Consider the following 57671-nt stretch of genomic DNA (forward strand, 5'->3'; position numbering starts at 1 on the left):
CGACCGGTTCTCGATGGATGCGGAGCTGATGCCTTTCCTGCGCGGTCAGGTGCTTATTTTCGACATGCGCGTCGAGCGTCCACGCGTTTCGATCTCGCTGGACAAGGATGGCAAGGTCGATTGGGCCATTCGTCCGTCCACGCCGCTCAATCCATCGCAGATCAAGGTCGAACGGCTCTCGATCAACGACGGCTCAATCACGCTGCATGACGTGGCGAGCGGACGCATTCACGAGGCGACCGGCTTGAATGCCGTTTTGTCGGCCAACAGTCTAGCCGGACCGTGGCAGGCGCAAAGCAGTTTCAACCTTGAAGGCCGCAGGCTGGCGGTCGATCTGACGAGCGGTGAGGCCAAGCCCGACGGTTCGCTGCGCTTGCGGGCGCGTATTTCGCCGGAAGCCATTCCTGCCGCATTCGAGACGGATGGCGATATCGTCCTGAAGGATGGCCGGTTGAATTATGCGGGCGATTTTTCGCTCCGCTCTTCCGATATGGTGGCCCAGAATGGCAAAAGCCAGAAAGACGCATCTGCGGACAAGCCGTTTTTCAGCGGTCTGCGCCTGACCGGAAAGTTCACCGCCGATACCAATCGCTTCGATGCGAGCGAGTTTCGCATGGAGCAGGGGCCAGCCGACAATCCTTATGTCGTCAATGGCAAGGCTCTGATCGATTACGGCAATGTACCGCGCTTTGAAATCAGCGCCGATGGGCAGCAGATTTTCTGGGGGCCAAGCGAGACGGCGGAAGACCAGCAGGTTACGTCCGTCATGCCGCTGACGGACCGCATCGCCATTGTACGCCGGGTTCTGGAGCAATTGCCGATCCCGACCATACCGGGCCGCATCGACCTCCGTCTGCCAGCGGTTGTTGCGGGTGGAACCACCATTCGGTCGGTGACGATCAATGCCGAACCCGATGGCGGGGACTGGAATATTCGTCAGTTCGCCGCCGATCTGCCCGGGCGCACCAAAGTCGAGGCCAAGGGCAAGCTGTCCGTTGGCGATGATTTCGGTTTCCAGGGCGAGATGCTGGTAGCATCCCGCCAGCCGTCCGGTCTTGCCACATGGTTGAATGAGACAGTGGATGAATCGATCCGCACGCTCGACGGGGCGGGTTTTTCCGGCAAGGTTGATCTGCGCGACGGCATGCAACGCATTGACGATCTTGAAATTGGTCTGGGCAAGACGTCGCTCAAAGGGTCGCTCCTGCGACAGGTCAATGGCGCGGCGCAGCCGACTATCGACGTCAATCTTCAAGGCGGTGCGGTGGAAAGCGACGCCTTGCAGGCTTTCGTTTCCTTCTTCTCCGGCGGTGAGGGGCTGGCGCTTCTGGATGCACAGACGCTCAATGTCAGCTTCAAGGCCGGGCCTGTTCGTTTCAAGGATATGGAAGCGGCCAGCGTCGATCTGGCCATGCGCCTTCATGACGGACGTTTCGATTTCGACCGGTTGATGATCAATGATGTCGCTGACGCGACGCTGACGGCAACCGGCGCTTATGAGCCATTCGCTAATTCACCATCGGGAAAGCTGGACGCGACGATCCTGTCTGGAGATCTGTCGCGCTTCATCTCCCTGATGGCCAATCGTTATCCGCAGCTGCCGCTGTTCCGCGCCCTGTCGGCGCGCGCGGCGAACTTCCCCGGCCTGTTTGATGACAGCGAGATCAACGTGATCGCCAATGCGGTCGCGCCAGTCAGGCCGGAAACGCAAGCCAATCCCGCGAAGAATGGTGCAGCAAAGGGTAAAAGCGCCCGCCCGGCTGATACGAAGGGCAAGACTTCACCCGGCAGCGGCGAGTTTTCGTTCAGCGTTACCGGCAAGACCGGCGGAATGAAGCTCGATCTGTCAGGAACTGCCAGCGGCGGCGAGACGGACGCTGACCCCTTGCAGATGCAGCTCAACGGTACAGCCGAATCCGATCAGGGAGAGGCCGTTCTGGCCTTGATCGGATTGCCGTCATTGCCATTGGGGCTTGCCGGTGAGTTGACCGCCGATCTGACCATGCAGGGCGCGCCGAGCGCCGGGATGCGGACGCTTCTCAAGCTGACAGCGCCTGACGGTACAGCTTCGGCTGACGGGGTAATTTCGCTGATCGGCAGCGATATTGCCGCAAGCGGCAAGGCGCAGGTCAAATCCGCCGACCTGCAACCGTTCATCGCGACGGCAGGCTATGCATTGCCGGGGTATGGTGCGGGCCTATCTGCCAATCTTTCCAGCGATTTCCAGTTTGCCAAGGGCATTCTGCGCTTTCCGAACCTTGCCGGTCAATTGGGCGGCGAAGATGTCTCGGCGCGGCTGGAGGCTAATTTTGCCGATAGCGGGCTGCCGCAGCTGAAGGGTGAGGCGAAGCTCGCTTCGCTTGAGGTCGATAGTCTGGCGGCGATCATGCTCGGTCAGGATGCATTCGAACCGGCCAAACCGACAGAAAAATCCATATGGCCACGCGGGGCTTTTGCGGTTCGTCCATCATTGCCGCTGCTGATTGACGTGAAGCTCAATGTTGCTCAGGCGCATATGCAGGGCTTTGGTACGGCGACAGAATTTTCGACACGCCTGCAAAAGACAATCGACAGTCTGAGCCTGACGGAGCTGACCGGAAATTGGGCCGGGGGCTATCTCGCTGGCAATCTGTCGCTGCGCAACAGCGACAAGAATGCGCTGCTTTCGACCGATCTCAAATGGAGCGGTGCCGATCTCGCCAATTTCTACCATCTGGAAGATGGTTCAGCGCCTTTGGGCGGTGTCGTCAAGGCAGCGGTGACGCTGAATGGCAGTGGCGAAAACGCTGCCGCGCTGGTCAGTTCGCTGGCGGGAACGGCGACTGTGGATGTCGAGAAATTCGCGGTGGCTGGTCTGGACGGTGCAGCACTGCCCGCCATGGTCGCAGCCGCTGATGACATTGGCGATCAGCCTGCCGGCGACGAGAAACTGGATGCGAAGCGATTTGCCGCCATTGCGGATAAGGCAGTTGCGCCGGATGCACGCTTTACGCCGGGCGATGCACGCTTCGAATTCACGGTGGCGGGCGGTACTGCGCGCATGACAGCGGCCAATCTGTCCGATGGCAATGCGGCTTTGTTGAGCGACCTGCAATTCGATCTGTCGACGTTTGGCGTTGGCGGCAGCGGAACGTTTACATTCCAGGGCGACGAGGGCGCCCAGACCGGCCTTTCGCCGCAGGTGGCTTTCACCATCGGCGGAGCTTATGACCGGCCCGAAGTGCGGCTTGACCGTCAGCCGCTTGTGCAGTTCCTGACCCAGCGTGCACTGGAGCGTGAACAGGAGCGTGTCGAGGCCATGCAGGCCAGCCTGATGGAAAAGCAGCGTCTGCGCCGTCAGCTTGGCGTTCTGGAAGCCGATGCCGCGGAACGCGCACGTGCCCAGCAGGAAGACGAGACACGCCGCCGCACGGAAGCGGCAGCCCGCGTCGCGGCGGAAAAACAAGCCGAGGAGAAGAAGCGGCTGGAGTCGCAACAGCCCCAGCCAGCCAATCCGGAAGGCGGAGCAACAAATGGTGCAACTGCACCGTTGACCAGCCCGGAAGGTGGTCAGTCGCTCAATGAATTTCTGAAAACACTGGAGCCCACACCGACCGCGCCCGCTCAGCAGCCCTGATTTTAGCAGGCTGGTGGTATCTGTGATTTGAGCCAGTTCAACACGTGAAGCCGCAGCGCCGATGAGAGATTGGTGGTGCGCTCACGCTTGCTGTCCACCTCTGCGACCAGTGCTGCAATCGACTGGCCGCGTGTTTCGGCGATTTGGTTGAGAATTTCGAAGAACTCGTCTTCCAGCGTATAGCTGGTTGCATGGCCGCGAATGCTAACGGAATGTTTGCGCAGGCCGCCGGTGCTCAACGGTCGCCATCCGTATCGTCTTTACGCTCCAGGCGGTTCATATCCAGAAAGCGCTCGCTCTTGCGGGTCTCTTCGCGTGCGAAGTCTTTTTCAGTCTTGGTGCGCCCGAAAAGTACGCGGTTTTGATCCGCCTGCTTTTCCTTGGCATCACGCGCTTTCTTTTTCTTGAACTGCCGCAGATTGACGATGTCGCTCATGTCGATGTCTCGGATGCTTTAGAGCGTGTTTCAATCTGATTGAATCAGATCTGCGCTCTAGTCCTTTGTTTTAACGCGCATCTATTCCAAAAACCGTTTCACACTTTTCGGGATGCGCGCTCAGTGCTTTTCAACGCCCATTTATAACGCGGTGCTCCGATGACCTGCAAGCTGTCGGCTTGGCTTACTGTCGGGGTTCCTTGGGATTGGTGAACCACCAGATGGCGACCGAAACGGCTACGAGCAGCAAAAGGCCAACCGTCAACTGCCAAAGAGGAAAGTTTGGCGCATCACTCGCCATGAAGAACGCAGCGATAACGCCGCTTAACCAGAGAACTGCCTGCGCTAACAAACGGACCATGAAATTCCCGCCTCCACTTAAATTACCGTGTTGTCTGCCACTATAGCATTTTCAACTTCGGTTGCCTTGATCGAAGTCAAAACGCGTAGTCTAGCCATCGATATACTATGAAATAGTGCGTCGTTCGACCATAGCTTTGTACAAACGGCTTCTGCGCCGCAGCATTATGCTTGCGGCGCAGTCAGTGTTTTCAGGATTGCAAGCAGAGTTGGGAGAGAAATTTTACTTCTTGCGGAAGGCGTCGAGAGAGACCACGTCGGCAGATGGCTTGGGCGTATCTTCGCCTTCAGCATTGTCCTTCGCGGCAGCTGCCTGCTTTTCAGCGGAAGACTTGCGCGACTTTGCCTTTGGCTTTTCCGGCTTTTCGGGCGCGGATTCGACCGGCATCATCTCGATTGGCGCGATATTGTTCTCTTCGTCATTGTCGCTGGTCGGCTGAACTGCGGCGACATCGAACTCAAGCTCGAAATTGACGGACGGATCGTAGAAGCCGCGTACTGCCGAGAACGGAATGACCAGTTTTTCAGGAATATCGCCGAAAGACAGGCCGACTTCAAAGAGCTGATCCGTAACATTCATGTCCCAGAACTGGTGCTGCAACACGATTGTCATCTGCTCGGGATATTTCTCTTTCAGGCGCGAGGAAATACGCACGCCCGGCGCCCCGGTGAGGAACGTGATAAAGAAATGATGATTGCCCGGCAGGCCAGCCTTGGCCACCTCCGCAAGAACCTTGCGGATGACGCCACGAAGGGCTTCCTGAGCGAGAATGTCGTAACGGATCAAATCCTGTACCATGGGTTTCTTATCCCACGGATTCGCAGGCAGATGTCAAGTTCGTTCTCGCAGGAAACGATGATATATATCGCGAAAGTGAGGCAGCGCTGCTCGATCTGTCAGGGGTGAGGGGTCGCTTCCGGCAACGATTCAGTCACACCAAATGCCAGCAGGAATGTTCTGACACCATTGATGGCGCTGCGTTCGATGATATCATCATCGATGGCGCATCCGTGCAACGCATGCAACTGTGTGTCGGCGTTGATCAACGCCATGAAATGCAGTGCCGCCAGATCGGGATCGTCGAGACGTAAATGCCCGGCGAGCGCGAGGCGGGAAAGGCATGCGGCAACGGCTGGAATGGCCTGCGCTGGGCCTTTGGTCTTGCAGATATAACCCGCGAAGGACAGATCGGGTGAACTGGACTGCACGAGTTTGCGCAGAAACGCGCCCGATGGATCGTAAACGCAGTTTCGGCTCATGCGGATCGCGAAATCTGTCAGGTCCTGCTCAAGGTTGTCACCGGTCTGTGGAAAAGTGGAAAGCACGGCAAACAGGCTCGCATTCATGCGGTCCAAAGCGTCTTCCACCACGGCGGCCAGCAAGGCTTCCTTGTCGCGATAGTGGTTGTAGATGGTCTGGCGCGAAACGCCTGCCTCGTTTGCAATAAGATCGATGCTGGCGCCCTGAAACCCGTCGCGCGAGAAAACGCGCGCCGCAGAACACAGGATGAAATCGCGTTTCATGCACTGTCCCGGCTTCATTGCGGCAGAGCCAGCCGCGGCATTCAGCCCTTTTCCGGTGGTGCTACGCTTCACCGGCGGGGCGGCCATTTCGATTATGTCAGTAGGTTTCATAAGCCCAACATAAGATGACTTGACGTTTTGGACAATGGTGTCTAATTTGACATCAATGTCAAATTCCTTTTGGCATTTCGTCTAGACAATAGACTGTGACAATTATTTCAGAGGTCAGGTTTGCCCGTTTTTGGGCGCATATCCCGGACCGAATCTGAAAAGGTGTTGTAGTTCCATGTAGTTATCAGTCCTGTACCGGTTTTGCGAGCCCAGCGATCCATCCTCCCAAGCGAAGTTGGCGATCCGAAACCGGTGTGGGCACCTCACGAAACATTGATGAAAGCGCGTCTCCCATGGCTTCGAGTCTTGTGCGCAATGCGATTGTTCTCGGTCTTCTGTCCGCAGTTGGCCCCTTCGCGATCGACATGTATCTGCCTGCCTTGCCGACCATTGCTGCCGATCTCCATGCGGAGACCGGTGCTGTACAGATGAGTCTGCTTGCCTTTTTTATTGCTTTGGCGATTGCCCAGCTTTTCTGCGGTCCTTTGTCGGACATGGTCGGGCGCAAAATCCCGCTTTACGGCGGCCTGATTCTCTTCGCTATTGGCAGTGTTGGTTCTGCGCTGGCGACCAATATCGATGTGCTGGTGCTGTTCCGCTTCCTGCAAGGGCTTGGTGCGGCGGCAGGCATGGTGATTCCACGCGCCGTGGTGCGTGATTTGCACACTGGCGTCGAAGCCGCGCGGCTCATGTCGCTCCTGATGCTGGTCTTCTCGATTTCGCCGATTCTGGCACCGCTTACAGGCTCGGTCATCATCAGCTTCTTTGGATGGCGTGGTGTGTTCTGGGCCGTTCTGGTCGCTGCGCTTATCGGCATCGTGCTGCTTGCCACCGCCCAGCAGGAAACGCGAACGCGTGAAGCGCGGCTTGAAAGCAGTATCGGCAGCGCTCTGCGTGGCTATGGCCGCTTGCTCAAGGACCGCTATTTCCTTGGACTGGTTTTCGTCGGCGGCTTCGGCATCGCGTCGTTCTTCGTCTATCTGGCCAATTCGTCCTTCGTGCTGATTGACCATTACGGCTTGACCCCGAACCAGTATGCGCTGGCTTTCTCGGCCAATGCGGTGTCGTTCTTCGGCGTTTCGCAGCTGAATGGCTTGCTTGGCGCTCGCTTCGGCCTGCGCCGTGTGATGCGCGTTGCCGTATCCGGTTTCGCAGCCGCCATGCTTGCCATGTTCGCAGCCGTGCTGATGGGGCACCAGTCGCTGTGGCTGATCGCAGCCTTCCTGTTCGTCGGCTATGGCTTCCTTGGACTGGTGATTCCGACCACGGCGGTTCTGGCGCTGGAAGATTACGGCGCGATTGCCGGTACCGCTTCAGCGCTGATGGGCACGCTGCATTTCGTGATTGGCGGTCTGGCAATCGGCATAACGGGCTCGTTCTTCGATGGAACGGCTGTGCCTATGGTCGGCGGTATCGCTGGCTGTGCTCTGACCGCATTCGTGTTGACGCAGATCGTCCTCTCTCGCAAGGCGAGTGACGTCGAAACAGAAGCGGCAGCAGCCTGATTTAAAGAGAGTCTGGTTTGTAAGGGAAAGTGGAGGCTTCTGTTGCCAGGTGCCTCCGAACCCCGCCTTAAGGTGCTAACCCTAAGGGCTTTAGAGTGGGTTTCCCGCACCGCCATTAGGCAGCGAGAGCATAACCCTGAGCTTTGTTGTCATTTGCAACTACTCAATTGACCCGATAACGGTGGTATCATGCCGAGTAAAAGAGCGATCTTTACACCCTTGTCGATCCTATTTCGCCCCCGCCACAGCACAGACTAACGATACAGCCTGTGTTCTGGTGGAGGCGCCGGGTACCGCCCCCGGGTCCAATGGGTTTATTACACCGTCCGTTTATCACCATAGCTGGCTTGCGCCAGCGAGACGTATATAGGCGTGGTCGATCCATATTGGAAGAGGGGCGGTTACATTTGTCAGGGGCAAATCTGCTCCCGAATCTTCTGAAGCCCGAATAAAGCGGCCCTTTCGTTGCCGTCGGAAAGATGAGATGTTGATCGTCTCATTTTCCTTAAGCGCGCCCGCGCTCCACGGCCCCAATCCCTCGATGCTTGCCTTCACACTGGGCATGACACAGGAAATATCCGCATCGCTACAGTCCTTCGGAGCTGTCGCCTTGAGTATAGCCCGCAATATTTTCTGCAAGACATCAACGGATGCCGGAAGTGCTCGGGTAGAATGAGGGAAAATTGCAGCGCCGTGAGAATTTACAAAGGTCCAAACATAATAAAACGCGTTGTGAAACTGTAAGTAAATTTAAAAAATTAATCAGAATGACGCTATTCATTATGAATAAGTGTTGCGTGGAGAATATGTGAGATCGTATTTTGTTCTTTGCAGGACAAAAGATCATTGTTGTGTGTTGCTTCCCTAAAATGTCGTTGACAGCTTGCTCGCACTGGTCAATCTTGGCTGCATATATATTGGAAAGGCTGGGGTTTTCTTCCGGTCGATCGGGATTTGCAGTTGATATTGGGCGGTGTGCCCATACTGAAGGAGAGCCGATATATGAGTGAATACCTCGCAGATGTCCGTCGCTATGATGCTGCTGCCGATGAGGCGGTTGTCGAGAAGATCGTCAAGCATCTGGGCATTGCGCTTCGCAATCGCGACTCCTCGCTCGTTTCGGCGACCGATCCGGAAGAAATGAAGCGTGTGCGCGACAGCTGGGTTGGCAAGAAGCTCGGCGTCACCGACGCGGCCAAGGCTGAAGAAGTGGTGAACCACGTCGCGGAAGTCATGAAGGGCGACCGCAACAAGCACCGCGTGACCTTCTACTATCTGGTTGCCAAGCAACTCGGCAAACTCGGCGATCTCTGATCGGTGCATATTGCCTGTGGAATTCGAACCCCGGTGCCCTGCGCCGGGGTTTTTCCTTATAGTAGGGGTGAACCGAATCGATCCCGAAAACCCCATCTGGGAACATCCCATGCGCACCTATCTCGATCTTCTCCAGTATGTGCTCGATAATGGCACCGATCGCGGCGACCGCACGGGAACGGGCACGCGCTCGGTTTTCGGCTATCAGATGCGCTTTAATCTGGAGGAGGGCTTTCCGGTCCTGACCACCAAGAAGCTGCATCTGCGCTCCATCATCTATGAACTGTTGTGGTTCCTGAAGGGCGACACCAATATTGCCTATCTCAAGGAAAACGGCGTTTCGATCTGGGATGAATGGGCAGACGAAAAGGGTGATCTCGGCCCGGTCTACGGCTATCAGTGGCGCTCCTGGCCAGCGCCTGACGGTCGCCATATCGACCAGATCGCCAATCTCATGAAGATGCTGCATGGCAATCCGAATTCCCGCCGCCTGATCGTTTCGGCCTGGAACCCGGCGCTGGTCGATGAAATGGCTCTGCCACCATGCCATTGCCTGTTCCAGTTCTATGTCGCGGATGGCAAGCTGTCCTGCCAGCTTTATCAACGCTCGGCGGATATTTTCCTCGGCGTGCCGTTCAACATCGCCTCCTATGCGCTTTTGACCATGATGATCGCGCAGGTGGCGGGTCTCAAGCCCGGCGAATTCATCCACACGCTGGGCGATGCGCATATCTATTCCAACCATTTCGAACAGGCTCGTCTGCAACTGACCCGCACGCCGAAAAAACTGCCGGTCATGCGTATCAACCCGGATGTGAAGGACCTGTTTTCCTTCCGCTTCGAGGATTTTGTGCTGGAAGGCTATGAAGCCGATCCGACGATCAAGGCGCCGATTGCCGTATGAGTAACAGCGTGAGCACGGACAAGCCCGTCGTTTCGATTATCGTGGCCGCAGCCGAGAATGGCGTGATCGGACGTGACAACGACATGCCATGGCGGCTCTCAACCGATCTGAAGCGTTTCAAGGCGCTGACGCTGGGCAAGCCGGTTATCATGGGACGTCGTACCTGGGAATCGATCGGGCGGCCTTTGCCGGGACGACCCAATATTGTCGTGACCCGCGATGCGAATTTTCAAGCCGAGGGAGCCCACATCGTCGGTTCGCTGGAAGAGGGCATTGCGCTTGGGCGCAGGCTTGCGGAAAAGCTTGGCGTTGGCGAAGTCTGCATCATTGGCGGCGGCAAGATTTATGCGCAGGCCTTGCCGCTGACGGGCCGGGTGCATCTGACACGCGTTCTGGCGGAAATCGACGGGGATACGCATTTCCCGGAAATTAAGCCGGATGCATGGCGTCTGGTGTCGTCGGAAGACGTGCCAGCCGGGGAAAAAGACAGCCATCCGACCCGTTATATGGTTTACGAAAAGCGTGATGCGTAAAGCATAACATAGGAATTTTATTGCGCTTCCGTTGAAAGCGCGCCTCCCGATGCCTATAAAACGGTAACATTAGTTGATGACGGGGGTTTGCGCCTTGCTTTCCCGTCTTCCGGGAGCATCTCCGTTAGAAGCGCTGACGCGTTTTTTGCCGGAGATGCGGGAAACAGAAGCTTAGAGGTGAGGATGCCCTGGAGCAATCAGAATGGCGGCGGCGGCCCATGGGGTGGCGGCGGCGGTGATAACAATAATAATAACAACAATAATAACGGCCCCTGGGGACAGGGCCCAAAGGGCCCGCGCGGCGGCGGACAGAACACGCCACCTGATCTCGAAGATATTTTGCGCAAAGGCCAGGACCGCCTGAAGCAGGTATTCCCCGGTAGCGGTGGTCGCAGCGGCGGCAATCGCCCGATCTATCTGTTGATCGGCGCGGCCTTGCTTGGCTTCTGGGTTTTCCAGTCCGTCTATACGGTGCAGCCTGATGAGCTGGCGGTTGAACTTCGTTTCGGCAAGCCGAAGGATGAAGTTTCCGAGCCGGGCCTGCACTTCCATTGGTGGCCGATTGAAACCTATGAAAAGGCGCAGATCGTCGAAAAGCAGATCAATATCGGCGCTCAGGGTTCCCGTACGGCGACGCAGGGTCTCATGCTGACTGGCGACCAGAACATCGTAAACGTCCAGTTCTCGGTTCTTTACCGCGTCTCCGATCCGCGCGCCTATCTGTTCAATGTCGACAGCCCCGATGCGATGGTGCAGCAGGTGTCTGAAAGCGCGATGCGTGAAATCGTCGGTCGCCGTCCGGCACAGGACGTTTTCCGCGATAATCGTGCCGAGATCGCGCAGAGCGTTCGCAATATCGTGCAGCAGACGCTCGACAGCTATCAGGCCGGTATCCAGATCAACGCCGTGTCGATCGAAGATGCGTCGCCGCCGCGTGAAGTGGCTGATGCCTTTGATGAAGTGCAGCGCGCTGAACAGGACGAAGACCGTTTCATCGAGGAATCGAACCAGTATTCCAACCAGAAGCTCGGTCAGGCCCGCGGTGAAGCGGCTCAGGTTCGCGAAGAGGCAGCAGCCTATAAGAACCGCGTTGTTCAGGACGCCGAAGGTGAAGCGCAGCGTTTCAGCTCGGTTCTCGGCCAGTATGAGAAAGCGCCGGAAGTGACCCGCAACCGTCTCTTCCTCGAAACCATGGAACAGGTGCTGAAGAGCACCAAGAAAGTCATTGTGGAACCCGGAAAGGACGTCGTGCCCTATCTGCCGCTGAACGAACTGATGCGCCAGCAACCGCGCGCAGGCGCAACGGGCGCTACTCCGGGCGCTAATGTGACCACGACTCCCTCGACCGGCGGAGGTACCCAGTAATGGCTCAGAACAGACTTCCGATCATTGCGGGTATTATCGCTATCCTCGCCTTCCTGCTCTATTCCGCGACGTTCATCGTTTCGGAGCGCCAGCAGGCAATCGTTCTTCGTTTCGGTCAGATCGTCAGTGTGAAGACCGAGCCGGGCATCTATTTCAAGCTGCCATTCGGCTTCCTTGACGCCGATACGGTGCAGATGATCGATGACCGTCTGCTGCGTTTCGATCTGGACGATATCCGCGTTCAGGTTTCGGGCGGTAAGTTCTATGACGTCGACGCGTTCCTCGTCTATCGCATCACCGATGCCCGCAAGTTCCGTGAAACGGTTTCGGGCAGCACGCTCCTTGCCGAACAGCGTCTGCGCACCCGTCTGGATGCAGCGCTGCGTGGTGTCTACGGTCAGCGCGGCTTTGAAGCCGCTCTTTCGGAAGAGCGTGGCGACATGATGCGTGAAGTGCGCGATCAGCTTCGTCCCGATGCAACATCGCTTGGTCTGACCATTCAGGACGTTCGTATCCGTCGCACGGATCTGACGGCTGAAGTCTCGCAGCAGACCTATGAGCGCATGAAGGCGGAACGTCTGGCGGAAGCCGAGCGTCTGCGTGCCCGTGGCCGTGAAGCCGCCCAGCGTATTCGCGCCGTGGCCGACCGTCAGGTGGTGGAAACCATTGCCGAAGCGCGCAAGGAATCGGAAATCCTTCGCGGTGAGGGCGATGCGCAGCGCAGTGAAATCTACGCAGCCTCTGCATCGAAGGATCCGGGCTTCTTCGCCTTCTATCGTTCGATGGCCGCTTATCGTGAAGCGCTCGAAACCCCGGATACGACGCTGGTTCTCTCGCCGGATTCGGAGTTCTTCAAGTTCTTCCGTGATGCTGGCGGCAAGCTGGCAACGCCTTCCCAGTAAAGCACGGGAACAGCTCTGATGAGCGATTTTCTAGCCGCCGTAGGACTTCTCTTCGTTATCGAGGGGCTGCTCTACGGCGGCTTTCCTTTTTTCGCCAAGAAACTCGCACGCGAAGCGAGTGAAGCGCCGGAAAGCGCATTGCGCATTGCCGGTATCGCGGCGCTGGCCATCGGCGTCGGCATCGTCTGGCTTGTCAGGGGATAAGCCCCCTCCGTTCCGTTATTTATGGCCCTTCGTCTATACGGGGCCGTAAACAGGCCTTAATTTGCGGCGATCTAACCTTTAGGTTATTTGCGTAGATATTCAGGATCGGAGCAGAGCTTTATGGCAATCGTACCGAAGGCGGGGTTCGCTCGCACCCTATTCGCAACCGTGGCAATGGGCGCGCTGGCTGTCACCGGAACGCTAACGGTCGCAACACCGCCAGCCTTTGCTCAGGACGCACCTGTGAAAGGCATTCAGGGTCCAGGTTCTGTTGCCGATCTTGCAGAAGGCCTTCTGGATGCGGTGGTGAATATCTCCACCTCGCAGACCGTAAAGGACGATGGCGGCGAGGGCGATGGCCCCGTACCCATGCCGAAGGTGCCGGAAGGCTCGCCGTTCCAGGAATATTTCAAGGATTTCTTCAACAACAAGGACGGTGAGCAGAGCGACGAATCCCGCAAGGTGCAGTCGCTTGGATCGGGCTTCGTCATCGATGCCGAAAAGGGATTCATCGTCACCAACAATCACGTCATTGCGGATGCTGACGAGATTGAAGTCAATTTCAACGACGGCACCAAGCTGAAGGCCGAGCTGGTCGGCAAGGATATCAAGACCGATCTGGCTGTCCTGAAAGTCGATCCCACCAAGCACAAGTTGAAGGCCGTGCAGTTCGGCAATTCAGAAAAGGCGCGCATTGGCGATTGGGTTCTGGCGATCGGCAACCCGTTCGGATTGGGCGGAACGGTAACGGCTGGTATCATTTCGGCGCGCAAGCGCGACATCAATTCCGGCCCCTATGATGACTTCATCCAGACAGATGCCGCCATCAATCGCGGTAATTCGGGCGGCCCGCTGTTCGACATGAACGGTCAGGTAATCGGGATCAACACGGCGATCATTTCGCCCTCGGGCGGCTCTATCGGCATCGGTTTTGCCATTCCGGCTGAAATGGCTGTTGGCGTGATCGATCAGCTGAAGGAATTCGGTGAGGTCAAGCGCGGCTGGCTCGGTGTGCGCATCCAGCCGGTGACGCAGGATATTGCGGATAGTCTTGGCCTGAAGGATCCGAAAGGCGCTCTGATTGCCGGACTGATCGAGAATTCCGGCGTGGACAACACGGCGCTGAAGGCCGGTGATGTTGTCATCGGCTATGAAGGCAAGCCGGTGGATACCGCGCGCGATCTGCCACGCCTTGTTGCCGAAAGCCCAGTTGGCAAGGAAGTGGAAATCAAGGTTGTTCGCGATGGCGCGGAGCAAACCGTTAAAGTGAAGCTTGGCCGCCTTGTCGAAGATGACAAGAGCACGGATGCTGCAACCGAAGATCAGGCGCCGGTTCCGGATGGAACAGAGGGCGAAGACGGACAGGAAGCGCCAGCAAAGCCGAAGAAAGAGCAGAAGAGCGAAGCCACGGGTCCGACCGTGCTTGGCATGAAGCTTTCCGAACTCAATGACGATGTGCGCGGCGAATTCGGCATTGCCGAAGACGTGCACGGTGTTGCCATCCTTTATGTGGCTCCAGGTTCGGCTGCGGGTGACAAGCGGGTCGAGACGGGCGATGTCATCGTTGATATCAATCAGGTCACCGTCAAAGCGCCCGAGGATGTGAAGAAGCGCATCGACGCACTGCGGCGGGAAGGGCGCAAGAACGCGCTGCTCATGCTGGCGTCGCGTTCCGGCGAGTTGCGTTTCGTGACTGTTCGGATCGACTGAGACTTCTGTAAGATGGAATTGGAGCGGCGCTGCGGATCATCCGCCGCGCCGTTTTCATTTGCGATTTGAATCAAATAGCGGCAAGTGCTGAGAATGAGATTCAGGATTGAAGCGCCAAAACGCTTCATGGAGTGGTGTGCGAGTTGGAAACTGTCGATATTGTCGTGATAGGCGCGGGCGCAGCCGGAATGATGTGCGCCATCGAAGCGGCCAAGCGCGGACGCTCGGTGCTGGTTGTCGATCATGCCAAGTCGGCGGGTGACAAAATCCGCATCTCCGGCGGCGGCCGGTGCAACTTCACCAATATCCATGCCAGCCCGAAGAACTATCTGTCGCGCAATCCGCATTTCTGCATCTCGGCCTTAAGCCGCTATACGCAGCGCGATTTCATCGCATTGGTCGAGCGGCATCGCATTGCTTATCATGAAAAGACGCTGGGGCAGCTGTTCTGCGACGGCTCGGCAACGCAGATCATCGATATGCTGCTCGGCGAGATGAAGCGTCACAGCGCGCGGCTGAAACTCTCCTGCGGTGTCGAGAATGTGGCCAAGACCGGCGACGGGTTTGAACTGCGGCTGATGGAAGGCGGTGTTCGCACGACGGTCAGATGCCGTTCTGTGGTCGTCGCCTGCGGTGGCAAATCCATTCCGAAAATGGGCGCAACGGGCTTCGGCTATGACCTTGCCGAACAATTCGGGTTGCGGCTGGTTGAGACGCGCCCGGCACTGGTCCCGCTTACCTTTGAGCCGAATACGCTGGAACGTCTGAAGCCGTTGGCCGGTATCGCTGTTGATGCGGTGGTGTCATGTGGCAAGACGAGCTTTACCGAGGCCATGCTGTTCACGCATCGCGGCATTAGCGGCCCGTCCATTTTGCAGATATCGTCCTATTGGAAAGAGGGCGATGAAATCCGCATCAGCATGTTGCCCGGTACGGACCTGTTCGAAGCCTTGCGCGCACAGCGCACGCAGAATGGCAAGCAGGCCTTGCAGACCGCGCTTGGCCTGCATCTGCCGAAGAAGCTTGCGCAGACCATCGCCGAGGAAAACGGCGCCAGCGGGCATCTCGCCGATATGTCCGACAAGCTGTTCCGCCGCGTGGAAGCTGTCGTCAATGACTGGCGCATCAAGCCTGCCGGTTCGGAAGGCTATCGCACGGCAGAAGTAACGCTGGGCGGTGTCGATACTCGTGATCTCGATTCGCGCACCATGGAGGCCAAGTCCGTGCCGGGTCTCTATTTCATCGGCGAAGTGGTCGATGTTACCGGCTGGCTCGGCGGGTATAATTTCCAGTGGGCGTGGTCTTCCGGCTGGTGCGCCGGTCAGGTGGCGTAAGCGCGATAAACGACGAGGCGTTTCAGGTGATGTGTTTCGTCCGGTACGCGCGGATGATTGAAATCGCTTGAGGCATCGCGCACCATGCCGATGCGCTGCATGACGCTCGTGGAGCGGTCATTAGCCTCCACGGCGAAGGATACAACCTCAGACAAGCCCAGCGGCCCGAAGGCATAGGCCAGAAGGGCTTTGCCAGCTTCGGTCACAAAGCCCTTGCCCCAGAAGGGACGGGCAAGTCGCCAGCCTATTTCCACTGTTCCATCCGGAAAATGCGGTTCAAGATTGGTGCGCAATAGCCCGGCGAAGCCGATGCATTCGCCGCTTGCCTTCTCTTCGAGTGCGTAGAAACCAAGGCCGGTTTCCGAGATCATCGTGCGCAACCGGTCGAAAAACTCGTCCGATTCTTGGCGGTTACGCCGGAACGGGAAGAAATGCATGACCTCTTCATCGGAATTGATCGTGTGAAAGAGATCGCGGTCGCGATCCTCCCAATTCCGAATGACAAGCCTTGGCGTTTCCAGAATCATCATTCGACGAAGTCCGTTTTCCTGTAACCCTGAATGTAGAGAAGTGCAGTCAGGTCGCCATGGTCGATGCGCACCTTGGCTTGCGCTGCCACCGCCGGTTTGGCATGGAGCGCCACGCCCGTTCCCGCGAGCTGGATCATGCCGAGATCGTTGGCGCCATCGCCCACCGCGATTGCGTCATCGGGTGAAAGACCCAGACGATCAGCAATTTCTTCCAGCCGTTCCACCTTGGCTTCGCGACCGAGAATCGGCTCCGCGACAACGCCTGTCAGCTTGGCGCCATCATCCAGAAGAAGATTGGCGCGGTCTTCGTTGAAGCCGATCATTTCGGCAATGCGGTGGGTGAAGGATGTGAAGCCGCCCGAGACAAGCGCGGTATAAGCGCCGTGCTTGCGCATGGTGCGCACCAGTTCCGGTCCGCCGGGTGTGAGCGTGATGCGGGTGGCGATCACCTTGTCTATAACCTGAAGGGGCAAGCCTTTCAGAAGGGCAACGCGTTCACGCAGGGCCGGTTCAAAGGCGATTTCGCCATTCATGGCGCGGGCGGTAATTGCGGCCACATGCTCGCGCAAGCCTGCTTCTTCGGCGAGTTCGTCGATGCACTCCTGCTGAATCATGGTCGAATCCATGTCGGCAATCAGGATTTTCTTGCGGCGGCGATCCTGCTCTTGCACAACGACATCAACCGGTGCGCTATCGAGTGCCGCGCGCAGCGCAGCGTCGGCGTCATCGGCGCTCAGGCCGCTTGGCAGGGGGATATCGCAGGCAATACCGTCTGCAAGCCAATAAAGTCCTGTTGCATTCACTGCCGCTGACGCTTTAATCCCGAGCGATGGAACAAGAGCGGCCTTGGCCGGGTTGGCGATCAAAGTGGCAATGAGCGAAGCGGATGCAGACATGAGGGAGCGATTCCTGCGATGAGTGAGGAGGCGATCAAGAATGCCATCCTGATAGCTGGCCCAACGGCCAGCGGCAAGTCGGCACTTGCTGTTCATATGGCAAGGGAGACCGGCGGTTTCATCGTAAACACCGATTCCATGCAGGTTTATGACGTGCTCGATCTGCTGACGGCGCGTCCGGGGGCAGATGATCTGGCTTCAGCCGAGCATCATCTCTACGGCCATGTCGCGCCGTCCGTGTCCTATTCCACCGGCAAATGGTTCGCCGATGTGGCGGCACTTCTGGCGCAGCCGGAGTTGATAGGACGGACACCGATTTTCGTCGGCGGCACGGGGCTATATTTCCGTGCTCTGCTGGGCGGTCTGTCGCAAATGCCGGAAGTATCGCCGGATGTGCGCAACCATTGGCGCGCACGTATGGAGGCGGAAGGCGCAGAAGCGCTGCATCGGGCACTGTTCGAGCGTGACCCGCAGATGGCCGCAACGCTTCAACCAACCGACAGCCAGCGCATCGTGCGGGCGCTGGAGGTAATCGAGAGCACCGGAAAATCCTTGAGCGCGTGGCAGCAAACCAAGGGGCGTGTGCTGGTGGATGACCAGTCGGCACGCAAGGTTGTGCTTTTGCCAGAACGGGGCTGGCTTTCTGAGCGCATTGCGCGGCGCTTTGCCCTGATGTGGAACAATGGCGCTATCGATGAGGTGAAGGCACTGTTGGCCTTGCAGCTCGATCCGACGCTGCCCGCCATGAAGGCCATTGGCGTTCGGGAGATCAGCGCTTTCCTCGAAGCTACGATGAGTGAAGACGAAGCCATCGAACGTTCGGTGATTGCAACGCGGCAATATGCCAAGCGCCAGTCGACCTGGTTTCGCAATCAGCTTGATAAAAGCTGGAATTTTTTAAGTAATTCTGATGAAGCACTACTTCAATTAACGACACTGAAATAACTCGCTGGCAATCTCCGAAAAGAGAGGCGGGCGCGAAATATGCGGTTTCATAAATCGGAGCGGGCATTTTTCATTCTGATTATTTTGATGTGCGGGATAGGCATATTGCTTTATCGCGTGCATGTGGATTTGGGCTTGCTTGCAGCTAGCCCTCTCGATGCGTCCGCTGCCGAACTGGTGGCCGTTCTCGGACGGCTCAATCACGCGGCGATCTGGGTTCTGATCGCTTCCATCGTTTGCGGGCTTTTGCTGATCTATCCGCAGATACGCACCGAGGCGCTGGATCGCGGCAAGTTGCAGATCATCACGCAGGATTTGTCCGAACGGTCGCAAACGCTCGAACATGCGGCCCTGACCGACAGCCTCACTGGCATGCAGAACCGGCGCTATTTCGATGAAGCGCTGAGGGAATATCTGGTTCAGTTCGATCGTATCCAGCGACCGGTCGGCCTGATGATTATTGATCTGGACCACTTCAAGTCCGTCAACGACACCCATGGACACGATATTGGCGACGTGGTGTTGCAGGAAGTCGCGCGCTGCCTGCGCGATTATACCCGATATCACGATGTGGTTGCGCGTCTCGGCGGCGAAGAATTCGCCGTGCTGGCTCCGAATATGGATGCGGAGCTGATGATCAAGCTCGCCAATCGTATCCGCAAGGCCATTGCGGGGCTGGAAATAGATCTTGGCGATGTGAAGCTGACGGTGACCGTCAGTATCGGGCTTGCCGTATGGGACAGGCGCGAAACGTCGAAGGACCTTTATCGCCGCGCCGACAAGATGCTCTATGCCGCCAAGAATATGGGGCGCAACCGCGTCTGCGCTTGATGCTGTGTCGCTGGGGGCCGTGTATCAGCCCTCAAAATCCTTACGGAAATTGCGCACCAGATCGCCAAGCTTTTTCATGCTTTGGGCTGTCTCGCTGTTATGAGACACGACTGGCGCTGGTCGCTCCGGTGCAAGTGCTGCCGCCGTGACGGTTTCCAGCCTGCTGATTGTCGAAGGCTTCTCCAATAGATCGCTGTCTTCGGACGGTTTTTCAGGAACGCCGGTTTGCGCATTATTTTCAAAGGAGCGAAGCCGATCCACGATGCGGTCCAGCGCGATCTTGTCGTCGACCTGCCAGGATGCGGTGGGGTTTTCGGCTTTGCGGCGTCCCGGCAATTGATGCGGTGGGACTGTTTCGAAGGTCAGTCGCATCGGCGTTGAGAACGCTTCGCCAAAGGCGATGGCTTCACGGTTGGCAATTGACGAGAGAAATCCTGCCATACTGCGGGCGCCGCCGCGCAATGCGCCCTTGATGATTTCCTGATCGCGCTCATTGCCGAGGCGCATCGCGAAGATGGAGTTGCACTGCGAGAGAATGGTGGCGTCCAGCTCGCCGGGGCGCTGGCTGATCACGCCGAGATAGGAGCCATATTTGCGCCCTTCCTTGGCGATGCGGGCAATGGCCTGTCGTGTCGGCCAGAAACCGGCATCCTTGTCGGCGGGAATATAACGGTGCGCTTCCTCGCAGATGACAAGGGTTTGCAGGCTGCCTTCGCTCGACATGGCAATGTCGAAGGAGAGGCGGCACAGAACCGACGCAACCGCATTGACCACCTCGGATGGCAGGCCTGCGAGCTGGAAGGTGCAAATCGGCTTGCCATTGTGCGGAATGCGGAAAATGCGGGCGATGGCCTGACGCATGGTTTCCGGGCCGCCGGTAACAGCAAACATGAAGCGAAAGCGCGGATCGCTGGCGATGGATTCCAGCCGCGCTTTCAGGTTGCGCAGATAGGGGCGCTCGGCCTTGCTGTCGAGAAGGCCGATCCTGTCTTCGATCAGGGTCAGGAGATCGCGCAGGCGATAGGCAATCGGCGTATCGACGCTGACCGTTCTGTCCGATAATTTGCGCCGCAAGGTCTGGCGGCCGCCGGTCTCGCTGTCATTGGTCTTTTCGCGGGCAAGCTGCACAAGGTCGCGCAATATGTCGTATTCGGTTGGCTCGGGGGGGCGACCACGAAAGATGACATCCGCAAACTCGTCCAACCGCAACATCCAGAACGGCAATTCGATATTGGTCTGGTCCACCGCGATGGCAAGATCCGGAAATGCGCCAGCAAATTCATTGTGCGGATCGAGGATGAGGATGCGCAGATCGGGCCGCTGCAAGACGATGCGGCGCAGCAGCAGCATGACGGCGCTGGATTTGCCCACGCCCGTGGTGCCGACAACGGCAAAATGGCGCGAGATGAGGTCTTCCACCGAAACATAGGCGGGAACGGAGGTATCCTGCGTCAGCGCGCCGATGGGGACGCTTGTCTGCCCCATCTGGGCATAGACAGCAGACAGGTCGGTGGCGCGGATGCGGTGGGCGATGGCACCGGGATAAGGATATCTGGAAATACCGCCGCTAAACGACATAGCGCCATCCGGTTCGCCGCGGACTTCTCCGAGAAATTCGACATGGACGTGGACGATGTTGTCGCCGCCGCGTGCCCAGGCATTATCGGGCACGGTGACATTATGGACGAGGCCGACCAGACGGTTGCCGCCGGACTGTATCGAGATGAGCTGGCCTACAGTCCAGTAGTCATCGGAAGCCGTGGAAGAGGGGCCGGACAGAGCCGCGATGATCGCGCGCTCGCCGTCGCACTGGATGACATGGCCTTCCGTGCGGTTGCGCTGTACAAAGCCGCGGTCTTTCATCTCGGCATTGCCGTCAATATCCCCGCCCATGTTCATTTCGCTAACTTTCAAAAGAGTGTTGAACGAAACTAACAAATCCGGGTTGAAATAAAGTTATCGAAAGGGTGGGGTGAATCTTAAGAAAATATCGCAGGGCCCGTATTTATGCGTTGACGGCTCGTTTTCAGGCGATTAGTGTCCCGCCCCATGAACACGTTTATTATTCTTGTGGTACGGGCGCGCATGGGCAGGATGGTGTAACCATCCGGCGAAAGCTCCCATGCGCGAAAGACAGGCTCCCTCGGGGGCCTTTTTTATTATCCAAAAAAGCCCGATGCGGCTAAATCTAACACCGAAATATCGACTAGACGGGAAGAGAACGATGACTGCAGGTAAACAAGAGGCGGAAGCAACCGCCGCAGGATCACAGGAAACAAGCCATCCGCGCGAGATGACCGGCGCGGAAATGGTTATCCAGGCCATGATTGATCAGGGCGTGGAAAGCATTTTCGGCTATCCGGGCGGCGCAGTGCTTCCGATCTATGACGAACTGTTCCAGCAGGACAAAATTCAGCACATTCTCGTGCGTCACGAGCAGGGCGCAGGCCATGCCGCCGAAGGCTATGCCCGCTCCACGGGCAAGGTTGGTGTGTTGCTGGTGACCTCCGGTCCCGGCGCAACCAATGCGGTTACGCCGCTTCAGGATGCGCTGATGGATTCCATCCCGCTCGTCTGCATTTCCGGTCAGGTCCCAACCTCCTTGATTGGCTCCGATGCTTTTCAGGAAGCCGATACCGTTGGCATCACGCGTCCCTGCACCAAGCACAACTGGCTGGTGAAGGACGTCAACGACCTGTCGCGCGTTCTGCATGAAGCCTTCCATGTCGCATCCACGGGTCGTCCCGGCCCGGTTCTGGTCGATATTCCGAAGGACATCCAGTTTGCAAAGGGCATCTATACGCCGCCGCAGACCACGCCGCGTACCACGTACCGTCCGGTTCTCGACGGCAATGCGCAGGCGATTGCCGACGCTGTTCGTCTGCTCGCCACGGCGAAGAAGCCCGTCATCTATTCCGGCGGTGGCGTGATCAATTCCGGCCCGGCAGCTTCCCGTCTGCTGCGCGAGCTGGTTGAACTCGGCAATTTCCCGATCACCTCTACCCTGATGGGCCTCGGCGCTTATCCGGCTTCCGGCAAGAATTGGCTCGGCATGCTGGGCATGCACGGCACCTACGAAGCCAATATGACCATGCATGATTGCGACGTCATGCTGTGCGTCGGCGCGCGCTTCGATGACCGTATTACTGGCCGCCTCAATGCCTTCTCGCCGAATTCGAAGAAGATTCACATCGATATTGATCCGTCGTCGATCAACAAGAATGTCCGCGTGGATGTGCCGATTATCGGCGATGTTGCGCATGTTTTGGAAGATATCGTTCGCCAGTTCCGCGCTTCCGACAAAAAGCCGGAAAAGAAGACCATCGCGGCCTGGTGGGAGCAGATTGACCGTTGGCGCGCCCGCAATTCGCTGGCCTATACGCCGAACAAAGACGTCATCATGCCGCAATATGCTATTGAGCGGCTGTATGAACTGACCAAGGATCGCAAGACCTACATCACCACGGAAGTTGGTCAGCACCAGATGTGGGCTGCGCAGTTCTACGGTTTTGAAGAACCGAACCGCTGGCTGACCTCGGGCGGTCTGGGCACTATGGGTTATGGCCTGCCTGCCGCGCTCGGTGTGCAGATCGCACATCCGGATGCGCTGGTTATCGACATTGCTGGTGATGCATCGATCCAGATGTGCATTCAGGAAATGTCGGCGGCTATCCAGCATAATGCGCCGATCAAGATATTCATCCTGAACAACCAGTATATGGGCATGGTCCGCCAGTGGCAGCAATTGCTGCATGGCAATCGTCTGTCGCATTCCTATACGGAAGCGATGCCGGATTTCGTCAAACTGGCGGAAGCCTATGGCGCGCATGGCATCCGTTGCGAAAAGCCGGGCGATCTGGATAGCGCCATTCAGGAAATGATCGACATCGACAAGCCGGTCATCTTCGACTGCCGCGTTGCCAATCTGGCGAACTGTTTCCCGATGATCCCGTCCGGCAAGGCGCATAACGAAATGCTGTTGCCTGACGAAGCTACGGACGAAGCCGTTGCCAATGCCATCGACGCCAAGGGCCGCGCGCTCGTCTGATCCGGAGGATTTAATTATGAATGCACAGAACCTAGCTTCCGGATCGGCTTACTTCATCGCTGCCGAAACCCAGACCCCGGAAACCCACACGCTTGCGGTCCTCGTCGATAACGAGCCGGGTGTTCTTGCCCGTGTGATCGGACTTTTCTCCGGTCGCGGTTACAACATCGAAAGCCTGACGGTTTCGGAAACCGAGCACGAGAAGCATCTGTCGCGCATCACCATCGTGACGCGTGGCACGCCGCATGTGCTTGACCAGATCCGTCACCAGCTGGCGCGCATCGTTCCGGTGCACCGCGTGGTGGATCTGAGCCATCGTGCGAGCGAACTTGGGCATGATCGTCCGATCGAGCGCGAGCTGGCGCTGGTTAAGGTGGCTGGCAAGGGTGAAGCCCGCGCCGAAACTCTGCGTCTTGCCGATGCGTTCAAGGCCAAGGTGGTCGACGCGACGACGGATCACTTCATTCTGGAGATCACCGGCAAAACCGCCAAGATCGACCAGTTCATCTCGATCATGAAGCCGCTCGGCCTTGTCGAAATCTGCCGCACTGGCGTGGCGGCAATGAACCGCGGTCCTGAAGGCATGTAAGTATAGTTTTTCTGCCAAGGGCAGAGGATCGATACAATAAGGCTTAAAACCGGCACAATGTTTCGATTGTGCCGGTTTTTTATTGAGCTAATTTGTGCGGGTAAATCGGGTTCATCATATGTCTGTCGAAATATTTCTGGCGCTGATCGCCTTCGCTTTCGTTTCTTCCATAACGCCGGGTCCGAACAATCTGATGCTTCTGGCGTCGGGGGTGAACTTCGGTTTTCGCCGCACGATCCCGCATATGCTGGGTATTGGCGTCGGCTTTTTCGGCCTGCTTCTGGCGGTCGGGTTCGGATTGGGCATGTTGCTTGAAACTGTGCCGGCCTTCTACACCAGCCTGAAATTCGCTGGGGGCGCATATATGCTCTATCTCGCATGGAAAATCGCGACATCGCGTTCCATCGGCGAGGCAAAGGGCAATCGTGACGACAAGCCGATGACGTTCATGCAGGCCGCAGCCTTTCAGTGGGTCAATCCCAAGGCGTGGGTAATGGCTGTCACCGGCATCGCCACCTATGCCACGCATGACAATTACTATCTCGCGGTGTCGCTGGTGAGTGTCGCTTTCGCGCTAGTCAATCTGCCAAGCGTGTCGGTATGGGCAGGCTTTGGCATGTTGCTGCGCAACTGGCTGGACGATCCGGTGCGCCTCAAATGGTTCAACATGGCTATGGCCTTGCTGCTTATCGCAAGCCTTTGGCCGATGTTAAGGTAATTCAATCAGGAGCATGAGCATGTCGGCACTTCCCACCTATGACGATGTTGCATCCGCAGCGAGCCAGATCGAAGGTCACGCGTTTCATACGCCGGTTCTGACTTCCACTGCGCTGAATGACGAGACAGGCGCAGAGTTCTTTTTCAAGGTGGAAAGTCTGCAGCGGATCGGCGCGTTCAAGTTTCGTGGTGCATTCAATGCCCTGTCGCGTTTCAGTGACGAGCAGAAGAAGCGCGGCGTGATCGCGTTTTCGTCGGGCAACCATGCCCAGGCCGTGGCCTTATCGGCAAAGCTGCTTGGCATTTCCGCCACCATATTGATGCCGGAAGATGCGCCGCAGTCGAAGCTCGAAGCAACGCGCGGCTATGGTGCCAATGTTATCACGTTCAATCGCTATAAGGATGACCGCGATGCCTTGACGAACCGTCTGGCGGAGGAGGGCGGTCTGACCCTGATCCCGCCCTATAACCACCCGCATATCATTGCCGGGCAGGGCACGGCGACCAAGGAGCTGATCGAGGAAGTGGGTCCGCTCGACGCGCTTTTCGTTTGTGTCGGCGGTGGCGGATTGATTGCCGGATCGGCTCTGGCCGCCAAGGCGCTTTCGCCCGATTGCGAGGTTTATGGTGTTGAGCCGGAAGCGGGCAACGACGTCCAGCAGTCCCTGCGTGCGGGCAAGATTGTGCGCATCGATACGCCGCAGACGCTGGCCGATGGCGCGCAGACGCAAGCACCGGGCGATCTGACCTTTGCCATCATCCGCGAAAAGGTGACGGATGTGCTGACGGTCAGCGATCAGGCGCTCGTTGATGGCATGAAGTTCTTTGCCCGGCAGATGAAGCTGGTGGTGGAACCGACCGGCTGTCTGGCCTTCGCCGGTGCCCGCCAGATTGCGGATCAATTGCGCGGAAAGCGCGTGGGCGTGATCATCAGCGGCGGCAATGTCGACCTCTCCCGCTATACTGCTCTTCTGAATACGGCTGTTTGATCACGGTTTGATCTTGTTTTCAGGTCGCGAATCCTGTCTGAAAGAGCCATGCAGTTTTCACCGGAACAGGATCAGGCGCTCAAGGCCGTGGGACAATGGCTGAAAGACGGTCGTAGTCCCATTTTCAGACTGTTCGGCTATGCCGGAACAGGCAAGACGACACTTGCGCGCTATTTCGCGGAACATGTCGATGGCGACGTGCAGTTCGCCGCCTTTACCGGCAAGGCGGCGCAGGTTCTGCGTTCCAAGGGCGCGAGCAATGCGCGCACGCTGCATTCGCTGATCTATCGTCCGCGTGGCGAGGAAGCCATCGAGGACGAGACAACCGGCAAGACGTCTATCGCCCCGACATTCTCGCTCAACCGGCAAAGCCCGGTCGCCAAGGCGGCGATGATCGTGGTCGATGAATGTTCGATGGTGGACGAGGCGCTTGGGCGCGATCTCATGAGCTTCGGAACGCCGATCCTTGTGCTGGGCGATCCCGGCCAGTTGCCACCGATTTCGGGCGGCGGTTTTTTCACCGAACATGAACCGAACTATCTGCTTACCGAGATTCACCGGCAGGCGCAGGACAATCCGATCATCCGCATGGCACTCGATGTCCGGGAAGGGCGCGAATTGCCTTATGGCGATCACGGCGCAGCGAAGGTCATCAGCAAGAACGAAGTCAATCAGGAGATGGTGCTGAAAGCGGATCAGGTGCTTGTCGGCACCAATCGCACGCGGCGTCGCTACAATCAGCGTCTGCGTGAGTTGAAGGGCTTTACGGCGGATTATCCGCAAGCGGGCGACAAGCTCGTTTGTCTGCGCAACGATCCGGCCAAGGGCTTGCTCAACGGGTCGCTCTGGAAGGTCATGACCTCATCCAAGGAAACCGTGAAGCCTGGCATCAATCTGCTGGTTGCGCCGGAAGACGATGATCGCGGTGTCGCGAAGATCAAGCTTTTGAAGGCGCAATTCGAGGACCCGGATAGCGAAATTCCCTGGCAGACCAAGAAGCGCTACGACGATTTCGACTATGGCTATGCGCTGACGGTGCATAAGGCGCAGGGTTCGCAGTGGGACGATGTTGTACTGTTTGATGAGAGCTTTGCTTTTCGCGATACGCGCGAGCGCTGGCTTTATACGGCCATTACCCGTGCGGCTGAACGCCTGACGATTGTAAAATAATCAGCTTTCAATTGGTTTGGCGCTTAGCCACTCCCATGCGTCTTCTTCTTCATCGGTTTCGAAAGAACGCATTTCGATGGAGAGAAAGGGCTGCATCAGGGTGATGCTGGCCTGAATCCATAATGGCCCGCCGACAATCGCATAGCGCCGCAGATGCTTGAGTGATTTTGAACGCATCGACAGCATGCTTTCGGAAAAGGCTGCCGTCCAGTCCACGCCTTCATAGCCGGTGAGACGGATCAGAAGATCAATCTCGTCAAACTGCTCATAGGCTGCGTCAAGCAGGCCGTAAAGATTCTCCAGCGATGAATCGTCCAGATGCCCTTCAATGGCAAAGGCGAATACATCATTCCGGTCTGTGGGAATGCGGCGGACGACGGGGATGTCCTCATTGCGCATCATCGGTCTCCAAGCGTCTTTCTATCATCAATCGTCAAAGCGAGCCCTGGCGGGACAGGATTCAAACGTCTGGACCCATCGAAAGGTTGCGGATTGTTGTTCCAATTTTGCCGTGGAGAAGCTTGCTCCATGCTCGAAAGGCGGGAAACGGCAACATTTGGGGATGGGTGATCGGGTGCGACGGGAAAACACTCACACTTTCCTGCGACGGGCGATATAAAGCGAAAACCGATAACGGGAGAAATGCCTCCATGCCTGCGAAATTATCTGTCAATCTCAATGCCATTGCCATGCTGCGTAATCGTCGCGATCTGCCTTGGCCGAGCGTCACCGGTCTTGGACGGATAGCACTTGCGGCAGGGGCTGCGGGTTTGACGGTGCATCCGCGCCCGGACCAGCGCCACATCCGTTTTTCCGATCTTGGCGATATTCGCGCATTGATCGACGATGAATTTCCGCAGGCCGAATTCAACATTGAAGGCTTTCCGAGCGAAGCTTTCCTTGAGCTGGTTGAAAAGCACCAGCCGGAGCAGGTGACGCTGGTGCCGGACGATCCGACACAGGCCACTTCCGACCATGGCTGGGATTTCCTGTCCAAGGCCGATTATCTTGCGCCCATCGTGGCGCGGCTGAAGAAGGGCGGTATGCGCGTTTCGCTGTTCGCCGATCCCGATCCGCTGGGTTATGACAAGGCCAAGGCTCTTGGTGCCGACCGGCTTGAATTCTACACCGGGCCTTACGGCGGGACTTATGACGACCCGGCAGCGGCAGCGCGTGAGCTGGACCGGATAGGCAAAGCCGCTGAAGCCGCGACAGCACTCGGCCTTGAAATCAATGCCGGTCACGATCTGACAATTGAAAATCTTCCCGCACTGGTCAAGCGCATGCCACAATTGAAAGAAGTTTCCATCGGACATGGATTGACGGCGGACGCTTTGACGTATGGTATGTCGGCGACAGTGGCACGTTTCATCGCTGCTTTGGCTGGGTAATTGGTGCATTCAATGCGTCATGCGCATAGCTTCTCTGCGAGCTTTGCAAAAAGCGCATTTGTGCCAAAGCTCAACAAGCTATAGGCGTCCGCGGCTGGTTCTCTCCGCGTCGGGGGCGCGCAGGAACGTATGAGGGAAGCATTGATACAGTTTTCCGAAGTCCGCATTTCACATCGGTGCGCCCCGGCGAGTTTCGCCTTGCGGGCCTCATCGGAGCGGTGCGTTTCCGCCGTTCGGTCCGGTGATCATGATTGAACCTGATTGGGGCAAAGGTGCGGCACGGTTGTTGCAAACCGCAATCTTTTGCGGGCGTTCCTGTGAGTGGACTCCACATAAAATGATTTCCAGCCAGAATGACTTCAGGACGGTGCGAGGTGTTTGCAAATGAGCGATGAGCTGAACGGCCAGAACGCGCAACCGCAACCCGCCCCGCAGGACGCCGCTGCCGCTCCGCTTGTTGGTGGCGCCGCGGGTTTCGAAGGCGGGTTTGCCGCCGAAGAGAACGATCATCACAATGACAGCATGAAGACGCTGGTGTTGGGCGCTCTCGGTGTCGTTTATGGCGATATCGGTACCAGCCCGATCTATGCTTTTCGCGAAGCGCTGCATGCGGCGGCTTCCGACGGCAGTTTGCCTCGCTCCGATATTCTTGGTGTCGTGTCGCTGATCTTTTGGGCGCTGACACTGGTCGTCACAATCAAATATGTCCTGTTCGTGCTGCGTGCGGATAACAACGGCGAAGGTGGTATCCTCTCGCTGATGGCGCTGGTGCGCGGTGCGCTGAAGGGACGTCCAAATCTCATTCTCGGCGTCGGCATTGTCGGTGCTGCGTTGTTCTTCGGCGATGCGGTGATTACGCCCGCCATTTCCGTGCTTTCCGCCATGGAAGGTCTGGAAATTGTCGCGCCCAGTCTCACACCCTTCGTGGTGCCCATCACGGTGGTCATTCTTGTGACCCTGTTTTCGGTGCAAAAGCTTGGCACCGGCAGGGTGGCTATCGTGTTCGGCCCGATCATGGCAATCTGGTTCCTGGCGCTTGGTGCGTCGGGCCTCTGGCATATTTTCGACGATCCGACTGTGATCGCCGCGCTCAATCCCTATTATGCCCTGCATTTTCTTATCATCAGCCCGGGCATCGCCTTCATCACGGTTGGCGCTGTTTTCCTGGCCATGACGGGTGCGGAAGCGCTTTATGCCGATCTGGGTCATTTCGGGCGCAAGCCGATTGTGCGTGCCTGGCTGTGGATCGTGTTTCCGTGTCTCGTGCTCAATTATTTCGGACAGGCTGCCTTCATCCTGTCGCATGGTGAAGCGGCTGCATTGCCGTTCTTCCAGATGTTACCGGATTTCGCCTTGTTACCGATGGTGCTGTTGGCGACGGCGGCAACGGTGATCGCCAGTCAGGCGGTCATCACTGGCGCTTATTCGGTCGCGAGACAGGCGGTGCAGCTCAACATTCTGCCGCGCCTAGAGATTCAGCATACGTCTGAAAAGCTGCACGGGCAGATCTATATTCCGCGCGTCAATCTGCTGCTCGGCCTTGCCGTGGTCATTCTGGTGCTGGGCTTCGAGAAGTCGACCAATCTGGCCGCAGCTTACGGCATTGCGGTTACCGGCAATATGCTGGTGACGACCGTGCTGCTCTATATCGTCATGACGCGGATCTGGAAGTGGCCCGTGGGCCGCGCCCTGCCTTTGATGCTGGGCTTCCTGCTGATCGACATCATGTTCTTCAGCGCCAACATCATCAAAGTGCATGAAGGCGGCTGGGCTTCGATCGGCATCGCTGCCGTGCTCGTCATCATCATGTGGACCTGGGTGCGGGGCACGCGGCATCTCTTCCTCAAGACGCGCAAGGGCGAAGTTCCGCTCGATCTCATCGTCGAGCAGATGGCCAAACGTCCGCCGACGATCGTGCCGGGAACAGCGGTCTTTTTGACGGGCGATCCGAAAAGTGCGCCCACCGCGCTGATGCACAGTCTGAAGCATTACAAGGTTCTGCATCAGAACAATGTCATTTTGACTGTTGTCACAGCGTCGAAGCCGTGGGTCTCAAGCGCGGACCGCGCCCGCGTCTCGCAATATAACGAGCGCTTCATGCAGGTGACGCTCAAATTCGGCTATATGCAGCAGCCGAATATTCCGCGCGCGCTTGGCCTTTGCCGCAAGCTCGGCTGGAAGTTCGACATCATGACGACGTCTTTCTTCCTGTCGCGACGTTCGCTCAAGGCGTCGGTGCATTCCGGCATGCCTTTGTGGCAGGACAAGCTGTTTATTCTGCTGGCGCGCACGGCATCGGACGCGACCGAATATTTCCAGATTCCAACCGGGCGCGTGGTCGAAATCGGCACGCAGGTGAATATCTGATCTGGAATTCGCTTTAATCACCGTCTGTCTATGAGGGCGTCATCTGAGAATTTGATTCCGGATGGCGCCCTAATTTTTTGTTTTTCCTACTATTTTTACGCAGTCGCATGGTTCAATCGCGCTATCGGCACAGACATCTTTAGTACACGCCTTTACCATCCGAATTTTTCAAAAATCTCGCTTGACCGTCCATGTGGCAAGGTCTAATAGAATGGGAACCGTACCGTACGGTACAAGAGGAGGAAGTGACCCGTGACTGATGGTAGCGACGAATTGCAGGCTCAAAAGCAGCAGGCTCTTTCGCCGCGTCAGAACGATGTTCTGGAGCAGGCGTTGCGCCTTCTTGTCGAAGGCGGAGACCGCGCTTTGACAACGGCGAGCATTGCGCGTGCCGCCAACTGTTCCAAGGAAAGCCTCTATAAATGGTTTGGCGACCGTGACGGTCTTCTGACGGCGATGGTTCGCTGGCAGGCCTCCAAGGTTCGCGTTGTGCCGCTGGCGCGCGAGAAGCTGGACGCGGAATCGCTTTTCTCAAGTCTGGAGCACTTCGCCCGCGACTGGTTGCTGGTGCTTTCGGGGCGCACGTCGATCGCGCTTAACCGTCTGGCGGTCAGCCATGCGGCATCGGGCAAGTCGGCGCTGGGCGATATCGTTCTCTCCAATGGACCGGTGGCCATGGCCAAGCGCCTGAAGCCGATCCTTGAAATGGGGATGGAAGCGAAGCTGCTTGCTTTCGACGATATCGATGAAGCATTTCGCACGTTCTTCGGGCTTGTCGTCCGGGACATGCAAATCCGGTTGCTGTTGGGCGACCGGCTGGAACTGACTGACGACGTGGTCATCCGGGACGCCCGGCGCGCCACCAAGCAGTTTTTCGCTCTGTATGGAGCCTAATCAGATCGGCTGACGCAAGAAGGCCAGAGAATAAACTGGAAACGAAGGGAATAGGAAATGCGCGTTTATTACGACCGGGATGCAGACGTTAACCTGATCAAGTCCAAGAATGTGGTTATCGTCGGCTACGGCAGCCAGGGCCGCGCCCATGCGCTGAACCTGAAGGATTCCGGTGCTGCCAACGTGCGCGTCGCCCTTCGCGAAGGTTCCGCAACCATCAAGAAGGCTGAAGCTGACGGCTTTCAGGTGATGAGCGTTGCCGATGCGGCCAAATGGGCCGACCTGATGATGATGGCGACCCCGGATGAGCTGCAGGCTGACATCTACCGCGACCACATCCACAGCAACCTGCGCGACGGCGCTGCGATTGCTTTCGCACACGGCCTCAATGTTCATTTCGGCCTCATCGAGCCGAAGAAGTCGGTCGACGTTGTCATGATCGCACCGAAGGGCCCAGGCCATACGGTTCGCGGCGAGTACCAGAAGGGCGGCGGCGTGCCTTGCCTGATCGCCATCCATCAGGATGCTTCCGGCAATGCCCATGACCTCGCTCTGTCCTACGCTTCGGGTGTTGGCGGCGGTCGTTCGGGCGTCATCGAAACCACCTTCAAGGAAGAGTGCGAAACCGATCTGTTCGGTGAGCAGGCTGTTCTCTGCGGCGGCGTGGTCGAACTGATCCGCACCGGTTTCGAAGTTCTGGTTGAAGCCGGCTACGCACCGGAAATGGCTTACTTCGAGTGCCTGCACGAAATGAAGCTGATCGTGGACCTGATCTACGAAGGCGGCATCGCCAACATGAACTACTCGATCTCGAACACCGCTGAATGGGGCGAATACGTCACCGGTCCGCGCATCATCACTGCCGAAACCAAGGAAGAAATGAAGCGCGTTCTGAAGGACATTCAGACCGGCAAGTTCACTTCCGATTGGATGCAGGAATATCGTGCAGGTGCTGCTCGCTTCAAGGGCATCCGCCGCAACAACGATGCGCATCAGATCGAAGAAGTTGGCGAAAAGCTCCGCGCCATGATGCCGTGGATTGCAGCGAACAAGCTGGTGGATAAGGCTCGCAACTAAAAATCAGCGATATTCAGGTTCTGGCTGTCTGCAAATGGCATTTTCTTCCGCTTCCGGTGCTCATGTACCTTTAAGTACATTCCGCTCCGGTTCTCAGTAAACACCATTTTCGACGGACCAGAACCAGAATCTCATCTGATTTGAGAGCTTCCATGCCGAGCAAAAAGAGGGGGCGTTTCAAACGCCCCTTCATTACTTGACGCTGGATGGTTGGATTGATCGCGATTAAGCCGCGAACGAAAAGAACCAAAACACAGCGCCAGCTTTCCGTTTCATGCACGTCGAAGGCTAAAAGAATTTCGAATAGCTTTATTCCATAGAAGCATGGGAAAAGCTGTTCTCGTTGGTTTAAAATTGCGCTAGAGCTTCCCCCTATTAGCTAGGGTTTGAGGAGATCTGGCTAGTACGAATTCCATCAGATGGATGGTTAAGTCTAATTGAGGAGATTTCCCGTGTTGGACTGGGAAAATGTTTTTGCAACGCGCTCCAAACGCATGCGCGCATCGGAAATCCGTGAACTTCTGAAGCTTCTGGAACGTCCGGACATTATTTCGTTTGCCGGTGGCATTCCCGATCCGGCGCTGTTTCCGCATGAAGCCTTTCAGGCTGCCTATAAGGAAACGCTGACGGGCGCTGAGGCAAATGCCGCACTGCAATATTCGGTATCCGAAGGCTACAAGCCGCTGCGCACATGGCTCGTTGGCGAACTGGCCAAGATTGGCATTCCCTGCACTGAGGACAATGTTTTCATCACCTCCGGTTCGCAGCAGGCGCTCGATTATCTCGGCAAGCTGTTCATTTCGCCCAATGATACCGCGCTTGTGACTGCGCCGACTTATCTGGGCGCTTTGCAGGCATTCAATGCCTATGAGCCGACCTATGACACGCTGTCGATCACCGGCAACCGCACGCCCGCATCCTATGCGCAGGCAGCTGAAAAGGCTGGCGGCAAGGTGAAGTTCAGCTATCTGTCGGCCGATTTCTCGAATCCGACCGGCGAAACTGTCGATCTGGCTGGCCGTGAAAAGCTGCTAGCGCAGGCCGACGAGCTGAATATCCCGATCATTGAAGACGCAGCCTATCAATATCTGCGCTACAATGGCGAAGCCATCCCGCCGATCCTTTCGCTCGACATCGCCCGCAATGGCGGTGACATCGAAAAGACCCGCACCATTTATTGCGGCTCGTTCTCCAAGACACTCGCACCGGGTCTGCGCGTTGGCTACGTGGTTGCCTCGAAGGATGTTATCCGCAAGCTCGTGCTTATGAAGCAGGCGGCTGACCTTCATTCTTCGACCATCAACCAGATCGCGATCTATCATGTCGCGACGCACGGCTTCGATGCGCAGGTTGCCAAGATCGCCAAGGTCTACAAGCATCGCCGTGATCGCATGCTGGAAGCCCTTGCCAAATATATGCCGGAAGGCACCAGCTGGACCAAGCCTGAAGGCGGCATGTTCATCTGGGTCACGGTGCCGGAAGGCATGGATGGCGCGCAGCTGCTTGCATCGTCCATCGAGACAGAGAAGGTCGCTTTCGTTCCGGGCAAGGCATTCTTTGCCGATGCCAGCGGCGCAAACACGCTGCGTCTCAGCTATTCCTGCGCCAATGACGAAATGATCGACGAAGGCATCATGCGGCTTGGCCGCCTGATCCGCACGCACAGCAAGTCTGCTGCTGCTTGATCATCGGAAGAGAATTGAAAAGGCCGGGTTCAACCCGGCCTTTTTCGTTGGTTCGTCGTTTATTGAAATGGCGAGTTGCAGCTGGTGCGCGGTCCGGCGAGCGGCTGATAGGTGTCATCGGAGCTGCGATAGCTCCGATAGCGATTTGAGCACCACTGCATGTGATTGACGCTCGGTCCGAAGCGCTGAACCTGCGGACGGGTGGATGGGCGCACTTCCAGCGGTTCGCCGTTCTTGTAGCGCAACACGCCTTGGCCGGAGATATAGCTTTCGCTGTTGCGGCAGGTGACCGAGCCGTAGCATCCCGGTGAATTCGGGCCGGGGCGATTGGTATTCGAATTCGGATTGACGATCGGTGGTCTGGCTGGTTGCGAGGAAGGCAGATAAGGGGTCTTGCGCAATTCGACAGCCATGGTCGGCGCGGCGAAGCCGACGGCAAACAGGCTGGAAATCATGGCTGCGCATAGGGCTTTCTTGAGCATTCCGACCTTTGCCTTTCGTGCATGGCGTGCGGGCATTCGCTATCGCCATACACCCAATATGGGTGTTTTATCTTCCAAAATCATCCGCTTGGGGGAAAAATCTCGGCGCGGCCAAGAAGTCCTTGCCAATCGCGATGCAAGTGGCGAGATTGCTCGCACATGTTTACGATAGCCACATTCAATGTCGAGAATCTGATGCGCCGGTTCGATTTTTCCGGCTTCCGCAATGAATTGCATCAGGACCGCAGCCTGCAATTGTTCGAAATCGGTGACGAGGCGCAATACCGTCTGCTGGAACAGGCGCGTGCTGTCGCCCATGCCGACGATACAAGGCAGATGACGGCGCTGGCAATCGCCGAAACCCGCGCTGACATTTTGTGTTTGCAGGAAGTCGATAATCTGGCCGCGCTCAATGCCTTTGAATATGGCTATCTTTTCAAGATGATCGGCCATGGCTACCGGCACAAATATCTGATCGACGGCAATGACAGCCGGGGCATCGACGTGGCCGTCATGATCCGGGATACGACCCGCGACGGCCAGCCCATCGAGGTGGGCGAGGTCACCAGCCACGCGCATCTGACCTATAATGATTTTGGACTCTACGAGCCTGTTCTTGCCGAACTTGGCATTGAACCGCACGACCGCATTTTCAAGCGGGATTGCCTGAATGTGGATTTGCGCATTGCGGGCAAGCCGGTGTCGCTTTTCGTGACGCATCTCAAATCCATGACCGGTGCGCGCAATGGCTTTGACGGGCGCACGGCGTCCCTGCCGGTACGTCGCGCCGAGGCCCGGGCGATCCGCCGCATCATCGAAGACAAGTTTGGACCGGCCAAGGCCGCAGATCGGCGTTGGCTGATCTGTGGCGATTTCAACGATTATCGCGAGCGCATCCTCATCGGCGGCGATGAATGGAACGGCTATGAATTTACGCCGGTCGAGGAAGAGGAAAGCGCGCTCGACGTACTGCTCGGTGATGGCTTTGCCGTCAACCTCGTGGAGCGCCGCCCGGTCATGGATCGCTGGACGCTCTATCACACACGCGGACCACAGGAGCGACATCTTTGTCAGCTTGATTACATCCTGGCGTCACCATCCTTTGCTTTGAAGAATGAAAGCGCGGTGCCGCAGATCGTTCGGCGCGGCCAGCCATGGCGCACGGTGTTTCCACCGGACCAGCAGGTGGAACGCTATCCGCGCACGGGCTGGGACCGGCCCAAAGCCAGCGATCATTGCCCGGTTGCCGTGACCTTGAACATTGTCTGAGAAGCAGGACCAAATTCTTATGGAACATGTGCGGGAAAATACGGTTCATGTCATCGATGACGTCGATGTCCGTGTCGTTCCGGGGCCGCTGGAATATACCCGGCAGCATGAACAGACGATTGCGCTCAACTGGAAGCGTGAACAGGCTGCAAAACCAGCCCTGTTCGACGGTGAAATCTATCTGGCACCGGAGGCGATACTGGCCGATGGTGTCTTGCAGGCAGGGTTCAAGCGCAGCAGCTTTGCGACGCTGATGCATTGGCGTAACGATCCGGAGCCGATCCGTCCGTGGCACATCTTTGGCGTGGGCGTCATCGTTTCAGGCGAGGGCCACCTGATCGCGGCGCGCATGGGTCTGCAAAATGCTGGCGGTGGTCGCATCTATTTCCCGGCAGGATCAATCGACGATAACGACATTGTCGAGGCGCGCGTGGATTATGTCGCCAACATGCAGCGCGAGGTGCAGGAGGAAACCGGGCTTGATCTTGCCGACGCAGAAGGCGAGGCGCAGCTCAATCTGGTCACCGGCAATCGCAGCATTGCTTTGTTCCGTCGTTACCGGTTTGATGCGCCGTCGCGGGAGCTGGTTTCCGGGATCGAAAATTTCGTGGCTTCGCAGGCGGAACCGGAGCTGGCCGAGATCATTCCTATTACGGGTGCGGGCATGATGGGTGATGCAACGCCGTCTTATGTTCGTGCTTTTGCCGACTGGCATTTCAGCCATTGAACAAATATGCCCGACTTGCTGATGACAGAGCCGATAAATTGGCTATGCTCGCACTGAATTCTATAAATGTGATGCTTGAATATAATTGTTGAAGATACTGGTTCTGGAAGATTTCCGGAAAAGTGTCGAGGGGAGAATGAGGGATGAGTGAAGCCGCTGTTTCCGGCCGTTTTTATGAGGTTTTCGACGTTTTCGCCGAGAAAGCTCTGGCTGGAAATCCGTTGGCCGTCGTCCATGACTGCGAAGGGCTGAATGACGCCCGCATGCAGGCCATCGCCCGCGAGTTCAATCTCTCCGAGACGGTCTTCATTTTTCCGCCTGCCAATCCCGCCCATGAGGCTGCGGTGCGGATTTTTACCCCCGACTACGAACTGCCTTTCGCCGGTCATCCAACGGTGGGCGCAGCCGTTTCGCTAGCGCGTCGCCGCAATACGGGCGACGAGGCTGATCGGCTTGTCGCGCTGGAAGAAAAGGTTGGCATTGTGCGCTGCGGCGTCATTCTGGGCGACAATAGTGCTTTTGCCGAGTTCGATCTGCCGCGCCTGCCGGAGAAGATCGACGTGCGGGTCGAGAAGGAAGAAGCCGCTGCTGCCATCGGGCTTGGAACCCATGAGATCGGTTTCGAGAATCACGTGCCCGGCATCTGGAGTGCGGGGACGCCCTATCTGCTCGTGCCGGTTCACAATCTCATCGCTGCGGCCAAGGTGTCGATTGATCCGGTTTATGTGACCGAAAGTCTACCGCATGTCGATGGTCGCCCGCTGCCGATCTATGTCTATTGCCGCGAGACGATCCTCTTCAACAGCAATTATCATGCGCGCATGTTCGTGACCGGCGCCAATGTCTATGAAGATCCGGCGACCGGTTCAGCCGCCGCTGCCTTTGCCGGGATGATCCAGCAGAACGACAAGCCGGTCGACGGTAGTTCGCAATGGTGGGTCGAGCAGGGCATGGAAATGGGGCGTCCGTCGCTTATCCGTCTTGAACTCGACGTCAACGGGCAGAAGCTCACGGGGGCGCGCATCGGCGGAACAGCGGTCAAGATCGCTGAGGGCCGCCTGTTCATCTGACGCAAATTGCTTTCGCGCCATTGATCGCTGTCAAGGCAATCTCGCTGCCCTATGTGTTAGGAGTATTGAGAGAGCTTTTTCAGGAGACGACGCGCCATGATGATCAAGGAAATGTCGGACTACGATCTTCGGGAGATGATTCAGAATTCGCATGTGGGGCGGCTGGCTTATATTCTGGACGACCGCCCCGTTATCGTGCCGATGAGCTTCCGGTTTAATGGCGGGTCGCTCTATTCCTTCACAACCGACGGGCAGAAGACAGCAGCCATGCGCAAGAACGATGCTGTCTGCATCCTCTTCGACCACATTGTATCGCGTACCGAATGGAAAACCGTGGTGCTGCACGGTCGTTATCGCGAAATCGCCCGGGAAGACGAAAAGGCGGCCATCGTCAACATCATGTCCGCAGAACCGACATGGTGGGAACCGGCCTATACGAAGACAGTCACCAAGGACGGCGGCACGCGCAAGCTGGAGCCGGTTTTCTTCCGCGTTGATGTCGAAAGCGCCAGCGGTCACCAGACAAGCTGACCGCCGCGATTTTCTATCAGATTGGGCCTATCGAACGACGAGCACCGGAACGGTGCTGCGCGTGACGACTTCATAGGTCTGGCTGCCAAGCAGCAGGCCCTTGAAGCCGCGCCGCCCGTTTGAAGCCATGACGATGAGATCACTGCCAAGTTCCGTAGCAGAATCGATAATGGCCGTTGCCGGGTGCTGGGCAACCACATGCAGCGTGTGGATTTCCGTACTGGTTTCCGCTGCCAGTTCACGTGCCCGCGTCAGCGTCGTCTCGGCGAAATCTTTCCATTCCTGTTCGAAACGTTCGATGAAAGCGGGACTGTCGGTCCAGCCGCCCGGCAGGCCGGAAACGGAATAGGGCGCGGTGACCGTCACGACCGTGACCTTTGCGCCAACGGCCTTGGCCAGCTGGAAAGCATGCACGAGACCGCGCTCAGCAAATTCCGATCCATCGGTCGTGGCGACAATATTGTTGTACATGTTTCCTCGCTTCTTCAGATTCTGCTTAGAGCGCGTTTCAATCTAATTGCATCAGATCGGCGCTCCAAGCCTTTATATTTCAAGCATAATCTTATCGACCTTCGTTTCACTCCGGTCGGATTATGCGCTAAGCTAATGCCTAAAATGACCATATCCAAGCCTCGGAGCGCCGGATAAGGCTGGAAATGGAAAATCAAAAGCGGAATGCCCATGCCTCTCGACATATCACCGCCCACGCCCTCTCATTGTGATGCGTTTCAGGCAAGCTGGATCGCGACCGTTCTCAATCTCGACTGGCCGTCGCGCGCGTCATCGAAAATCGAGAATGACGAGGAACGTGTCCGCCGACAAAAACAGGAACTGGTGAAGCTGTTCGACGAAGCGTCGGAACACGGAATCAATGCGGTGGTGTTTCAGGTATCACCAGCGGCGGATGCATTTTATGCGTCATCCTATCTGCCGTGGTCGTCCTATCTCACCGGGACGCTCGGCAAAAATCCGGGCTTCGACCCGTTGCAGTTTGCCGTTGAGCAGGCGCACAAGCGCGGTATCGAGCTTCATGCATGGCTCAATCCCTATCGGGTTTCGATGGACGTCAAGGCATCGACGCGCAAGGAGCTGAAGAACTCATCCAAGGATTCGCCGTCGAGTGTCTACAAGACCCATCCATCATGGGTGGGTGTGTCGGCGGATCGCTATGTTCTAGATCCCGGCATTCCTGCCGTGCGTCAGTGGGTGACGAATATAACCGCCGAGGTCGTACAGAAATACAATGTCGATGGGATTCAGTTCGACGATTATTTCTATTACGAAACCGCTTCCTCGCCCCTTGACGACAACAAGACCTACGCCCGTTTCGGCACCCGTTTTGCCAGTAAATATGACTGGCGGCGCTACAACACCTATACGCTGGTTCGGGAGATTTCCGACAAGATCAAGTCGATCAAGCCGAATGTGCGTTTCGGCATCAGCCCCGGCGGTGTCTGGCGTAACAAGGCCGACGATCCATTGGGTTCGGCCACGCGCGCGGGCAAGACGAACTATGACGGCGACTTTGCCGATACGAGACGCTGGGTCAAGGACGGCCTGATCGATTACATCGCCCCGCAGGTTTACTGGTCGTTCGACCGTAAGGCGGTGCCCTATGATACAATCGTAAAATGGTGGGCGGATACGGTTCGCGGCACGAAGACCGATCTCTATATCGGCATGGCGCTTTATCGCGCCGGAACGGCCACAGCATCGGAACCGGGTTGGCAAGCAGGTGGAGGCTTGAGCGAGATCAAGCGCCAGCTGGAGCTCAATCAGTCATTGCCAGAAGTGAAGGGCAGCATCCTGTTTCGACAAGGGTTTCTGTCCGAACCGAAATTGAAAAACGTATCCAATCACCTGAAAAAGACCTGGGGTAAGTGCGGCAAGTAATGGTGCATTTCTGCGGGCAACTTTGATCCTGATCAAAGTGCGCTTCTCGCAGAATTGCTATTGCTTCTACCGTTGCTGGTTTCCACCAGAATCGGCGACCCGGGATGCCCAGGCCCTAAACGGCATCCCGGCTTTCATCCATCTGTCGAGCGCATATCAGCGCGATCTTCCGTAACGCCGTCTTCGGCAGCCAGCGGGTGCTGTCGGCGCTACCCCTCTATTTCACCAAATCGGCACCCGCGCTTCTCATTCACTCTGAATTCAGAAGAAATTTTCTGGGAAGTTGCGAGTATTTCAGCATCAGTTGATTGAGGTCAAAGCGATAGAAAATCAGGACCTGTATGCAGGGTCGCGACGGCATTTACTTTATCATGCGTTAATTAGCATTTGCTGGTTGTCAACTTGCGCAGTTGTTCCATATCCTCAACCAAGTGGTTCTCCGATTATTATCGAGCGGGGCGGTGGGCATGCGAACAGCCAGACAGGTGAGAACTGCCTGCCAATGCTTTGAATTAATTCGGAAATAATGCCGGCATTTTAGATATTGCAAAGAGGGTGTTTCGCATGAGTTCCAACCGCAAGCAATGGATTGTGGCTGCAGTAGTGGCGGCGCTGGCCGTCGGTGGTTACTATGCCTGGAAGGCCATGAACGGCAGCGGATTGCCCGACGGAATTGCCTCTGGCAATGGCCGTATCGAAGCCACTGAAATCGATATTTCGACGAAAAGCGCCGGTCGTATCCGTGAAATACTTGCGAATGAGGGCTCTTTCGTCAAACAGGGCGAAATTCTTGCACGTATGGATACCGACCAGCTTGAAAGCCAGCGCGCGCAGGCAGAAGCGCAATTACGTCGGGCGCAGATCGGTATTGAGACGGCGCAAGCCCTTGTCACACAGCGCGAAGCGGAATTTGCGGCGAATCAGGCGACGGTTGCCCAGCGCAATGCGCAGCTTGACGCGGCTCAGCGGCGTTTGGCGCGCTCGCAGGCTTTGACCCAGTCGCGGACCGTTTCCGAACAGGTTCTCGATGATGATCGCGCCAGCGCGCAGGGTGCGCAGGCAGCGGTCGAGGCTGCGAAGGCGCAGCTTGCGGCCAGCGAGGCTGCCATCAGTGCTGCCAAGGCGCAGGTTGTCGATGCCGAGGCGTCGGTGGAAGCCGCGAAGGCGGCGATTGCCAGCATCGTTGCAGATATCAACGACGCAACCTTGGTCGCGCCTACGGCAGGACGTGTGCAGTATCGCGTTGCCCAGCCCGGCGAAGTGCTTTCGGCAGGCGGTCGGGTGCTCAATCTCGTCGACCTTGGCGATGTCTATATGACGTTCTTTCTGCCGACTGCGCAGGCTGGTCGCGTCGCAATCGGTGCCGAAGCCCGCATCGTGCTGGATGCCGCACCGCAATATGTCATTCCCGCCTCGATTTCCTTCGTTGCCGATGTAGCCCAGTTCACGCCGAAGACGGTTGAAACCGAAGAGGAACGTCAGAAGCTGATGTTCCGCGTCAAGGCAAAGATTCCGCCGGAGTTGCTTCAGAAATATATCCAGCAGGTGAAGACCGGGCTGCCAGGCATGGCCTATGTGAAGCTCGATCCCGCTGCTGAATGGCCGAAGAACCTCGCGGAAACCGTAAAATGAGTGAAGCTTCGGTCCAGTCTGGGGCGGGAGACGACAGCTTTGTCGTTCGCGCGAAGGGCGTAAAGCTGTCCTATGGCGCTGCGCAGGCGCTGCGCGACGTTAATCTCGATATTCCTGCCGGGCGCATGATTGGCCTGATCGGTCCTGATGGTGTCGGCAAGTCGAGCTTGCTTTCGCTCGTTTCGGGTGCGCGTAGCATGCAGGAAGGACATATCGAGGTGCTTGGCGGCGATATTGCCGACCGGAAGCATCGCGAATCCGCCTATCCGCGTATCGCCTATATGCCGCAAGGCCTCGGCAAGAACCTTTATCCGACGCTTTCTGTTTTCGAGAATATCGACTTTTTCGGAAGGCTGTTCGGCCATGACCGGCAGGAGCGGGAGCGGCGCATTGCCGATCTTCTGGCGCGCACGGGCATGTCGCCCTTTGCGGATCGCCCGGCAGGCAAGCTCTCGGGCGGCATGAAGCAGAAGACGAGCCTCTGCTGTTCGCTGATCCACGATCCTGACCTTCTGATCCTCGACGAACCGACCACCGGTGTTGATCCCTTGTCGCGTCGCCAGTTCTGGGAACTGATCGACGATATCCGCAAGGATCGGCCGGGGATGAGTGTCATCGTCGCCACGGCCTATATGGAAGAAGCGGAGCGTTTCGACTGGCTTGTCGCGATGAATGACGGGCAGATTTTGGCGACGGGTACGCCGAAGGAACTTTTGGAGCGCACAGGCACGCCCAATCTGGACGCTGCCTTCATCGCATTGCTGCCGGAAGAATTGCGACAGGGGCATAAGGAAATCGTCATTCCGCCCCGCGCGCCGGGTGCTGATGCTGAGATCGCCATTGAAGCCGAACATGTCACGGTTCGGTTTGGCAATTTCACGGCGGTCGATAATGTGAGCTTCCGCATTCCACGCGGCGAAATCTTCGGGTTTCTGGGTTCCAATGGTTGCGGCAAGTCCACCACCATGAAGGTGCTGACTGGCCTTTTACCTGCAAGCGAGGGTATCGCGCGCTTGTTCGGGCGCGAGGTCGATCCGAAAGATATCGATATCAGGCGGCGCGTTGGCTACATGTCGCAGGCCTTTTCGCTCTATTCCGAGCTGACCGTTCTTCAGAATCTGGAGCTTCACGCCAAGCTGTTCGGTATGGAGCCGGAACTGACAACGCGGCGCATCAAGGAGCTTTCCGCGCGTTTTGATCTGGCCGAAGTGATGGACGAGCTGCCGGATTCCATGCCGCTCGGCATCCGCCAGCGCCTGTCTCTGGCGGTGGCGCTGATCCATTCGCCGGATATCCTCATTCTCGATGAGCCGACCTCCGGTGTGGACCCGGTGGCGCGCGATGCGTTCTGGGAAATTCTGGCCGACTTGTCGCGCAAGGACAATGTGACGATCTTCGTCTCGACCCACTTCATGAACGAGGCGGAGCTGTGCGACCGCATTTCATTGATGCATGCGGGCAAGGTGCTCATCAGCGACACGCCGAAGGCAATCACGGCAAGCCGCAATGCGGCGACGCTGGAAGAAGCCTTTATCGCCTATCTCACCGAAGCCATCGGCGAGACGCCGCAACAGGCGGTTCCCGTCATAGAAGAAATGCCAGCGCCTGTTCAGGCTGCGAGCGGCCACGCCAAGCCTTCTTCAAGCTGGCTTCCCAATCCGCGCCGCATGCTTGCTTACACGCGGCGAGAGGCGCTGGAACTGAAGCGCGATCCGATCCGCGCAACGCTCGCCATTTTGGGCACAGTGATTTTGATGTTCGTGATTGGTTACGGCATCAATCTCAACGTTGAAAACCTGACATTCGCGGTGCTCGACCGGGATGATACGACAGTCAGCCGCGACTATACGCAGCAGATTGCCGGTTCGCGCTATTTTACCGAGATGCCGCCGATCACCGACTATAACGATCTTGACCGGCGGATGCGCAACGGCGAAATCAGCCTTGCCATCGAGATACCGCCGCGCTTCGGTGCCGATATCGCGCATGGGCGGCCTGTCGAGGTGGCAGCGTGGATTGACGGCGCGATGCCCACCCGTGCTGAAACGGTGCGCGGTTACGTACAGGGCATGCATGCCAATTGGCTGATGCAAAAGGCGCGCGAGCTTTATGGCAATGCGGCGACGGTGGGCAATTTCAATCTGGAAATTCGCTATCGCTACAATCCCGACGTCCAAAGCCTGGTGGCGATGGTTCCTGCGGTCATTCCGATGTTGCTTTTGATGATCCCCGCCATGCTTGCGGTTTTGAGTGTGGTGCGCGAAAAGGAACTTGGCTCGATCATCAATTTCTATGTGACGCCGGTGACCAAGTTCGAGTTCCTGTTTGGCAAGCAATTGCCCTATATCGCGCTCGCCTTCCTCAATTTCCTGATGCTGACCGCCTTTGCAGTCTTCATCTTCCGGGTGCCATTTACGGGGAGTTTCCTCACCTATGCAGCGGCGGCGCTGCTCTATGTCATCATCGCGACCGGTATGGGACTGGTGCTTTCCACCTTCATGAGCAGCCAGATCGCGGCCATTTTTGGCACTGCCTTGCTGACGCTCATTCCGGCGGTGCAGTATTCCGGCATCATCGATCCGGTTTCGTCATTGCAGGGTGCGGGCGCATTCATAGGCAAGATTTATCCCACGACCTATTTCGTGACCATCTCGCGCGGGGTGTTTTCCAAGGCGCTGGATTTCGGTGATCTTGCCGGGTCGTTCATCCCGTTGCTGATCGCAATTCCGGTACTGACGGTGCTGGCCATTCTCCTTCTCAAGAAACAGGCGGGCTGAGATGCGGATAGCCAACATACTACAGCTCGGCATCAAGGAATTGCGCGGCCTCGCCCGTGATCCGATGCTTCTGCTCCTGATCGTCTATGCGTTCACGCTGGCAGTCTATACGTCCGCGCGAGCGCAGCCTGAAAACCTCAGCAATGCGGCTATCGCCATTGTCGATGAAGACCAGTCGCCGGTCTCCAGCCGTATTACGGCGGCTTTTTATCCGCCTTATTTCGTGCCTCCCAAACTCATTTCGTCCTACGAAATGGACAGTCGCATGGATGAGGGGCTGGACACGTTTGCGCTGAACATTCCGCCGAATTTCCAGCGCGATCTGTTGGCCGGGCGCTCACCGACCATTCAGCTCAATGTGGATGCAACCCGCATGAGCCAGGCCTTCACGGGCGGCGGCTATGTCCAGTCCATCGTTTCCGGTGAGGTGAACGAGTTTTTGAACCGCTATCGCGGCACGGCGGATACGAAGGTGGATCTCAATTTGCGATCCCGCTTCAATCAGGATTTGAACAAGAGCTGGTTCGGCGCGATCAACAATGTCATCTCGTCGGTCACCATGCTGTCGATCATCCTGACGGGTGCTGCGCTGATCCGCGAGCGCGAACACGGAACCATCGAGCATCTGCTCGTCATGCCGGTCACGCCTATCGAAATCATGGTCAGCAAGGTCTGGTCCATGGGGCTGGTCGTGCTGGTAGCTTCCGCTTTTGCGCTGATCTTTGTCGTGCAGGGCCTGCTGGCCGTGCCGGTTTACGGGTCGGTTCTCCTGTTTCTGGCTGGTGCGGCATTGCAGCTTTTCGCAACGACAAGCCTTGGTATTTTTCTAGCGACAGTTGCCGGTTCCATGCCGCAGTTCGGCATGTTGCTGATGCTGGTTCTGATGCCTTTGCAGGTGCTTTCAGGCGGGATGACCCCGCGGGAAAGCATGCCAGACATCATCCAGAACATCATGCTGGTGGCGCCCAACACGCATTTCGTCATCCTGGCGCAGGCAATCCTGTTTCGGGGGGCAGGCATCAGCGTGGTGTGGCCGCAATTTCTGGCCCTGATCGTGATCGGATCGGTGCTGTTTTACTTTGCGCTGCAACGCTTCCGGGCATTCCTGCGATAATCAAAGATGTTTGAAAACAATGCCCTGAATCGCTTCGTTGAGAATGCGATTCAGGGAGAAGCCTTTTTGGCGCATTGCCAATCCGGATCAGCCTTGCTAACGCTCGAAACAGGAAACGGTTTCGCTGTAAAAGGCGGATGAAAAGGGAACGCGGTGAGGCCATCTGGCCAATTCTGCGACTGCCCCCGCAACTGTAACCGGAGAGCTATCTTCCATAATCGCTGAGGCGATTAAGCCACTGAGTGCAGACGCATTCGGGAAGGCGGAAGAACAGCGGCGACCCGGAAGTCAGGAGACCTGCCGTGTCCGGTCACCTAGTTTCGACACGGGGCGTGTCGGGGCGCGGCTTTCCGTAGCGGTGACATTGAACAAATGTTGCCGCCGGAACGAGAGACGGGGTTTCCCTCATTTCTTCGACCTGCGGTCAGGCGACGCTGCCTTGCAGGAGAAGATACAGGTGCATATTTCAAGATTATCGATTTTACTGGCTGCGGCTTTTGCGGCTGTAAACCCCTTCGAGGCTTCGGCTCAAACTATCAGCGCCACGGATGATGCCAGCGCAGGCGTGGTTCTTGACACGATTGTCGTCACGCCGCTTCGCCGCGCGACTTCGCTGCAACGCTCCACATCTTCGGTGACGGTTATCGACAAGGCCGAAATCGAGCGCTCGGCAGCATCCGATCTGCAATCGCTGCTGAAAACCTATAGCGGCGTTTCGATCAAAACGAATGGCGGGCAGGGGTCCAAATCCGACATTTATCTGCGTGGCATGTCGTCCACGCAAACGGTTGTGCTGGTCAACGGTGTACGCTCGGCCTCGGCAACCGACGGGACAACAGCGCTGGCAAATATTCCGCTGACCTCCATCGAGCGCATCGAGATCGCCAAGGGTGGACATTCTGCCCAATATGGCGCGGATGCCATGGGCGGCGTCATTAACATCATCACCAAGCAAGGCGGAGCCTGTGGCGAGCGCTCATGGTGCGGCAGCCTGACCACGGGCGTCACCCACCCCTGGGGCGGCTATGCATCCGGCTCGATACAGGGACAAAGCGCTGCGGGTGTTGATTATGCCTTTGGCGCGGCGATAACCGGCACTCAAGGCTATGATTTCACCAGCCCTGATACGTTTGGGCACGAGCCGGATCGGGACGGCTTCCTGCAAGGCTCGTTCAACTTCTCGCTCGGAAAAGACTTCGACTGGGGGAGGCTCTATGCGGACGGGCTTCTGAGCCGGGGCCGCAATCAGTATGACGCCACGGCTCCCTACGCCAATGAGGCTTACAGCACGGCGTTCACGGGAAAAGTCGGCACGCGGATCGATCATACGGATGACTGGTCTTCGACAATTGAATTGAGCAGCGGCATCGACAGTAGCCGCAATTTCCGTAAGGGCGTGCCCGGTTCGGACCGCTATGAAACCAAGCGCTACGGCGTCTTCGCTTCCACGGAGAAGAGTTTCGAGACGGGGAAGGCAAAGCACGTTGTCACCGGCGGCGTCGAAGCCTATCGCGAGACCATCGATTCCACCGTCGACTATGATGAGACGGGGCGCAATCTCGCGGCGGTGTTCGGACAATATTCTCTGGAATATGAAGCACTGCGCGTAGATGGCGGCGTGCGTTACGACCACAACCAGCAATTCGGCGACGTTACAACTTATAATATCGGCGCGAGCTATGAGATTGTTCCTGATCTAGTCGTGCGGTCCTCTTATGCGACCGGCTTTCGTGCACCGACATTCAACGAGCTTTATTATCCGGGCTTCGCCAATCCCGATCTGGAGCCGGAAAAGTCGCGCTCCTATGAAGTGGGGCTGAACTGGCAGATTTCGGCAGCGACCAGCCTCGATCTCGCGCTTTATCGCAACGAATTGCGCGACGCGATCATGAGCACAGCGCCTTCCTATCTGCCCTATAATGTAGCGCGTGCGCAGATCACGGGCTTTGAGGCGACACTGGCCCATCGCTTCAATGACCAGTGGAGTGTGAAGGGGGTGCTGGATTTCAAGCGCCCCATTGATGAAGAAAACGATACCGATCTTGCCTATCGCGAACGCTTCAAGGCGACCGCCGAGGTGAACTATACGCCGTTCGAAGGGCTCGACCTGACGGGCCGTGTCTTTTATGGCGGCTCGCGCTATGCCGATGCCGCGAATACGCAGAAGCTTGGCAGCTATGTGACCGCCGATTTCATAGCGCTCTATGCCATCGACAAGCAGTCCAAGCTCAAGTTTTCGGTCGAAAACATCTTTGACAAGGACTACCAGACAACCTCCGGCTATATTGCGCCGGGCCGTACCTTTAATATCGGCCTGACGCGCAATTTCTGAGGTTTTTTCGACGGATGACGAGAGCGACGATCCTTGGCAGAAACTGGCTTCTGGCGCTGGCAGCCACGGTTTCGGTCGCTCTTTCATCTGCCGAGGCTGCACCACCGCAGCGCGTGGTGTCGATCAATGTTTGCACCGATCAGTTGGCGATGCTTCTGGCCGCTCCGGGCCAGTTGCAGTCGGTTTCTCATCTGTCGCGTGATCCGCAGCTTTCCGTGCTGGCCGGGCAGGCGGCGCAACTGCCGGTCAATCATGCGCAGGCGGAAGAGATTTTCCTCATGAAACCGGATCTGGTGCTGGCGGGCACATTTTCATCGCAGGTAACGGTCGATCTCCTGCGCCGGCTTGGTCTGCGCGTGGAACAGTTCGCGCCCGCCCGCTCCTTTGACGATATCGAAACACATCTGCAGCGCATGGGCACATTGCTGGGGCGCGAAGAGCAGGCGGATGCGCAGATCGCCTCCATGCGGGCAGGGCTTGCGGCTATTGAAAAGCCGCAACATCGCAAGACTGTCGCGCTCTATTTCGCGAATAGTTACACCTCCGGACGCGGTACGCTGATTGACGAGGCGGTCAAGCTTGCAGGGCTGGACAATATTGCCGACCGGGCTGGCGTGAACGGTCCTGCGGCGCTGCCTCTGGAAATGCTGGTGATGGAAAAGCCGGATATGCTGATCCTCAGTGCGAATGAGCGCTCACCGGCGCTGGCTTTCCAGAATTTCCAGCACCCGGCGTTGCGCGCAATAGAACGCGAGGCGAAAGCAATGATGCTTCCTGATAATCTGACTGTTTGCGGCGGGCCGTTCAGTGTTGAAGCGGTGGCTAAACTTGGCGAGGCGGCGCGTGACTGACAGTGCTCGTTTCGTGCTTTTGCTTGTCGGCCTCGCCTTGCTGGTTGCGGTACTCTTCGCATGGTCACTGCTGACCGGGCCAGCCAATATCAGTATGAGCGACAGTCTCCGGGCGCTGTTCAGCGGCGAGGGCGATGCCATCGTGCTGGTCATGCGCGAAATCCGTCTGCCACGCGCCTTGCTGGCGCTTCTGATCGGGGCATCGCTCGGCCTGTCAGGGGCGGCACTTCAGGGCTATCTGCGCAATCCGCTGGCAGAACCGGGATTGCTCGGCGTTAGCGCTTCGGCTTCGTTTGGCGCCGTCATCGCTATTTATACGGGGCTGTCTTTGCTGTTTCCCTTGGCCTTGCCGTTGCTGGCGCTGGGCGGTGCATTCGCGTCGGTTTTTCTCGTCAAGCTTCTGGCTGGGCGCAACGCCGGAACGCTGGCGGTCATTCTGGCTGGTGTGGCCGTGACCAGCCTTGCCGGCGCGCTGACTGCTCTAGCGCTGAACCTGTCGCCCAATCCCTTCGCGGCCATGGAAATCGTGTTCTGGATGCTCGGTTCACTGGCGGACCGTTCGATGACCCACGTGATGCTGGTCGTCCCGTTTATCCTCGTTGGCTGGATCATGCTTTTGTCGCTCGGGCGGGCGCTTGATAGTCTGACGCTCGGTGCCGATGCTGCCGCAAGCATGGGCGTCAGTTTGGCGCGTGTGCAGCTTTTGGCCGTTCTCGGCACAGCACTTTGTGTCGGCGCGTCAACAGCGGTGGCAGGTGCTATCGGGTTCGTTGGCCTTGTCGTGCCGCATTTGCTGCGACCGCTGGTCGGCGCACGACCGTCGCGGCTGCTTGTCGCGAGCAGCTTGGGCGGTGCTGCTTTGCTGCTTGCTGCCGATGTGTTGGTGCGCGTCGCCTTGCCGGGACGGGAACTGAAGCTTGGCGTCGTGACGGCCTTGATCGGCGCGCCATTCTTCCTGTGGCTGGTGTTCAAATATCGCAGGCAACTCGTATGACGGCGCTCTCGGTCCAAAATATCAGCGTGTCGCTGGGTGGGAAAACCGTACTGGATCGGGTTGGCTTCGATGCGGGTCCGGGCGAATTCATCGGCCTGATAGGTCCCAATGGAGCGGGCAAAACCACGCTTCTGAAGGCAATGCTCGGCCTTGTCCGGGCGGATGGCGCAGTTTTGCTGGATGGCCGAGCGATAGGCAGTCTCAATGCGCGCGACAAAGCCCGGGCTATTGCCTATCTGCCGCAGGAGCGCGATGTGGCCTGGCCCGTTTCCTCCCATATGCTGGTGTCATTGGGGCGTTCTGCGCTGAAACCAAGCTTTGCTTCACTGGACGCTGGTGATGAAGGGCTGATCCGCTCGGCAATGCAGCGCATGGATGTTGAGGCTTTCGGCGAGCGTCCAGCCAATGCGCTTTCCGGCGGTGAGCTGGCGCGAGTGCTGATCGCGCGCGTTCTGGCTCAGGATACGCCGGTCATCCTTGCCGATGAACCGGTCGCCGGGCTTGATCCGTCACATCAGTTGGCCTTGATGGAAAATTTTGCAGCGCTTGCGCATGAAGGCCGGACGGTGATCGCGTCACTGCATGAGCTGAGCCTCGCGGCACAATATTGCACGCGGCTGATCATTCTCGATAACGGGCGTCTTGCGGCGGGTGGCCCGCCGCAGGATGTGCTGACCCCGGAGCGACTACGGCAGATCTATGGGATTGAGGCGCATATCCTGCATCTCGACGGCCAGTTCATCGTGCAGCCGAAATCCCGCGCCTAAAGCGCATCCCGAAAAGTGTGAAACGGTTTTCGGAAAAGATGCGCGTTAAAACAAAGGATTAGAGCGCCGATCTGATCTAATCAGATCGAAACGCGCTCTAAACTCTGCGCCACTGGCGTTCCCGCGCTGAGGCGTAGATCGTTTCCAGCGTCTTTTGCACTTCATAGCCTTCGCGAAAATCGGCATGGCCGGTATTGTGACCCGCAATGGCCAGCAGGAAGTCACGCACTTCGATAGTCTTGAGGTCGTTGAACCCGATCTGGTGCCCAGCCGCCACGCAGAACGAACCATAGGGTTCGTGGTCAGGCCCAGCGAAAATCTTGCGGAAGCCCTGCTGGCCCTTTTTGTCGGCATAGAGAAACAGGTCCAGCTCGTTGAAACGCTCCTGCGAGAAGAAAATCGCACCTTTCGAGCCGGAAATTTCAAAGTCGTGCTGCATTTTGCGCCCGCTGGCGATCCAGCTCGCTTCCAGTGTCCCGGTTGCCCCATTGGCAAAACTGACCATGGCGTGACAGACATCATCCACTTCAACCGGCTTGCTTTGTGAAGGATTGGCACTGTCCGGGCGCTCGCGGATAGCAGTGACCGTCTTGCCCATGACTTCGGCAATCGGCCCGACCAGATAGCGCGCGGCGGCGATGATATGGCTGCCAATGTCGGCAAGAGCGCCGCCACCGCCTGCCGGGTCCAGCCGCCACGTCCATGGGATGCGCGCATCGGCCATGAAATCTTCCGCGTGGATACCGCGAAAGTTCCGAACCTCTCCAATTTCACCGCTGTCTATAATGTCTTTCGCCAGCCGGATCATCGGGTTCTTGAGATAATTAAATCCAACGGCTGTCTGGATGCCGTTTTTTTCTGCCGCAAGCGTCATCTCCAGGCACTCGGCGGCGCTGGGGGCGAGAGGTTTTTCGCAATAGACATGCTTGCCCGCATCAATCGCCGCCAAGGCCATTTCCTTGTGAAAACGGTTGGGCGTGGTGATATCGATGAGGTTGATTGCCGGATCAGCGATCAGGTCACGCCAGTTGCCGGTCGCTTGGGCAAAGCCCAGATGTTTTGCAGCTTTCTGCGCCGTTGTTTCATCAATATCGGCCAGGGTGTGCAGCTCGACCTGCACGGGCAGATCGAAGATGCGATTAACGTTGGCAAGTGCCAGCGCATGGGTCTTGCCCATAAAGCCGGACCCGATCAGACCTGTAACGACTGCCATGCCTTCCTCCCAAGCGCTGACATTGTACATGCTGGCAAAGCCACACCCGCAACAAACATAATCCAGCCGGAAAATATGCCTTTTAGCGAGAGCTTATGCGATTGACATGAGCTAGCAGAAATGGAATTATAATTCCACGAGAATTTTCTAATGATTGTTTCATTCTATTGAGTAGCCGAAGTCGGTTTGCATTGCGGGTCATGGCTTGGAGGAAGTCACCGTAAGAATACCGGCGAGGCCGAAAATCGAGAAAACCGGCGGGGAGCGTCGGGCAATGGGAGGAGTGAACATGAAATCTCTGTTGAAATCGGCAGTTGCTGGCGTGGCCCTCATGGCAGCGTCATTTGCTGCGCATGCCGCTGACATCAACATTGTTGTCGTCAGCCATGGTCAGGCATCGGATCCGTTCTGGTCCGTCGTGAAGAATGGTGTGGCGGAAGCTGCCAAGGATACGGGCGCCAAGGTTGACTATCGTGCGCCGGAAACCTTCGACATGGTGCAGATGGCGCAGCTTATCGATGCGGCCATCAACCAGAAGCCGCAGGGCATTGTCGTATCGATCCCGGATGCAGATGCGCTCGGACCGTCGATCCAGCGTGCTGTCGCGGCGGGTATTCCGGTTATCTCGATGAATTCCGGTTCCGATGCTTCCAAAAAGCTCGGTGCACTGCTGCATGTCGGTCAGGATGAGGCCGATGCGGGCAAAGCTGCCGGTGAAGCCTTGAAAAAGGCTGGCGGCAAGAAGGGAATCTGCGTCAATCAGGAAGTGGGCAATGTCTCGCTTGATCAGCGTTGCGCCGGTTTCAAGGAAGGCTTCGGTGACGTGACCGTTCTGCCGACCTCGACCGATCCTGCTGAAAACGAAGCCAAGGTGCGTGCAGCGCTCGCTTCGGATACGACGATTGATACGATCCTGACACTCAATGCCACGCTTGCCGGTGAACCTGCGGTGAAGGCGGCTGGCGAAAGCGGACGCAGCGGTATCCACGTCGCAACCTTCGATATGTCTCCGGGTTTCCTTGAGGCAGTCGAGAACGGCAAGGCAGACTTTGCCATCGACCAGCAGCAGTTCCTGCAAGGCTATCTGCCGGTCTCGTTCCTTGCCCTCAATGCCAAATACGGCCTGATGCCCGGCGGCAATGTGCCTTCCGGTCCAAACCTGATTACCAAGGACAAGGCCAAGCAGGTTGTAGAGTTGTCTGCCAAGGGCATCAGGTAAAACTACTTTCAGAACTGATATTTGACCCGCCCATTGCGATGGGCGGGAACGGGTGGTTGCACCCGAAGCTCGACGGCTGCGCATGGAGCAGCTGCGAGACGGCTTCAGGAGAAAATCATGAGTGAACCAATGTCCGAACCGAAGCCCGCGACGATTGCGGAGCAACGAGACGAACGGCTGAAAACGGCAAGCCCGATCCAGCGGCTCTTGAGCCGACCTGAACTTGGCGCCGTTTCCGGGCTGATTCTCATCACGGCTTTCTTCCTGACCACGGCCAATCCGGCAATGTTCACGGCTGCGGGCATCATGAATTTCATGGCACCTGCATCGCAGCTGGGCATTCTCGCGGTTGCAGCCGCGCTTTTGATGATCGGTGGAGAGTTTGATCTTTCCATCGGCTCGATGGTGGCGTTCGCGGGCTTGATTTTTGCCGCAGCACTCGTCGTCTGGCAGGTGCCGCTTGTGGTGGCGATTATTCTCACACTTGTTTTTGCCGCTCTGGTCGGCGTGATCAATGCCCAGATCGTCATCAGGACCGGGTTGCCGTCCTTCATCGTGACGCTGGCTTTTCTGTTTATCCTGCGCGGCCTGTCGTTGGTTGGTCTCAAATGGGCAACCGGCGGCGCAACGCAGCTTCGCGGCGTCAAGGAAGCTGTCGGCAACAGCATGATTGCCGGTTTGTTTTCGGGCGATGCTTTTCAGGGATTGTTCGCCTGGATGGCTGAGCATGACCTGATTGCCAAATTTCCGAATGGCGAACCAACCGTAAAAGGCGTTCCGGTCGAGGTATTATGGTTCGCCGGTGTGGCGCTGATCGCCACCTATGTTCTGGTGCGCACCCGCTTCGGCAACTGGATTTTTGCGGCAGGTGGCGATGCTCTGGCGGCGCGCAATTCCGGCGTTCCGGTTCGCCGCGTCAAGACCACGCTCTTCATGTGCACGGCCATGGCCGCAGCGCTGGTCGCCATTCTTACCGTGCTTGATGCCGGATCGACCGATGCGCGGCGCGGCTTCCAGAAAGAGTTTGAAGCCATCATCGCGGCTGTCATCGGCGGGTGCCTGCTGACGGGCGGTTACGGCTCGGCCATCGGTGCATTCTTTGGCGCCATCATTTTCGGCATGGTGCTGATCGGCCTGACTTATACGCAGATTGATCAGGACTGGTATCTCGTCTTCCTCGGCGGAATGCTGCTGATCGCCGTTCTCTTCAATAATTTCATTCGCAAGCGCGCCACGGGCGAGCGCTGAGCCGGGAGGTTGCCATGACAATGACAACGATAACGCCGACGATTGAAATCCGTAATCTTGTCAAACATTTCGGGCCGGTTATTGCACTGAATGGCGTTTCGCTGAGCGTCGAACCCGGGCAGGTCCATTGCCTGCTCGGCGATAATGGCGCGGGTAAATCGACACTCATCAAGACCTTGTCCGGTGTGCATAAACCGACGAGCGGTGACTTCTTTGTCGAGGGCAAACAGGTTGTGTTCAACAGCCCGCGCGATGCGCTCGACCATGGTATCGCGACGGTCTATCAGGATCTGGCGATGATCCCTCTCATGTCGGTGATGCGGAACTTCTTTCTGGGTCGCGAACCGACCAAGGGGATAGGGCCGCTGCGCTGGTTCGACACACAGTTCGCCGAAGACGTAACCCGCGAGGAAATGCGCCGGATCGGCATCGATGTGCGCGATCCGCAGCAGGCCGTCGGCACGCTGTCCGGTGGCGAGCGGCAATGCGTGGCGATTGCCCGTGCGGTTTATTTCGGGGCGAAAATATTGATCCTCGACGAGCCGACTTCCGCGCTTGGTGTCCGCCAGACCGCGATGGTGCTCAAATACATCAATCAGGTGCGCGCTAGAGGGTTGGGCGTGATTTTCATCACCCACAATGTCCGCCATGCCCATGCGGTGGGCGACAAGTTCACCGTGCTCAATCGCGGTGTGACATTGGGCACCCGCACCAAGAGCGAAGTCGATATGGATGAATTGCAAAGCCTGATGGCTGGCGGTCAGGAATTGTCCGACCTGTCAGCCGAATTGGGCGGCAGAGTTTGATCAGATCTCGGAGTTTGCGATGAGCGAGCAGTTGAAAGGCAAGGTTGCTGTCATCACCGGCAGCACGCAAGGATTGGGTGCGGCCACAGCAAAGCTGTTTGCCGAGCGAGGTGCAGCCGGTCTGGTGATTTGCGGACGCTCGGCAGAAAAGGGGCGGGCGCAGGTCGATCTGCTTGAGAAAACTGGCACGCGCGCGGTTTTCGTTCAGGCCGATCTGGAGAAAGTCGAGGATTGCAGAAAGATCATCGCCGAAGCCGACCGTGCATTCGGGCGTCTCGATATTCTGGTCAACGCGGCCGGTCTGACCGACCGAGGAACTATTCTCGATACCTCGCCAGAACTTTTCGACCGGCTGTTTGCTGTGAACACCAGAGCGCCTTTCTTTCTCATTCAGGAAGCGATCAAGCTTTTCCGTCGCGACGCGGTGGAGGGGGCTATCGTCAACATATCCTCCATGTCATCGATGGGCGGCCAGCCGTTCATCGCGGCTTATTGTGCGTCCAAGGGCGCAGTCGACACGCTGACCCGCAACGTTGCCTATTCGGTCCTGCGCAATCGCATCCGCGTCAACTGCCTGAATATCGGCTGGATGGCGTCGGACGGCGAAGACCGTATTCAGCGCGAGTTTCATGGTGCGCCCACCAACTGGCTCGATGACGCCGCCAAGGCACAACCCTTTGGGCGCTTGATCGACCCCGCGGAAGTTGCGCGTGCAATTGCGTTTCTTGCTTCGGAAGAATCGGGGCTGATGACCGGAGCTATCGTCAATTTCGACCAGTCGATCTGGGGCGCTTATGATGGTTCGCCGCACCCGCAAGCGCCGCTCTGATGTGAATTACTGTGGCGTTTCTAGCGCGATCTACTAAAAAACTACGCATTTAATTGGGGGTATGCCAAAAAAACAGGCAACAACTGTCGTTCCTGCTTGCGCGCACAATTACAGGTAGTTAGACGATGCTCTAAACCGTTGTTTTAGCCGTGTTTCTGCAAACCACGACTTTTCGTTTGGTTGTATGATCCGAAGGCGACCACGGCTGACATAACTACCGTTTCAATTGCGCTGAAAGGACGAATATCGTGGAGCAGGCAAAGAACGGGACCGGCAAGGGTGGACGCAAGGCGCTTTGGGCAGCCGTTGCGGTCATCGCGATAGCTGCCGCTGGTCTGACCGGATACAAGATCACGCTTCAGAACACCATCACGTCACAACTGGAAAAGCGCGGTGGCAAGGCCGCTTCGGTTGAAGCCGATTTCTTCGGACGCATCCATCTGCGCGATGTGACGATGCCGCTCAAGAACGGTTCTGAAGTGCGCATCGGCTCGATTGAAGGTCGTCCGAAGTTCCTGTTCCTGACAGGTATGCTCGATGCATCCGACATCAACACGCAAGTCGCCAATTACAAGATCTCCATTCCCCATGTGAAGATCGACGATGCGAATTTCGATATTTCGACATTGCGCGAAACCTTTGGCAACAGCCAGCTGACCGTGCCTGAGCGCGTCGGCCGCTTCTCGGCCAAGAGCGTCGTTGCACCGGAAATCAATCTGGTTCAGACCATTGCGGGCAACGAGCAGAAAGTCTCCTACAAGGACGTGAAGCTCGAGGACATCAAGCAAGGTCAGGTCGCCCGCTTTTCCGCTGCAGGCACGACGTTTGAATTTGCGTTTGAAGTACCGAAGGAAGAAGGCGAGCCAGTCCGTGACCAGATGCAGGGCTCGATGGGCCTGACCGAAGGCAAAGACATCGACGCCGTTTATCTGGCCCGTCTCTATACGGATAAAGTCGGACCGGACGATAAGGACGCCAAGCCGGTCTATGGTCCGTTCTCGGCCAAGAATATCGTCATGAAGAGCCGTGAAGTGAACTTCAGCTATGACGAAATTCGCAGCAATGGCTTCAGCATGCGCATGCCTGCCGAGCCGCTGCTGGACATGGTTCAACAGATTGAGGCGGTCAAGAACCCGGAAGATCTGACGCCCGCCGAACAGCGTGAATTCTTCCTGCGCCTGCTGTCGATTGTCGATACGATCGGCAAGGGCGACATGGAGTTGCTCGGCCTCAAGATCGAACCTTCCGACACCACCAAGGGCAAGGGCGATATCGCGCAGATCTCGATTGCCTTCGATCACAGCAAGGTTGACGCTACCGTCAAGGGTATCAATATCGGTGACGGCACGGATCACGTGAAGGTCGATGAAGCTTCCATGCAGGGCTTTTCCTGGGCTCCGACCGCCGAAGCTCTGAAGAAGCTCGCCGTGCTCAGCGATGAAGAAGCAGAGAACTTCCCCTTTACAACGCTGCTGCCTGAATTTGGCACCATGCGCATTGCGGGCGTTGACGCTGATCTGCCTTATGAGCCGGAAGTCGTCAATGAAGTGACCGGCAACGACGAAACCACAGACGACGCGGGCGATCAGGAAACCGTCGATGCAGCGGGCGATGCGACTGGCGATGATGCCGCAGTCGCTACGGATGATCAGGGAGTCGATATTGCGGGTGCTCCGCAGGATTCCACTGAAGAACCTGCGACCGAAGGTGAAGAAGCACAGCCAGAACCTGCTGAGGAAGCCAAGGCTCCGGCGGTTCCAGAGCGCATCAAGTTCTCTTTGAAGAATTACGAAGTCGCGCTCAACAAGCCGCAGAACGGTATTCCGACCGATATTCGCGTTACCTATGAGGACATGACGCTTCCGGTGCCGCAATCGGGCAACGACGAGATTTACGACCAACTGCGCAAGCTTGGCTATGACAAGGTGACGATCTCGTCCAATGTGGCGATGAACTGGGATGAACCGAAC

51 protein-coding genes, 1 other RNA gene and 1 riboswitch (2 of these 53 running past the window's edge) are annotated in these 57671 nt (G+C 57.3%); of the genes, 39 read left to right on the forward strand and 13 right to left on the reverse strand.

The features are described 5' to 3' along the window. Window positions 1-3616, forward strand: the 3' portion of a protein-coding gene (locus tag FHW00_RS05665) for an AsmA family protein (protein ID WP_078339390.1). The gene continues 242 nt to the left of window position 1, outside the view; only the last 3616 of its 3858 coding nucleotides appear in the window; its start codon lies beyond the left edge, outside the window; its stop codon occupies window positions 3614-3616. Between the two features lie 2 nt (window positions 3617-3618). On the opposite strand, the gene FHW00_RS05670 is transcribed toward FHW00_RS05665, so the two are convergent. The 5 genes from FHW00_RS05670 to FHW00_RS05690 all read right to left on the reverse strand — a co-directional run bounded on the left by FHW00_RS05670 (window position 3619) and on the right by FHW00_RS05690 (window position 6047). After that, window positions 3619-3855, reverse strand: a complete 237-nt coding sequence (locus FHW00_RS05670) for a ribbon-helix-helix domain-containing protein (RefSeq protein WP_078339389.1) — start codon at window positions 3853-3855, stop codon at window positions 3619-3621. Continuing rightward, on the reverse strand, window positions 3852-4052 hold the full coding sequence (locus FHW00_RS05675) for a DUF4169 family protein (RefSeq protein ID WP_078339388.1): 201 nt from the start codon (window positions 4050-4052) through the stop codon (window positions 3852-3854). The genes FHW00_RS05670 and FHW00_RS05675 overlap by 4 nt, the downstream gene beginning before the upstream one ends. Window positions 4053-4236: 184 nt before the next feature. After that, the gene (locus FHW00_RS05680) at window positions 4237-4413 is read right to left on the reverse strand and encodes a hypothetical protein (RefSeq protein WP_176168330.1); all 177 of its coding nucleotides are present in this window, start codon (window positions 4411-4413) and stop codon (window positions 4237-4239) included. Between the two features lie 222 nt (window positions 4414-4635). Continuing rightward, a complete protein-coding gene (locus tag FHW00_RS05685) occupies window positions 4636-5211 on the reverse strand; it encodes an SspB family protein (RefSeq protein ID WP_078339387.1) in 576 nt (191 codons plus the stop codon). Window positions 5212-5309: 98 nt separating this feature from the next. After that, window positions 5310-6047 carry a TetR/AcrR family transcriptional regulator gene (locus FHW00_RS05690; protein ID WP_078339386.1) on the reverse strand — a complete coding sequence of 246 codons (738 nt, stop codon included), beginning with the start codon at window positions 6045-6047 and terminating at the stop codon, window positions 5310-5312. 293 nt (window positions 6048-6340) lie between these two features. Between FHW00_RS05690 and FHW00_RS05695 the strand changes: the two genes are divergently transcribed. After that, the gene (locus tag FHW00_RS05695; protein WP_078339385.1) at window positions 6341-7552 is read left to right on the forward strand and encodes a multidrug effflux MFS transporter; all 1212 of its coding nucleotides are present in this window, start codon (window positions 6341-6343) and stop codon (window positions 7550-7552) included. A gap of 28 nt (window positions 7553-7580) precedes the next feature. On the opposite strand, the gene ssrA is transcribed toward FHW00_RS05695, so the two are convergent. Further along, window positions 7581-7948, reverse strand: a transfer-messenger RNA (tmRNA) gene (gene ssrA / locus FHW00_RS05700). Between the two features lie 606 nt (window positions 7949-8554). On the opposite strand from ssrA, the gene FHW00_RS05705 reads away from it, so the two are divergent. The 8 genes from FHW00_RS05705 to FHW00_RS05740 all read left to right on the forward strand — a co-directional run bounded on the left by FHW00_RS05705 (window position 8555) and on the right by FHW00_RS05740 (window position 15818). Beyond that, a complete protein-coding gene (locus FHW00_RS05705; RefSeq protein WP_078339383.1) occupies window positions 8555-8866 on the forward strand; it encodes a DUF2853 family protein in 312 nt (103 codons plus the stop codon). 109 nt (window positions 8867-8975) lie between these two features. Next, window positions 8976-9770: a thymidylate synthase gene (locus tag FHW00_RS05710; protein WP_078339382.1), complete on the forward strand. Its 795-nt coding sequence runs from the start codon at window positions 8976-8978 to the stop codon at window positions 9768-9770. A gap of 8 nt (window positions 9771-9778) precedes the next feature. Beyond that, entirely contained in the window at window positions 9779-10303 is a 525-nt protein-coding gene (locus tag FHW00_RS05715; protein WP_078339425.1) for a dihydrofolate reductase, read from the forward strand. Window positions 10304-10486: 183 nt separating this feature from the next. Further along, complete coding sequence (hflK, locus tag FHW00_RS05720; RefSeq protein WP_078339381.1) at window positions 10487-11668, forward strand: FtsH protease activity modulator HflK; 1182 nt, start codon at window positions 10487-10489, stop codon at window positions 11666-11668. Continuing rightward, window positions 11668-12570, forward strand: a complete 903-nt coding sequence (gene hflC / locus FHW00_RS05725) for a protease modulator HflC (RefSeq protein WP_078339380.1) — start codon at window positions 11668-11670, stop codon at window positions 12568-12570. Before hflK ends, hflC begins: the two co-directional genes overlap by 1 nt. Before the next feature lie 18 nt (window positions 12571-12588). Then, the gene (locus FHW00_RS05730) at window positions 12589-12774 is read left to right on the forward strand and encodes a DUF2065 domain-containing protein (RefSeq protein WP_078339379.1); all 186 of its coding nucleotides are present in this window, start codon (window positions 12589-12591) and stop codon (window positions 12772-12774) included. A 120-nt stretch (window positions 12775-12894) separates the two neighbouring features. Beyond that, on the forward strand, window positions 12895-14484 hold the full coding sequence (locus tag FHW00_RS05735) for a DegQ family serine endoprotease (protein WP_078339378.1): 1590 nt from the start codon (window positions 12895-12897) through the stop codon (window positions 14482-14484). Between the two features lie 143 nt (window positions 14485-14627). Continuing rightward, window positions 14628-15818 carry a BaiN/RdsA family NAD(P)/FAD-dependent oxidoreductase gene (locus tag FHW00_RS05740; RefSeq protein WP_078339377.1) on the forward strand — a complete coding sequence of 397 codons (1191 nt, stop codon included), beginning with the start codon at window positions 14628-14630 and terminating at the stop codon, window positions 15816-15818. On the opposite strand, the gene FHW00_RS05745 is transcribed toward FHW00_RS05740, so the two are convergent. Further along, complete coding sequence (locus FHW00_RS05745; RefSeq protein WP_078339376.1) at window positions 15806-16348, reverse strand: GNAT family N-acetyltransferase; 543 nt, start codon at window positions 16346-16348, stop codon at window positions 15806-15808. The genes FHW00_RS05740 and FHW00_RS05745 overlap by 13 nt on opposite strands. Beyond that, window positions 16345-17244 (reverse strand): phosphoserine phosphatase SerB, encoded by a 900-nt coding sequence (gene serB, locus FHW00_RS05750; RefSeq protein WP_078339375.1) that lies wholly within the window; start codon window positions 17242-17244, stop codon window positions 16345-16347. Before serB ends, FHW00_RS05745 begins: the two co-directional genes overlap by 4 nt. 18 nt (window positions 17245-17262) lie before the next feature. On the opposite strand from serB, the gene miaA reads away from it, so the two are divergent. Next, on the forward strand, window positions 17263-18189 hold the full coding sequence (gene miaA, locus FHW00_RS05755) for a tRNA (adenosine(37)-N6)-dimethylallyltransferase MiaA (RefSeq protein ID WP_078339374.1): 927 nt from the start codon (window positions 17263-17265) through the stop codon (window positions 18187-18189). 39 nt (window positions 18190-18228) lie between these two features. Then, window positions 18229-19020 (forward strand): GGDEF domain-containing protein, encoded by a 792-nt coding sequence (locus tag FHW00_RS05760; RefSeq protein ID WP_078339373.1) that lies wholly within the window; start codon window positions 18229-18231, stop codon window positions 19018-19020. A gap of 24 nt (window positions 19021-19044) precedes the next feature. On the opposite strand, the gene FHW00_RS05765 is transcribed toward FHW00_RS05760, so the two are convergent. Then, window positions 19045-20919: an ATP-binding protein gene (locus FHW00_RS05765; RefSeq protein WP_078339372.1), complete on the reverse strand. Its 1875-nt coding sequence runs from the start codon at window positions 20917-20919 to the stop codon at window positions 19045-19047. Window positions 20920-21244: 325 nt separating this feature from the next. On the opposite strand from FHW00_RS05765, the gene FHW00_RS05770 reads away from it, so the two are divergent. From FHW00_RS05770 to FHW00_RS05790, 5 genes are all read left to right on the forward strand, one after another. Next, a complete protein-coding gene (locus tag FHW00_RS05770) occupies window positions 21245-23068 on the forward strand; it encodes an acetolactate synthase 3 large subunit (RefSeq protein WP_078339371.1) in 1824 nt (607 codons plus the stop codon). Window positions 23069-23084: 16 nt separating this feature from the next. Beyond that, entirely contained in the window at window positions 23085-23657 is a 573-nt protein-coding gene (ilvN, locus tag FHW00_RS05775; RefSeq protein WP_078339370.1) for an acetolactate synthase small subunit, read from the forward strand. A gap of 118 nt (window positions 23658-23775) precedes the next feature. After that, window positions 23776-24375 (forward strand): LysE family translocator, encoded by a 600-nt coding sequence (locus FHW00_RS05780; RefSeq protein ID WP_078339369.1) that lies wholly within the window; start codon window positions 23776-23778, stop codon window positions 24373-24375. A gap of 19 nt (window positions 24376-24394) precedes the next feature. Then, complete coding sequence (locus FHW00_RS05785) at window positions 24395-25363, forward strand: threo-3-hydroxy-L-aspartate ammonia-lyase (protein WP_078339368.1); 969 nt, start codon at window positions 24395-24397, stop codon at window positions 25361-25363. Window positions 25364-25411: 48 nt separating this feature from the next. Beyond that, complete coding sequence (locus tag FHW00_RS05790) at window positions 25412-26533, forward strand: ATP-dependent DNA helicase (RefSeq protein WP_078339367.1); 1122 nt, start codon at window positions 25412-25414, stop codon at window positions 26531-26533. Here the strand turns inward: FHW00_RS05790 and FHW00_RS05795 are convergent, their stop codons facing one another. Continuing rightward, window positions 26534-26932 (reverse strand): SpoIIAA family protein, encoded by a 399-nt coding sequence (locus FHW00_RS05795; protein WP_176168334.1) that lies wholly within the window; start codon window positions 26930-26932, stop codon window positions 26534-26536. A gap of 251 nt (window positions 26933-27183) precedes the next feature. Here FHW00_RS05795 and FHW00_RS05800 point away from each other — a divergent pair, with 251 nt between their 5' ends. From FHW00_RS05800 to FHW00_RS05820, 5 genes are all read left to right on the forward strand, one after another. After that, a complete protein-coding gene (locus tag FHW00_RS05800; RefSeq protein ID WP_078339365.1) occupies window positions 27184-27924 on the forward strand; it encodes a pyridoxine 5'-phosphate synthase in 741 nt (246 codons plus the stop codon). A gap of 522 nt (window positions 27925-28446) precedes the next feature. Beyond that, a complete protein-coding gene (locus FHW00_RS05805) occupies window positions 28447-30291 on the forward strand; it encodes a potassium transporter Kup (RefSeq protein WP_113533822.1) in 1845 nt (614 codons plus the stop codon). A gap of 252 nt (window positions 30292-30543) precedes the next feature. Then, the gene (locus FHW00_RS05810) at window positions 30544-31185 is read left to right on the forward strand and encodes a TetR/AcrR family transcriptional regulator (RefSeq protein ID WP_078339363.1); all 642 of its coding nucleotides are present in this window, start codon (window positions 30544-30546) and stop codon (window positions 31183-31185) included. Between the two features lie 57 nt (window positions 31186-31242). Beyond that, the gene (gene ilvC / locus FHW00_RS05815; protein WP_078339362.1) at window positions 31243-32262 is read left to right on the forward strand and encodes a ketol-acid reductoisomerase; all 1020 of its coding nucleotides are present in this window, start codon (window positions 31243-31245) and stop codon (window positions 32260-32262) included. Between the two features lie 452 nt (window positions 32263-32714). Then, window positions 32715-33947: an aminotransferase-like domain-containing protein gene (locus tag FHW00_RS05820; protein WP_078339361.1), complete on the forward strand. Its 1233-nt coding sequence runs from the start codon at window positions 32715-32717 to the stop codon at window positions 33945-33947. Between the two features lie 59 nt (window positions 33948-34006). Here FHW00_RS05820 and FHW00_RS05825 read toward each other — a convergent pair whose 3' ends face one another. Then, window positions 34007-34429 carry a BA14K family protein gene (locus FHW00_RS05825; protein ID WP_078339424.1) on the reverse strand — a complete coding sequence of 141 codons (423 nt, stop codon included), beginning with the start codon at window positions 34427-34429 and terminating at the stop codon, window positions 34007-34009. Between the two features lie 159 nt (window positions 34430-34588). On the opposite strand from FHW00_RS05825, the gene FHW00_RS05830 reads away from it, so the two are divergent. From FHW00_RS05830 to FHW00_RS05845, 4 genes are all read left to right on the forward strand, one after another. Continuing rightward, the gene (locus FHW00_RS05830) at window positions 34589-35698 is read left to right on the forward strand and encodes an endonuclease/exonuclease/phosphatase family protein (protein WP_078339360.1); all 1110 of its coding nucleotides are present in this window, start codon (window positions 34589-34591) and stop codon (window positions 35696-35698) included. A 19-nt stretch (window positions 35699-35717) separates the two neighbouring features. Continuing rightward, window positions 35718-36425, forward strand: a complete 708-nt coding sequence (locus tag FHW00_RS05835; RefSeq protein WP_078339359.1) for an NUDIX hydrolase — start codon at window positions 35718-35720, stop codon at window positions 36423-36425. Between the two features lie 143 nt (window positions 36426-36568). Next, window positions 36569-37495, forward strand: coding sequence for a PhzF family phenazine biosynthesis protein (locus FHW00_RS05840; protein WP_078339358.1), 927 nt, complete (start codon window positions 36569-36571; stop codon window positions 37493-37495). A 96-nt stretch (window positions 37496-37591) separates the two neighbouring features. After that, window positions 37592-38026, forward strand: coding sequence for a pyridoxamine 5'-phosphate oxidase family protein (locus FHW00_RS05845; RefSeq protein WP_078339357.1), 435 nt, complete (start codon window positions 37592-37594; stop codon window positions 38024-38026). 27 nt (window positions 38027-38053) lie between these two features. Here the strand turns inward: FHW00_RS05845 and FHW00_RS05850 are convergent, their stop codons facing one another. Beyond that, window positions 38054-38497, reverse strand: a complete 444-nt coding sequence (locus FHW00_RS05850; protein WP_078339356.1) for a universal stress protein — start codon at window positions 38495-38497, stop codon at window positions 38054-38056. Window positions 38498-38707: 210 nt separating this feature from the next. On the opposite strand from FHW00_RS05850, the gene FHW00_RS05855 reads away from it, so the two are divergent. The 8 genes from FHW00_RS05855 (at window position 38708) to FHW00_RS05890 (ending at window position 50386) form a co-directional block, all read left to right on the forward strand. Next, window positions 38708-39919, forward strand: a complete 1212-nt coding sequence (locus tag FHW00_RS05855) for a glycoside hydrolase family 10 protein (protein WP_078339423.1) — start codon at window positions 38708-38710, stop codon at window positions 39917-39919. Between the two features lie 564 nt (window positions 39920-40483). Beyond that, the gene (locus FHW00_RS05860) at window positions 40484-41551 is read left to right on the forward strand and encodes an HlyD family secretion protein (RefSeq protein WP_078339355.1); all 1068 of its coding nucleotides are present in this window, start codon (window positions 40484-40486) and stop codon (window positions 41549-41551) included. Then, on the forward strand, window positions 41518-44328 hold the full coding sequence (gene rbbA, locus FHW00_RS05865; RefSeq protein WP_445557946.1) for a ribosome-associated ATPase/putative transporter RbbA: 2811 nt from the start codon (window positions 41518-41520) through the stop codon (window positions 44326-44328). Before FHW00_RS05860 ends, rbbA begins: the two co-directional genes overlap by 34 nt. Window position 44329: 1 nt before the next feature. Next, window positions 44330-45442: an ABC transporter permease gene (locus FHW00_RS05870; protein WP_078339353.1), complete on the forward strand. Its 1113-nt coding sequence runs from the start codon at window positions 44330-44332 to the stop codon at window positions 45440-45442. 99 nt (window positions 45443-45541) lie between these two features. After that, window positions 45542-45761, forward strand: a riboswitch (cobalamin riboswitch). Window positions 45762-45899: 138 nt separating this feature from the next. Then, window positions 45900-47774 (forward strand): TonB-dependent receptor domain-containing protein, encoded by a 1875-nt coding sequence (locus FHW00_RS05875; RefSeq protein ID WP_078339352.1) that lies wholly within the window; start codon window positions 45900-45902, stop codon window positions 47772-47774. 14 nt (window positions 47775-47788) lie between these two features. Then, window positions 47789-48625, forward strand: coding sequence for an ABC transporter substrate-binding protein (locus tag FHW00_RS05880; protein WP_078339351.1), 837 nt, complete (start codon window positions 47789-47791; stop codon window positions 48623-48625). Beyond that, window positions 48618-49619: a FecCD family ABC transporter permease gene (locus tag FHW00_RS05885; RefSeq protein WP_078339350.1), complete on the forward strand. Its 1002-nt coding sequence runs from the start codon at window positions 48618-48620 to the stop codon at window positions 49617-49619. Before FHW00_RS05880 ends, FHW00_RS05885 begins: the two co-directional genes overlap by 8 nt. Next, window positions 49616-50386, forward strand: a complete 771-nt coding sequence (locus tag FHW00_RS05890) for an ABC transporter ATP-binding protein (protein ID WP_078339349.1) — start codon at window positions 49616-49618, stop codon at window positions 50384-50386. The genes FHW00_RS05885 and FHW00_RS05890 overlap by 4 nt, the downstream gene beginning before the upstream one ends. Window positions 50387-50483: 97 nt before the next feature. Here FHW00_RS05890 and FHW00_RS05895 read toward each other — a convergent pair whose 3' ends face one another. Then, entirely contained in the window at window positions 50484-51599 is a 1116-nt protein-coding gene (locus FHW00_RS05895) for a Gfo/Idh/MocA family protein (RefSeq protein WP_078339348.1), read from the reverse strand. A gap of 289 nt (window positions 51600-51888) precedes the next feature. Here FHW00_RS05895 and FHW00_RS05900 point away from each other — a divergent pair, with 289 nt between their 5' ends. The 5 genes from FHW00_RS05900 to FHW00_RS24505 all read left to right on the forward strand — a co-directional run. Continuing rightward, window positions 51889-52818: a sugar ABC transporter substrate-binding protein gene (locus tag FHW00_RS05900; protein ID WP_078339347.1), complete on the forward strand. Its 930-nt coding sequence runs from the start codon at window positions 51889-51891 to the stop codon at window positions 52816-52818. A gap of 117 nt (window positions 52819-52935) precedes the next feature. After that, on the forward strand, window positions 52936-54066 hold the full coding sequence (locus FHW00_RS05905) for an ABC transporter permease (protein ID WP_078339346.1): 1131 nt from the start codon (window positions 52936-52938) through the stop codon (window positions 54064-54066). Between the two features lie 20 nt (window positions 54067-54086). Next, window positions 54087-54872, forward strand: a complete 786-nt coding sequence (locus tag FHW00_RS05910) for an ATP-binding cassette domain-containing protein (protein ID WP_176168333.1) — start codon at window positions 54087-54089, stop codon at window positions 54870-54872. Between the two features lie 19 nt (window positions 54873-54891). After that, window positions 54892-55701: an SDR family oxidoreductase gene (locus tag FHW00_RS05915; RefSeq protein ID WP_078339344.1), complete on the forward strand. Its 810-nt coding sequence runs from the start codon at window positions 54892-54894 to the stop codon at window positions 55699-55701. A gap of 248 nt (window positions 55702-55949) precedes the next feature. After that, on the forward strand, window positions 55950-57671 hold the 5' portion of the coding sequence (locus tag FHW00_RS24505) for a hypothetical protein (protein ID WP_078339343.1). It continues 471 nt past the right edge of the window; only the first 1722 of its 2193 coding nucleotides appear in the window; it begins with the start codon at window positions 55950-55952; the stop codon falls past the right edge of the window.

It is taken from the genome of Ochrobactrum sp. P6BSIII (genome assembly GCF_014138065.1).
GTDB lineage: Bacteria > Pseudomonadota > Alphaproteobacteria > Rhizobiales > Rhizobiaceae > Brucella.

Bases quoted from the DNA above. Each gene is read 5' to 3' on its own strand.
- rbbA (WP_445557946.1), top strand. From the start codon at position 41,518: ATGGCCGAAGAACCTCGCGGAAACCGTAAAATGAGTGAAGCTTCGGTC.
- FHW00_RS05855 (WP_078339423.1), top strand. From the start codon at position 38,708: ATGCCTCTCGACATATCACCGCCCACGCCCTCTCATTGTGATGCGTTT.
- FHW00_RS05890 (WP_078339349.1), top strand. From the start codon at position 49,616: ATGACGGCGCTCTCGGTCCAAAATATCAGCGTGTCGCTGGGTGGGAAA.
- FHW00_RS05800 (WP_078339365.1), top strand. From the start codon at position 27,184: ATGCCTGCGAAATTATCTGTCAATCTCAATGCCATTGCCATGCTGCGT.
- FHW00_RS05780 (WP_078339369.1), top strand. From the start codon at position 23,776: ATGTCTGTCGAAATATTTCTGGCGCTGATCGCCTTCGCTTTCGTTTCT.
- FHW00_RS05695 (WP_078339385.1), top strand. From the start codon at position 6,341: ATGGCTTCGAGTCTTGTGCGCAATGCGATTGTTCTCGGTCTTCTGTCC.
- FHW00_RS05745 (WP_078339376.1), bottom strand. From the start codon at position 16,348: ATGATGATTCTGGAAACGCCAAGGCTTGTCATTCGGAATTGGGAGGAT.
- ilvC (WP_078339362.1), top strand. From the start codon at position 31,243: ATGCGCGTTTATTACGACCGGGATGCAGACGTTAACCTGATCAAGTCC.
- FHW00_RS05845 (WP_078339357.1), top strand. From the start codon at position 37,592: ATGATGATCAAGGAAATGTCGGACTACGATCTTCGGGAGATGATTCAG.
- FHW00_RS05850 (WP_078339356.1), bottom strand. From the start codon at position 38,497: ATGTACAACAATATTGTCGCCACGACCGATGGATCGGAATTTGCTGAG.
- FHW00_RS05805 (WP_113533822.1), top strand. From the start codon at position 28,447: ATGAAGACGCTGGTGTTGGGCGCTCTCGGTGTCGTTTATGGCGATATC.
- FHW00_RS05730 (WP_078339379.1), top strand. From the start codon at position 12,589: ATGAGCGATTTTCTAGCCGCCGTAGGACTTCTCTTCGTTATCGAGGGG.
- FHW00_RS05910 (WP_176168333.1), top strand. From the start codon at position 54,087: ATGACAACGATAACGCCGACGATTGAAATCCGTAATCTTGTCAAACAT.
- FHW00_RS05840 (WP_078339358.1), top strand. From the start codon at position 36,569: ATGAGTGAAGCCGCTGTTTCCGGCCGTTTTTATGAGGTTTTCGACGTT.
- FHW00_RS05795 (WP_176168334.1), bottom strand. From the start codon at position 26,932: ATGCGCAATGAGGACATCCCCGTCGTCCGCCGCATTCCCACAGACCGG.
- FHW00_RS05915 (WP_078339344.1), top strand. From the start codon at position 54,892: ATGAGCGAGCAGTTGAAAGGCAAGGTTGCTGTCATCACCGGCAGCACG.
- FHW00_RS05905 (WP_078339346.1), top strand. From the start codon at position 52,936: ATGAGTGAACCAATGTCCGAACCGAAGCCCGCGACGATTGCGGAGCAA.
- FHW00_RS05880 (WP_078339351.1), top strand. From the start codon at position 47,789: ATGACGAGAGCGACGATCCTTGGCAGAAACTGGCTTCTGGCGCTGGCA.
- FHW00_RS05710 (WP_078339382.1), top strand. From the start codon at position 8,976: ATGCGCACCTATCTCGATCTTCTCCAGTATGTGCTCGATAATGGCACC.
- FHW00_RS05870 (WP_078339353.1), top strand. From the start codon at position 44,330: ATGCGGATAGCCAACATACTACAGCTCGGCATCAAGGAATTGCGCGGC.
- serB (WP_078339375.1), bottom strand. From the start codon at position 17,244: ATGTCTGCATCCGCTTCGCTCATTGCCACTTTGATCGCCAACCCGGCC.
- FHW00_RS05765 (WP_078339372.1), bottom strand. From the start codon at position 20,919: ATGAACATGGGCGGGGATATTGACGGCAATGCCGAGATGAAAGACCGC.
- FHW00_RS05685 (WP_078339387.1), bottom strand. From the start codon at position 5,211: ATGGTACAGGATTTGATCCGTTACGACATTCTCGCTCAGGAAGCCCTT.
- FHW00_RS05860 (WP_078339355.1), top strand. From the start codon at position 40,484: ATGAGTTCCAACCGCAAGCAATGGATTGTGGCTGCAGTAGTGGCGGCG.
- FHW00_RS05735 (WP_078339378.1), top strand. From the start codon at position 12,895: ATGGCAATCGTACCGAAGGCGGGGTTCGCTCGCACCCTATTCGCAACC.
- FHW00_RS05900 (WP_078339347.1), top strand. From the start codon at position 51,889: ATGAAATCTCTGTTGAAATCGGCAGTTGCTGGCGTGGCCCTCATGGCA.
- FHW00_RS05690 (WP_078339386.1), bottom strand. From the start codon at position 6,047: ATGAAACCTACTGACATAATCGAAATGGCCGCCCCGCCGGTGAAGCGT.
- hflC (WP_078339380.1), top strand. From the start codon at position 11,668: ATGGCTCAGAACAGACTTCCGATCATTGCGGGTATTATCGCTATCCTC.
- FHW00_RS05895 (WP_078339348.1), bottom strand. From the start codon at position 51,599: ATGGCAGTCGTTACAGGTCTGATCGGGTCCGGCTTTATGGGCAAGACC.
- FHW00_RS05680 (WP_176168330.1), bottom strand. From the start codon at position 4,413: ATGGTCCGTTTGTTAGCGCAGGCAGTTCTCTGGTTAAGCGGCGTTATC.
- miaA (WP_078339374.1), top strand. From the start codon at position 17,263: ATGAGTGAGGAGGCGATCAAGAATGCCATCCTGATAGCTGGCCCAACG.
- FHW00_RS05790 (WP_078339367.1), top strand. From the start codon at position 25,412: ATGCAGTTTTCACCGGAACAGGATCAGGCGCTCAAGGCCGTGGGACAA.
- FHW00_RS05770 (WP_078339371.1), top strand. From the start codon at position 21,245: ATGACTGCAGGTAAACAAGAGGCGGAAGCAACCGCCGCAGGATCACAG.
- FHW00_RS05825 (WP_078339424.1), bottom strand. From the start codon at position 34,429: ATGCTCAAGAAAGCCCTATGCGCAGCCATGATTTCCAGCCTGTTTGCC.
- FHW00_RS05830 (WP_078339360.1), top strand. From the start codon at position 34,589: ATGTTTACGATAGCCACATTCAATGTCGAGAATCTGATGCGCCGGTTC.
- FHW00_RS05675 (WP_078339388.1), bottom strand. From the start codon at position 4,052: ATGAGCGACATCGTCAATCTGCGGCAGTTCAAGAAAAAGAAAGCGCGT.
- FHW00_RS05835 (WP_078339359.1), top strand. From the start codon at position 35,718: ATGGAACATGTGCGGGAAAATACGGTTCATGTCATCGATGACGTCGAT.
- FHW00_RS05705 (WP_078339383.1), top strand. From the start codon at position 8,555: ATGAGTGAATACCTCGCAGATGTCCGTCGCTATGATGCTGCTGCCGAT.
- FHW00_RS05785 (WP_078339368.1), top strand. From the start codon at position 24,395: ATGTCGGCACTTCCCACCTATGACGATGTTGCATCCGCAGCGAGCCAG.
- FHW00_RS05760 (WP_078339373.1), top strand. From the start codon at position 18,229: ATGCGGTTTCATAAATCGGAGCGGGCATTTTTCATTCTGATTATTTTG.
- ilvN (WP_078339370.1), top strand. From the start codon at position 23,085: ATGAATGCACAGAACCTAGCTTCCGGATCGGCTTACTTCATCGCTGCC.
- hflK (WP_078339381.1), top strand. From the start codon at position 10,487: ATGCCCTGGAGCAATCAGAATGGCGGCGGCGGCCCATGGGGTGGCGGC.